45 protein-coding genes (1 of these 45 cut by a window edge) are annotated in these 57,671 nt (G+C 55.8%); 22 read left to right on the top strand and 23 right to left on the bottom strand.

Annotated elements, in window-relative coordinates:
- The first annotated feature begins 143 nt into the window (after positions 1–143).
- Entirely contained in the window at positions 144–971 is an 828-nt protein-coding gene (locus OQV00_RS17685; protein ID WP_266279117.1) for an N-acetylmuramoyl-L-alanine amidase, read from the top strand.
- 7 nt (positions 972–978) lie between these two features.
- Here the strand turns inward: OQV00_RS17685 and OQV00_RS17680 are convergent, their stop codons facing one another.
- From OQV00_RS17680 to poxB, 4 genes are all read right to left on the bottom strand, one after another.
- Positions 979–1,992 (bottom strand): NAD-dependent epimerase/dehydratase family protein, encoded by a 1,014-nt coding sequence (locus tag OQV00_RS17680; RefSeq protein ID WP_004859991.1) that lies wholly within the window; start codon positions 1,990–1,992, stop codon positions 979–981.
- A gap of 96 nt (positions 1,993–2,088) precedes the next feature.
- Complete coding sequence (locus tag OQV00_RS17675; protein WP_165552044.1) at positions 2,089–3,522, bottom strand: SDR family oxidoreductase; 1,434 nt, start codon at positions 3,520–3,522, stop codon at positions 2,089–2,091.
- Positions 3,523–3,532: 10 nt separating this feature from the next.
- On the bottom strand, positions 3,533–4,534 hold the full coding sequence (ltaE, locus tag OQV00_RS17670; protein WP_015584808.1) for a low-specificity L-threonine aldolase: 1,002 nt from the start codon (positions 4,532–4,534) through the stop codon (positions 3,533–3,535).
- Between the two features lie 152 nt (positions 4,535–4,686).
- Positions 4,687–6,405 carry a ubiquinone-dependent pyruvate dehydrogenase gene (gene poxB, locus OQV00_RS17665; protein ID WP_004859997.1) on the bottom strand — a complete coding sequence of 573 codons (1,719 nt, stop codon included), beginning with the start codon at positions 6,403–6,405 and terminating at the stop codon, positions 4,687–4,689.
- 151 nt (positions 6,406–6,556) lie between these two features.
- Between poxB and OQV00_RS17660 the strand changes: the two genes are divergently transcribed.
- On the top strand, positions 6,557–6,991 hold the full coding sequence (locus OQV00_RS17660; RefSeq protein ID WP_044351378.1) for a DoxX family protein: 435 nt from the start codon (positions 6,557–6,559) through the stop codon (positions 6,989–6,991).
- Between the two features lie 151 nt (positions 6,992–7,142).
- On the opposite strand, the gene hcr is transcribed toward OQV00_RS17660, so the two are convergent.
- From hcr to aqpZ, 4 genes are all read right to left on the bottom strand, one after another.
- Positions 7,143–8,111 (bottom strand): NADH oxidoreductase, encoded by a 969-nt coding sequence (gene hcr / locus OQV00_RS17655; protein WP_004860001.1) that lies wholly within the window; start codon positions 8,109–8,111, stop codon positions 7,143–7,145.
- An 11-nt stretch (positions 8,112–8,122) separates the two neighbouring features.
- Positions 8,123–9,775 carry a hydroxylamine reductase gene (gene hcp, locus OQV00_RS17650; RefSeq protein WP_266279114.1) on the bottom strand — a complete coding sequence of 551 codons (1,653 nt, stop codon included), beginning with the start codon at positions 9,773–9,775 and terminating at the stop codon, positions 8,123–8,125.
- Between the two features lie 223 nt (positions 9,776–9,998).
- Positions 9,999–10,898 carry a LysO family transporter gene (locus OQV00_RS17645; protein ID WP_004860005.1) on the bottom strand — a complete coding sequence of 300 codons (900 nt, stop codon included), beginning with the start codon at positions 10,896–10,898 and terminating at the stop codon, positions 9,999–10,001.
- 127 nt (positions 10,899–11,025) lie between these two features.
- On the bottom strand, positions 11,026–11,721 hold the full coding sequence (gene aqpZ, locus OQV00_RS17640) for an aquaporin Z (protein ID WP_004860006.1): 696 nt from the start codon (positions 11,719–11,721) through the stop codon (positions 11,026–11,028).
- A 395-nt stretch (positions 11,722–12,116) separates the two neighbouring features.
- Here aqpZ and OQV00_RS17635 point away from each other — a divergent pair, with 395 nt between their 5' ends.
- The 3 genes from OQV00_RS17635 to macB all read left to right on the top strand — a co-directional run bounded on the left by OQV00_RS17635 (position 12,117) and on the right by macB (position 16,935).
- On the top strand, positions 12,117–13,775 hold the full coding sequence (locus tag OQV00_RS17635; protein ID WP_004860008.1) for an ATP-dependent endonuclease: 1,659 nt from the start codon (positions 12,117–12,119) through the stop codon (positions 13,773–13,775).
- A gap of 101 nt (positions 13,776–13,876) precedes the next feature.
- Positions 13,877–14,992: a macrolide transporter subunit MacA gene (macA, locus tag OQV00_RS17630; protein WP_004860011.1), complete on the top strand. Its 1,116-nt coding sequence runs from the start codon at positions 13,877–13,879 to the stop codon at positions 14,990–14,992.
- Complete coding sequence (gene macB / locus OQV00_RS17625) at positions 14,989–16,935, top strand: macrolide ABC transporter ATP-binding protein/permease MacB (RefSeq protein ID WP_015584805.1); 1,947 nt, start codon at positions 14,989–14,991, stop codon at positions 16,933–16,935. The genes macA and macB overlap by 4 nt, the downstream gene beginning before the upstream one ends.
- Positions 16,936–17,003: 68 nt before the next feature.
- Here the strand turns inward: macB and cspD are convergent, their stop codons facing one another.
- The gene (gene cspD, locus OQV00_RS17620) at positions 17,004–17,225 is read right to left on the bottom strand and encodes a cold shock-like protein CspD (protein ID WP_004860015.1); all 222 of its coding nucleotides are present in this window, start codon (positions 17,223–17,225) and stop codon (positions 17,004–17,006) included.
- 325 nt (positions 17,226–17,550) lie between these two features.
- On the opposite strand from cspD, the gene clpS reads away from it, so the two are divergent.
- Both clpS and clpA read left to right on the top strand, forming a co-directional pair.
- Positions 17,551–17,868 carry an ATP-dependent Clp protease adapter ClpS gene (gene clpS, locus OQV00_RS17615; protein WP_004860017.1) on the top strand — a complete coding sequence of 106 codons (318 nt, stop codon included), beginning with the start codon at positions 17,551–17,553 and terminating at the stop codon, positions 17,866–17,868.
- A gap of 30 nt (positions 17,869–17,898) precedes the next feature.
- Positions 17,899–20,178, top strand: coding sequence for an ATP-dependent Clp protease ATP-binding subunit ClpA (clpA, locus tag OQV00_RS17610; RefSeq protein WP_004860019.1), 2,280 nt, complete (start codon positions 17,899–17,901; stop codon positions 20,176–20,178).
- A 130-nt stretch (positions 20,179–20,308) separates the two neighbouring features.
- Here clpA and infA read toward each other — a convergent pair whose 3' ends face one another.
- The 5 genes from infA to trxB all read right to left on the bottom strand — a co-directional run bounded on the left by infA (position 20,309) and on the right by trxB (position 26,348).
- A complete protein-coding gene (gene infA / locus OQV00_RS17605; RefSeq protein ID WP_002211347.1) occupies positions 20,309–20,527 on the bottom strand; it encodes a translation initiation factor IF-1 in 219 nt (72 codons plus the stop codon).
- A gap of 384 nt (positions 20,528–20,911) precedes the next feature.
- Positions 20,912–21,616 (bottom strand): leucyl/phenylalanyl-tRNA--protein transferase, encoded by a 705-nt coding sequence (gene aat, locus OQV00_RS17600; RefSeq protein ID WP_266279111.1) that lies wholly within the window; start codon positions 21,614–21,616, stop codon positions 20,912–20,914.
- Between the two features lie 160 nt (positions 21,617–21,776).
- Positions 21,777–23,498: a heme ABC transporter ATP-binding protein/permease CydC gene (gene cydC / locus OQV00_RS17595; RefSeq protein ID WP_004860024.1), complete on the bottom strand. Its 1,722-nt coding sequence runs from the start codon at positions 23,496–23,498 to the stop codon at positions 21,777–21,779.
- A complete protein-coding gene (gene cydD, locus OQV00_RS17590; protein WP_054828945.1) occupies positions 23,499–25,265 on the bottom strand; it encodes a heme ABC transporter permease/ATP-binding protein CydD in 1,767 nt (588 codons plus the stop codon).
- Between the two features lie 114 nt (positions 25,266–25,379).
- Complete coding sequence (gene trxB / locus OQV00_RS17585) at positions 25,380–26,348, bottom strand: thioredoxin-disulfide reductase (protein ID WP_004860029.1); 969 nt, start codon at positions 26,346–26,348, stop codon at positions 25,380–25,382.
- A 535-nt stretch (positions 26,349–26,883) separates the two neighbouring features.
- Between trxB and lrp the strand changes: the two genes are divergently transcribed.
- The 9 genes from lrp (at position 26,884) to OQV00_RS17540 (ending at position 40,603) form a co-directional block, all read left to right on the top strand.
- Entirely contained in the window at positions 26,884–27,378 is a 495-nt protein-coding gene (gene lrp, locus OQV00_RS17580) for a leucine-responsive transcriptional regulator Lrp (RefSeq protein WP_000228469.1), read from the top strand.
- 135 nt (positions 27,379–27,513) lie between these two features.
- Positions 27,514–31,581, top strand: coding sequence for a DNA translocase FtsK (ftsK, locus tag OQV00_RS17575; RefSeq protein WP_266279108.1), 4,068 nt, complete (start codon positions 27,514–27,516; stop codon positions 31,579–31,581).
- 123 nt (positions 31,582–31,704) lie between these two features.
- Positions 31,705–32,316: an outer membrane lipoprotein periplasmic chaperone LolA gene (gene lolA, locus OQV00_RS17570; RefSeq protein WP_004860037.1), complete on the top strand. Its 612-nt coding sequence runs from the start codon at positions 31,705–31,707 to the stop codon at positions 32,314–32,316.
- A gap of 8 nt (positions 32,317–32,324) precedes the next feature.
- Entirely contained in the window at positions 32,325–33,668 is a 1,344-nt protein-coding gene (gene rarA, locus OQV00_RS17565) for a replication-associated recombination protein RarA (protein ID WP_015584803.1), read from the top strand.
- 91 nt (positions 33,669–33,759) lie between these two features.
- Positions 33,760–35,052, top strand: coding sequence for a serine--tRNA ligase (gene serS, locus OQV00_RS17560; RefSeq protein ID WP_004860040.1), 1,293 nt, complete (start codon positions 33,760–33,762; stop codon positions 35,050–35,052).
- A gap of 199 nt (positions 35,053–35,251) precedes the next feature.
- The gene (gene dmsA, locus OQV00_RS17555) at positions 35,252–37,690 is read left to right on the top strand and encodes a dimethylsulfoxide reductase subunit A (protein WP_088884084.1); all 2,439 of its coding nucleotides are present in this window, start codon (positions 35,252–35,254) and stop codon (positions 37,688–37,690) included.
- 10 nt (positions 37,691–37,700) lie between these two features.
- The gene (locus OQV00_RS17550) at positions 37,701–38,318 is read left to right on the top strand and encodes a DMSO/selenate family reductase complex B subunit (RefSeq protein ID WP_015584801.1); all 618 of its coding nucleotides are present in this window, start codon (positions 37,701–37,703) and stop codon (positions 38,316–38,318) included.
- 1 nt (position 38,319) lies between these two features.
- Positions 38,320–39,183, top strand: a complete 864-nt coding sequence (locus tag OQV00_RS17545) for a dimethyl sulfoxide reductase anchor subunit family protein (RefSeq protein WP_004860046.1) — start codon at positions 38,320–38,322, stop codon at positions 39,181–39,183.
- 271 nt (positions 39,184–39,454) lie between these two features.
- Complete coding sequence (locus OQV00_RS17540; RefSeq protein WP_015584800.1) at positions 39,455–40,603, top strand: MFS transporter; 1,149 nt, start codon at positions 39,455–39,457, stop codon at positions 40,601–40,603.
- A 56-nt stretch (positions 40,604–40,659) separates the two neighbouring features.
- On the opposite strand, the gene OQV00_RS17535 is transcribed toward OQV00_RS17540, so the two are convergent.
- Genes OQV00_RS17535 through OQV00_RS17515 form a run of 5 tightly spaced genes read right to left on the bottom strand, consistent with a single transcriptional unit; the run spans position 40,660 to position 44,432 of the window.
- On the bottom strand, positions 40,660–41,100 hold the full coding sequence (locus OQV00_RS17535; protein WP_004860048.1) for a PTS sugar transporter subunit IIA: 441 nt from the start codon (positions 41,098–41,100) through the stop codon (positions 40,660–40,662).
- Between the two features lie 52 nt (positions 41,101–41,152).
- The gene (locus OQV00_RS17530) at positions 41,153–42,064 is read right to left on the bottom strand and encodes a transketolase family protein (RefSeq protein ID WP_032716977.1); all 912 of its coding nucleotides are present in this window, start codon (positions 42,062–42,064) and stop codon (positions 41,153–41,155) included.
- Positions 42,064–42,861, bottom strand: a complete 798-nt coding sequence (locus OQV00_RS17525; protein ID WP_004860052.1) for a transketolase — start codon at positions 42,859–42,861, stop codon at positions 42,064–42,066. Before OQV00_RS17525 ends, OQV00_RS17530 begins: the two co-directional genes overlap by 1 nt.
- A 12-nt stretch (positions 42,862–42,873) precedes the next feature.
- Positions 42,874–44,139, bottom strand: coding sequence for a PTS ascorbate transporter subunit IIC (locus OQV00_RS17520; RefSeq protein WP_266279104.1), 1,266 nt, complete (start codon positions 44,137–44,139; stop codon positions 42,874–42,876).
- 17 nt (positions 44,140–44,156) lie between these two features.
- Positions 44,157–44,432: a PTS sugar transporter subunit IIB gene (locus tag OQV00_RS17515; RefSeq protein ID WP_015584798.1), complete on the bottom strand. Its 276-nt coding sequence runs from the start codon at positions 44,430–44,432 to the stop codon at positions 44,157–44,159.
- 122 nt (positions 44,433–44,554) lie between these two features.
- Between OQV00_RS17515 and OQV00_RS17510 the strand changes: the two genes are divergently transcribed.
- Complete coding sequence (locus tag OQV00_RS17510; RefSeq protein ID WP_004860057.1) at positions 44,555–45,403, top strand: MurR/RpiR family transcriptional regulator; 849 nt, start codon at positions 44,555–44,557, stop codon at positions 45,401–45,403.
- Positions 45,404–45,492: 89 nt separating this feature from the next.
- On the opposite strand, the gene pflA is transcribed toward OQV00_RS17510, so the two are convergent.
- The 4 genes from pflA to ycaO all read right to left on the bottom strand — a co-directional run bounded on the left by pflA (position 45,493) and on the right by ycaO (position 51,771).
- Positions 45,493–46,233: a pyruvate formate lyase 1-activating protein gene (gene pflA / locus OQV00_RS17505; RefSeq protein ID WP_004860059.1), complete on the bottom strand. Its 741-nt coding sequence runs from the start codon at positions 46,231–46,233 to the stop codon at positions 45,493–45,495.
- A 200-nt stretch (positions 46,234–46,433) separates the two neighbouring features.
- Complete coding sequence (pflB, locus tag OQV00_RS17500; protein WP_004860061.1) at positions 46,434–48,716, bottom strand: formate C-acetyltransferase; 2,283 nt, start codon at positions 48,714–48,716, stop codon at positions 46,434–46,436.
- A gap of 51 nt (positions 48,717–48,767) precedes the next feature.
- Positions 48,768–49,625: a formate transporter FocA gene (gene focA, locus OQV00_RS17495; RefSeq protein WP_004860063.1), complete on the bottom strand. Its 858-nt coding sequence runs from the start codon at positions 49,623–49,625 to the stop codon at positions 48,768–48,770.
- A 385-nt stretch (positions 49,626–50,010) separates the two neighbouring features.
- The gene (ycaO, locus tag OQV00_RS17490) at positions 50,011–51,771 is read right to left on the bottom strand and encodes a 30S ribosomal protein S12 methylthiotransferase accessory factor YcaO (protein ID WP_201165131.1); all 1,761 of its coding nucleotides are present in this window, start codon (positions 51,769–51,771) and stop codon (positions 50,011–50,013) included.
- A gap of 115 nt (positions 51,772–51,886) precedes the next feature.
- On the opposite strand from ycaO, the gene OQV00_RS17485 reads away from it, so the two are divergent.
- The 5 genes from OQV00_RS17485 to rpsA all read left to right on the top strand — a co-directional run.
- Positions 51,887–52,579, top strand: coding sequence for a DUF421 domain-containing protein (locus OQV00_RS17485; RefSeq protein WP_004860067.1), 693 nt, complete (start codon positions 51,887–51,889; stop codon positions 52,577–52,579).
- Between the two features lie 187 nt (positions 52,580–52,766).
- Complete coding sequence (gene serC / locus OQV00_RS17480) at positions 52,767–53,855, top strand: 3-phosphoserine/phosphohydroxythreonine transaminase (RefSeq protein ID WP_004860069.1); 1,089 nt, start codon at positions 52,767–52,769, stop codon at positions 53,853–53,855.
- 72 nt (positions 53,856–53,927) lie between these two features.
- Positions 53,928–55,211 carry a 3-phosphoshikimate 1-carboxyvinyltransferase gene (aroA, locus tag OQV00_RS17475; RefSeq protein ID WP_162661497.1) on the top strand — a complete coding sequence of 428 codons (1,284 nt, stop codon included), beginning with the start codon at positions 53,928–53,930 and terminating at the stop codon, positions 55,209–55,211.
- 205 nt (positions 55,212–55,416) lie between these two features.
- Entirely contained in the window at positions 55,417–56,100 is a 684-nt protein-coding gene (gene cmk / locus OQV00_RS17470; protein ID WP_004860072.1) for a (d)CMP kinase, read from the top strand.
- Positions 56,101–56,236: 136 nt separating this feature from the next.
- A protein-coding gene (gene rpsA, locus OQV00_RS17465) for a 30S ribosomal protein S1 (protein ID WP_004860074.1) crosses the window boundary here: on the top strand, positions 56,237–57,671 show its 5' portion. Its footprint extends 239 nt past the window's final position; 1,435 of the gene's 1,674 nt are visible here — the first part of the coding sequence; its start codon is at positions 56,237–56,239; the stop codon falls past the right edge of the window.

Below are 57,671 nucleotides of genomic sequence, written 5' to 3'. Positions count from 1 at the left end.
GAAATGTGAAAAATGGTACCGGCAGACAGCGTTGAGTTGATGGTTTATCATGAGTCAAGCCGCTATCGACACTGGCGGAAGGTGGTTTATATAAGGATCTGACTGATGGCCCGACTCACCGTAGGTTGGGGGATTGCCTCCCGATGAAACGTTCTGGACTTATCGCGCTCTTACTGCTGCTGGCCGGTTGTAGCGCAGAAAAAGGGATTATTGACCGCGACGGTTACCAGCTCGATACTCGCCATCCGGCGCAGGCAGCCTACCCGAGAGTGAAAGTATTAGTCATTCACTATACCGCCGATGACTTTGACGTCTCCCTGGCGACCCTGACGGACAATCAGGTCAGCTCCCACTACCTGATCCCCCAGCAGCCGCCGCTGTATCAGGGCAAACCGCGGATTTGGCAGCTGGTGCCGGAACACGATTTGGCCTGGCATGCCGGAATTAGCTTCTGGCGCGGCAGTACGCGTATTAACGATACCTCGATCGGCATTGAACTGGAGAACCGCGGCTGGCAGAAGAGCGCGGGGGTGAAAAGCTTTACACCGTTTAGTCCGGCGCAGATTAATGCGCTGATTCCGTTAGCAAAAGATATTATTGCCCGCTACCACATTGCGCCGCAAAACGTGGTTGCCCACGCCGATATTGCCCCGCAGCGTAAGGACGACCCCGGGCCGTTATTCCCATGGCGGCAGCTGGCCGGGCAAGGTATTGGCGCGTGGCCGGATGCCAGCCGGGTGGCGTTTTATCTCAACGGTCGGCCATCGTATCAACCGGTTGATAGCGCTGAACTGCTGGATACGCTCTCTCGCTATGGCTATCAGGTCACCCCGGAGATGACTTCCGCGCAACAGAAACGGGTCATTATGGTCTTTCAGATGCACTTCCGCCCGGCGCGCTGGGATGGCGTCGCCGATGCTGAAACCCAGGCCATCGCCGATGCGCTGCTGGAAAAGTATGGCCAGGGATAACCTGAGGCTAGCGGTGTAATTTGCCGTGGTCTTTCAGCCAGGCGGCGGTGCGAATAATGCCGTCATCCAGCGTGACCACGGGCTGATAACCCAGCTCTTGCTGAGCGCGGGAGATATCGAGGGTAAAATCAAAGTTCAGCTTGGAGACGCCGTAGTGGGTAAAGGCGGGTTCCCTGGCGGACTTATTGCCAAAATGCTCCATACTGCGGGCGATAATATCCAGCATCGGGTAGGGCACTGAGCGGATCCGGCATTTAATGCCCAGTTCATCAATCAGCTTCTGCACGATGCTGTTCAGCGTACGCGGTTCGCCGTTGGTGATATTCCAGGCGCGGCCGGAGGGCAGATGATCGCACTGTGGCTGGCTGGCGAGCCACATCGCATGTACCGCATTTTCATAATAGGTCATATCAACCAGCGCGCTGCCGCCGCGCGGCAGCAGAACGCTACCGTAGTGCTGCATCATTTGCGCCAGGCGAGGAATAAACACTTTGTCATGGGCGCCGAACAGGCTTTGCGGACGCAGAATGGTAAAGCGGGTATTGGGGTTCGCCTGGGCCAGCAGATGAATGACCTCTTCGCTGGCCGCCTTGCTGCGGGCAAATTCATTGGCGAAACGCTGCGGGCGGAAATCTTCCTGCACATCGCGATGATGGTGATAATCGAAATAGAGCGACGGGGAGGAGATATGAACGAAATTACGCACGCCCCAGGCAACGGCCCACTCTCCGAGACGGCGGGTAGCCCGCACGTTAGCGAGATCAAAAGCCTGCTGTGTACCCCAGGGAGAGGTAAAGCTTGAACAGTGCCACAGGGTATCGATACCGGCGAGCATCACTTTGGCCTGCGAAGAAACCAGTTCGGTTAAATCAGCAGGCACAAACTCGGCGCCCATTTTGCTCAGAAGCTTGCCCATCGCTTCATTACGCCCGGTGGCTCTGACGCTGATGCCTTGATGGCGCAGATATTCCACCGCGTTGCGGCCTAATCCGCTGGTCGCACCGGTAACCAGTACCTTCATATCAACCTACTGTCCCAGAAAAGAATTTCGTGCGCATTTTTCCGTGATTCTCCTCATGATGCAATGAGAATGATGAAAGAATGCCACACATACTGCCTATTTGCCTGTGATTTGTTCGGCCAGCCGGGCAATGCGTCGCGCCATGCCGCGAAAGATAAACAGATGCGCCGGGATCATCAGCAGCCAATAGAACAGCCCGGGCATGCCGTGAGGATGCCACCAGGCGCGGACATCCAGCTCGCGGCGATCGCCTTTATCTCTCAGCGTAAAACTCAGGCGCCCAAGACCCGGCGCTTTCATGCCGAATAATAAGGTTAGCTGCTTTTCCGGTTCGACGATAATGACCTTCCAGCTGTCCACCGTATCCCCGGTCTGTAGGTTGGCGCGATCGGGACGACCTTTCGCCAGCCGGTGGCCGACCAGCAGGTCCATCGCCCCGCGGATCTGCCACAGAATATTGCCAAAGAAGTAACCCTCTTTGCCGCCGATTTGATTGACCACCTGCCACAGCGCCGCCGCGCTGGCATGGGTGCTGACCGTACAACCGGCCTGTTTAGGGTAGTAGCCATACTCCGGCCGCCAGCGGGCAAACGCCTGGGCGTCATAGCCCCAGTCGCTGGAGTTGGCGAGCTGCTCTTCCTCTTTTAGCGTGCGGCGCACCGCTTCATCAAAGGAGATCAGCGTCTGGGGGATCAGCGCTCGCAGGGCGCGATCGTCGGCGATCAGATCGTGTTTTAATCCCTGAATCAATGCCCGGGCGATAGTGGGAGGCACCGACGTAATCACGTTGAGAAACCACACCGAAATCCAGCGGGTGGGAAAGGGGATCGGGATTAACAGGCGATGTTTGCCGCTAACCGCCATAAAGCGAGTGAACTGCTGCTGGTAGCTTAAGACTTCTGGTCCGGCGGCTTCCAGTACGCGATGAACGCGGGTCGGATGGTGAAGGAGTTGCACCAGATAATAGAGCAGGTTTTCCAGAGCGACAGGCGTCGTTCGCGAGCGAACCCAGCGCGGTGGCGTCAGGACCGGCAGGTTGTAGACCATATCGCGCATCACTTCGAAAGCGGCGGAACCGGCGCCGATGATAATTCCCGCCCGCAGTTCGGTGACCGGGACGGCGGATTCCCGCAGAATGTCGGCGGTGATTTGCCTGGCGCGCAGATGATCCGATTGTTCAGCTTCCGGCGCCTGCAGGGAGCTGAGAAAAATCAGCTGCCGGACCGGCGTAGCGCGCAGGGCATCGCGAACGTTGACCGCGACCCGGCGTTCGTGCGCAATAAAATCGCCGCCTTCACCCATCCCGTGCACCAGATAATAAACGGTATCCACCTGCGCCAGCAGGGCGGAAAGCCCCTGCGGCTGGTTAAGATCGAGCGGATGGCAGCTTACGCCCGGGAGATTGAGCTTCTGCAGCCTGTCGACATGGCGTGCCGCCGCCAGCACCGGGTAACCCTGCTCGCTTAATGCCTGCACCAGATGCTGGCCGATATAGCCGCTGGCGCCGAGCACCAGAATTCGTTGCGCCACGCCGCTCTCCTTAGCGTTGCAAAAATGCCTGCCAGTGGCCGACGACGTCCGTAAGCTGCTGGCGACTGACATCCAGATGGGTCACCAGGCGCACGATCGGCGAGGCATTGATCAGCACGCCGCGCTGCTGCATAAATGCGCCCAGCGCTTCGGCGTGTTCTTCCCCCACGCGGACAAACAACATGTTGGTATCATGTCGGGTCACGTCGGCGCCAATTGCGCTGAGCTGCCCGGCCATCCACGCCGCATTGTCGTGGTCCTCTTTTAACCGTTGGACGTTGTTTTGCAGGGCATAAAGGCCTGCCGCCGCCAGAATACCGGCCTGGCGCATGCCGCCGCCGACCATTTTCCGCCAGCGGGTGGCGCGGCGAATGTACTCGTGGCTACCGACCAGCAGCGAGCCGACCGGCGTGCCCAATCCTTTAGAAAGACAGATAGTAAAAGAATCGCAATACCGGGCGATATCCCGCAGCTCACAATCGTATTCCACGACCGCATTGAAGATACGCGCGCCGTCAACGTGCAGCGCCAGATTGCGCTCGCGGGTAAATTGCCAGGCCTCTTTGAGATAGTCGCGCGGCAGAACCTTACCATTATGGGTGTTTTCAAGGCTCAGCAGGCGAGTTGGGGCAAAGTGGATATCGTCAGGTTTAATCTTCGCGGCAACTTTATCCAGCGGCAGGGTGCCGTCGGCGGCGGCGTCTATCGGCTGCGGCTGAATGCTACCCAGCACTGCCGCTCCGCCCGCTTCATACAGATAGTTATGCGCGCCCTGGCCGACGATATACTCTTCGCCGCGTTGGCAGTGGCTCAGCAGGCCGACCAGATTAGCCTGGGTACCGGTGGGCAGGAACAGCGCGGCTTCTTTACCGGCCAGCTGTGCGGCGTAGCGCTGAAGTTCATTTACCGTCGGGTCGTCACCATACACGTCGTCTCCGACCGGGGCGGCCATCATCGCCTCCAGCATGGCGGGGGATGGGCGGGTTACGGTATCACTGCGTAAATCTATCACGGCATTTCCTTCTGGGTAGCTCATCCCGCAGGCGGTTGCTGGGGCGCGACTTTTCTGACCCCGGCGACAGGCGTGGTGCTGTCGTCGGGGATGTTCGGGCGCGCCGCATCACGGCATCAGGCATGATTTCAGGTATTAACTAAAAGAATGTTTTACCTGAGCCAGTTGGTTTTCGCCAGTTCGATTACCTCATCGCCGCGTCCGCTGATAATGGCACGCAGCATGTACAGACTAAATCCTTTGGCCTGCTCCAGTTTGATCTGCGGCGGAATGGCCAGCTCCTCTTTGGCGACGACAACATCCACCAGTACCGGGCCATCGGTACTAAACGCGGTCTGTAACGCGCTATCGACCTCGCTGGCTTTTTCGACGCGGATCCCGGTGATCCCGCAGGCTTCAGCAATGCGGGCGAAATTCGTGTCGTGCAATTCGGTGCCGTCGGTCAGATAGCCTCCGGCTTTCATTTCCATTGCCACGAAGCCGAGGACGCTATTGTTAAAAATGATAATTTTCACCGGCAGCTTCATCTGCGCCAGCGAAAGGAAGTCGCCCATCAACATGCTGAAACCGCCGTCGCCGCACATCGCCACCACCTGGCGATCCGGCGCTGTCGCCTTGGCGCCAATCGCCTGCGGCATGGCGTTAGCCATCGAACCGTGGTTAAACGACCCGATCAGGCGGCGTCTGCCGTTCATTTTCAGATAGCGGGCGGCCCAGACGGTTGGCGTCCCGACGTCGCAGGTGAAAATCGCGTCGTCGGCGGCAAATTGGCCGATCTGTTGCGCCAGATACTGCGGATGAATGGCTTTGTCGCTTGGTTTCGCCAGATCATCGAGCCCTTTACGCGCTTCGCGGTAGTGCTCAAGGGCTTTATCCAGAAACGCGCGGTCGGTTTTCTCTTCCAGATGCGGCAGCAGCGCAGCGAGCGTGGATTTAATATCGCCGACCAGCGCCATATCGACTTTGCTGTGGGCGCCGATGCTGCCGGGGTTGATATCAATCTGGATAATTTTGGCGTCGGTGGGGTAGAAGGCCCGGTAGGGGAACTGGGTGCCAAGAAGCACCAGGGTATCGGCATTCATCATGGTATGGAAACCCGAGGAGAAACCAATCAGTCCGGTCATCCCGACATCATAGGGATTATCATACTCAACGTGCTCTTTGCCACGCAGGGCATGGACGACAGGGGCCTTTAATTTGGCGGCAAACTGGACCAGCTCGGCGTGCGCGCCGGCGCAGCCGCTGCCGCACAGCAGGGCGATATTACTGGAATAGCGCAGGACCTGCGCCAGCTTTTTGATCTCTTCTTCCGGCGGCGTAACCGTCGGCAGCGGCGCAGCGTACCAGTGCGTGCTGGCGTTCTCCGGCGCGGCTTTCAGCGCCACGTCGCCGGGCAGCACCACCACCGATACGCCACGGTTAATCACCGCTTTGCGCATCGCTATTGCCAGCACCTGCGGGATTTGCTCTGGCGTGGAGACCAGCTCGCAATAGTGGCTGCATTCGCGGAACAGCTCCTGCGGATGGGTTTCCTGGAAATAGCCGCTGCCGATTTCACTGGAGGGAATATGGGCGGCGATAGCCACCACCGGAACGTGGTTGCGATGGCAGTCAAAAAGGCCGTTGATCAGATGGAGGTTACCCGGGCCGCACGAACCTGCGCAAACCGCCAGTTCACCGGTTAACTGCGCTTCGGCGCCTGCCGCAAAGGCGGCGACCTCTTCATGTCGGGTGGGCATCCAGGCAATGGTGCCCATCCGGTTCAGGCTATCGCTCAGTCCGTTGAGGGAATCGCCGGTGACGCCCCAAATGCGTTTTACGCCGGCCTGTTCAAGAGTTTTTGCTATGTATGCCGCCACAGTTTGCTTCATGGTTCTCCATCTCCTTTTTGTGATAACGCTTACAAGCTTAGATGAAACTGACCGTTCCGCCCGCCCGTTCCCCTCATTTTCCGCTGGTTTATTGTTCGCAAATCCCGCATATTCTGTCGACACACCAGACGGTAAACAGGAATCATTTCAAATGGTTAAATCGCTGTTAAGTGCTGTTAATAAAATGTTATCGCATGATGATGTCGGCAAACTCTTGTTACGACTTGCGGTGGGTGGGCTGATGCTGTTTCACGGGTTGCATAAGCTTTTTGCCGGCGTGGACGGCATTAGCGGCATGCTGGTGGCCAAAGGATTGCCCGGTTTTATCGCGTATGGCGTGCTGGTGGGGGAGGTGGTTGCGCCTTGTCTGCTGATTCTGGGGATCCTTACCCGCCCGGCGGCGCTGGTGCTGGCGTTTACGATGATCGTGGCGTGGCTGATGGTGGGAATGGGCGAAACCGGGTCGCTGGATAAAACCGGGGCCTGGGCAATTGAGAGCCTGGTCTATTTCTTTACTGGCGCGCTGGCGATTGCCTGTCTTGGGGCGGGGCGTTTCTCGGTGGCGGGAAATTCGGTCTGGCGGTGAAGAACGGCCGGATGGCGCTGCGCTTATCCGGCCTACCGCGACTCTCACAGGCCCGGTCAGCGTTAGCGCCACCGGGCATTTTTGTCGGGGGCTCGGTGTTTACCCGACCTACAAAACGACCGCTGCTCTCGTAGGTCGGGTACCTCTACGATCAGGCGAGAACCAGATCCCCCTGCGGATGGCAGGAGCAGGCCAGTACGTAGCCGTCAGCGATTTCTGCATCGGTCAGCGTCATGGTGCTGCTGACCGTGTAATCGCCGGAAACCACTTTGGTCTTGCAGCAGCCGCATACACCCGCGCGACAGGCGACGGTCACCGGCACCTGGTTGCTTTCCAGCGCCTCCAGCAGCGTAGTACCGACCGGCGCATAAAACGCCTTCGCCGGCTGCAGTTTGGTGAACTTCAGTCCGTCGGTGGCCGCTTGCGCAACCGGCGTAAAGAACTTCTCTTTAAAGAAGCGCGTCACGCCAAGGGCGGTCACTTCCTGCTCCACCCAATCCATATAGGGCGCAGGTCCGCAGGTCATTACCGTACGGGTTGCGAGGTCCGGCACGCTTTTCAGTAACTCCGTGGTCAGACGCCCGGCGACAAAACCGTGAGTGGCGTTATTTTCCGCCACCAGCGTCACCGGGTACTGCCGCCACTCATCGGCGAAAATCACATCCTGAGGCGAGCGAATATTGTAAATCACCTGCACATCGGCCTGCGGACGATATTTTGCCAACCAGCGGCGCATCGACATAATCGGCGTAACGCCGCAGCCGGCGGCCAGCATCAGAAACTTGTCTTCCGCCTTATCTTCACAGGTGAACTCACCCATCGCGTCGGACAGCCAGAGATAATCCCCGCGTTTGAGCTCACGGGTCAGCCACTGTGAGCCGGCTCCCTCGTCAATCCGGCGAACGGTCAGCGTAATATATTCGCTGACCCCCGGCGTCGACGAAAGGGTGTAAGCGCGCAGCGTCTCTGCCGAATTGCGTACGCTTACCAGCGCGTACTGCCCGGCACGGTACGGATAATAGTCGTGGCAGAGCAACGAAATCGTCCAGACATCCGGCGTTTCCTGATGGATGTGATGAACCTGCATCCGCCACGGGCACTGATGGGTTGGCATGGTCATTCTCTTACTCCTTACGCGCTCAGCAGCTGCTGCATATCTTCTTCGACGGTGGTCACTGAACGTAGACCGAACTTCTCATTGAGAATTGCCAGCAGGTCCGGCGTGAAGAAGCCTGGCGCGGTCGGGCCGGTCACGATGTTCTTCACCCCCAGCGAAAGCAGGGTCAGCAGAATAACAATCGCTTTTTGCTCAAACCAGGAGAGCACCAGAGAGAGCGGGAGATCGTTGACGCCGCAGCCCAGTTTCTCCGCCAGGGTGACCGCCAGAATAATCGCCGAGTAGGCGTCGTTGCACTGACCGGCATCGACCAGACGCGGCAGGCCTTCGATATCGCCGAAGTCCAGTTTGTTAAAGCGGTATTTACCGCAGGCCAGGGTCAGGATCAGGCAATCATCCGGGACGCTGGTGGCGAAATCGGTGAAGTAGTTACGTTCGCCGCGCGCACCGTCGCAGCCGCCGACCAGGAAGATATGGCGCAGTTTTTCACGGCTGACCAGGTCGATAAGGGTATCCGCGGCGCCCAACAGCGTCTGGCGACCGAAGCCGACGGTGATCAGGTGCGGAATTTCGCTGTACGGGAAGCCCGCCATCTGCTGTGCCTGAGCGATAACCGGAGCAAAATCATCCCCCTCGAGGTGATTGACGCCCGGCCAGCCGACAATGCTGCGGGTCCAGATACGGTCATCATAGGCGCCAACGGTCGGGTCGATAATGCAGTTCGAGGTCATCACGATAGGACCTGGGAAGCGGGCAAACTCTACCTGCTGATTTTGCCAGCCGCTGCCGTAGTTACCGATCAGATGTTTGAATTTACGCAGTTCCGGATAGCCGTGCGCCGGCAGCATTTCACCGTGGGTATAGACGTTGACGCCGGTGCCTTCGGTTTGTTGCAGCAGATTGTAGAGATCTTTCAGGTCGTGGCCGGAGATCAGGATGCACTTGCCTTCGGTCGCTTTGACGTTGACCTGAGTCGGGGTCGGGTGGCCATATTTAGTGGTTTCACCGGCATCCAGAATGCTCATCACTTTGAAGTTCATCTGGCCGATTTCCATCGAGCACTCCAGCAGCGCGTTCAGATCGGCGGGCCAGGTGCCTAACCAGGCCATGATTTTGTGGTACTGCGCATAGATGTCATTGTCATACTGACCGAGAACGTGCGCGTGCTCCATATAGGCCGCTGCACCTTTCAGGCCGTACAGACAGAGCAGACGCAGGCCGAGAATGTTCTCGCCAATAGCCGCTTTGTCTTTGTTGGGGGTAAAGTCCGCCGCCTGGCGCTGCAGGTCGCCGAGATCGTCGCTCACCAGCTGCAGATTGGCCATCGGGTTATCGACGCTGGCGGTCGCATCAACGCTCAGGCACTGCGCTTTCAGCGCGTCGCGCATAGCAATCGCTTCACGCGCGTAGCCAACAATCCGCGGGGAGTCGAAGTTAACGTTGGTCAACGTGGAGAAAAATGCGCGCGGGGCAAAATTATCAACATCATGATTGATGATGCCATAGTCACGGGCCTTTACCGCCCATGCAGACAGACCTTGTAGGGAAGCAATCAGCAGATCCTGGAGATCGGACGTTTCGGCCGTTTTACCGCACATACCCTGCGCGTAAGAGCAGCCGTTCCCTGCCGGGGTACGGATGGTTTGTTCACATTGCACACAAAACATGGTCACACCTTTTTTAAAGTTATATTTGATATACATGTTTAAGGTTATGCCGGTAAAAGAAGGGAGAAAAGGTATTTCTGATACAATTTAAAGGGAGATTGATTTAGCGCAAATTTGGCCGCGGCGGGCTACCGCCACGGAGGTACAGATCGAGACCAGGACGATGCGCCCCCGGGACGCGGCGAATATCGTCGCCGGAGGCAGAGTGCGGGCGCTAAGTGCCTCAGGCCGAGAAGAGGGCGATCAGCACTGGCACCAGCAGGCTCAGAACAAAACCGTGGACGATAGCGGCAGGGACAATCTCGACGCCGCCGGAACGCTGTAAAACCGGCAGAGTAAAGTCCATTGAGGTGGCGCCGCATAGCCCTAATGCCGTGGAACGACTGCGGCGAACCAGGCCCGGGATCAACATGATGGCCAGCAGCTCGCGGGAAAGGTCGTTGAAGAATGCGGCGCTGCCGATGACCGGCCCAAAGGATTCCGTCATCAGGATCCCGGAGAGCGAATACCAGCCGAACCCGGAGGCCATGGCCAGACCGGTCTTCAGCGGCAGGTCGAGAATAAAGGCGTTAATCACGCCGCCGACTAATGAACTCGCCGTGACGACCACCGCCACAATCATGCCGCGACGATTAAGGACTATTTGCCGTAAGGTCATTCCGTTATTCCGCAGCTGAATACCAATCAGGAACAGCAGGAAGATCAGCGTATATTCGCTCGCCTCGGTGGCATGCTGTAAAAATGACAAACCGCTCAGACCAATCAGGAAACCAATAAGCACCACGCCGCACAGCTGCAGGGATTCCATGGCCATTGCGACGCGCGAAGGTAATTTCTCCTGCCGGTGCTGGTGGCGCCACGGCATTTTCTGCTCGAGCCACATTAATGCGCCAATATTACACAGCAGAATAACAATCACGCTGACCACAGCATAATGAAGAATGGACAGCAGGTTGCTGGAGAGATTGTCGAGGAAGGCGAGACTAATCCCCATGAAAAAGAGGATCACGTAGACAATCCAGCTCAACAGTCGCGCAATAAGTTTTAGTGCTGAAGGGTGACGCAGAGGAATAAGGTAGCCGGCAACCAATGGCAGCAGAATGATTAATAATCCCGAAAACATGAACGATCTGGTCCTTGCAGAATGAGGTGAGCGCCACTGACACTACCCAAATCAGAGAACCGAGTAAAGCTGTGCCTGAAAAGAAAGGCCCGGCATTGCCAGGCCTTGCGTGAAACCAGATAAACGATTAATCGCGTTTTTCCAGCAGAGTACGATACAGCACGCCGCCGAGGATACCGCCGATAACAGGCATCACCCAGAATAACCACAGCTGCTGCAGCGCCCAACCCCCCTGGAAAATCGCCACGGCGGTGCTTCGTGCCGGGTTAACAGAGGTATTGGTGACCGGGATGCTGATCAGGTGAATTAAGGTCAGCGCCAGGCCAATCGCAATCGGCGCAAAACCGGCCGGTGCGTTTTTATCCGTTGCGCCATGAATCACCAGCAGGAAGCCGCAGGTCAGGACAATTTCAATCACAATGGCGGAGAGCATGGAGTACCCGCCCGGCGAGTGTTCCCCGAAGCCGTTGGAAGCAAAGCCGCTGGCTGCGGCATCAAAGCCTGCTTTACCGCTGGCAACTACATACAGAACGGCAGCGGCAATAATACCGCCAACAACCTGGGCGATAATATAGCCAATAACGTCCTTCGCCGGGAAACGACCGCCGGCCCACAGACCTAAAGTCACCGCCGGGTTGAAGTGCCCGCCGGAAATATGACCGACGGCAAATGCCATGGTTAATACAGTTAAACCGAAGGCTAAAGCCACCCCGGCAAACCCAATTCCCAGTTCCGGGAAGGCTGCGGCAAGTACTGCGCTACCGCAGCCACCAAACACGAGCCAGAATGTACCAAAGCATTCCGCTGCTAATTTTCTGAACATAACCACCTCAAAAGAATAATGTTAACGGGCACAGACTTTTGTGCCGATCTTTATTTATCGACGTAAAGGATAACGATAAAAATAAAGCGACGCTATTTTATGGACGATCGTCATCCTGCGGCTAGCTAAATAACTAGATCTAATTTGATTTAGGGCAATGTGATCTTAATCCTTGCACCATTGGTGATTGCACAAAAGTGTAGAACAAAAATAATAAAAATAACCACTTTAGCGGATGAATTATTTCCAAAATAAATAGCACGGTTAATAATCATAACCTGGACATTATCATTCGTCGGCGCGAGGCCGCGTTTAGGCCGGTAGTGTCATGTTTACACATGTATCGCTATACTGCTGATTATTGAAGGAGAAAGTGGTTACTGAGCGGAGGAGATATGCATCTTGAGCGGGTAGAAATCGTCGGTTTTCGCGGCATCAATCGTTTATCGCTGATGCTGGAGCAAAATAACGTTCTGATCGGCGAGAATGCATGGGGTAAATCCAGTCTGCTGGATGCGCTGACGCTACTGCTTTCGCCTGAATTTGAGCTCTATCACTTCGTGCGCGATGATTTCTGGTTTCCGCCGGGCGATGTCCAGGGACGTGAACATCATCTGCATATCATCTTGACCTTCCGCGAGAATGAGCCCGGCCATCATCGGGTGCGCCGTTTCCGTCCGCTGAGCGATTGCTGGGTACCCTGCGAGGATGGCTATCAGCGCATTTTTTATCGCCTGGAAGGCGAACTGACCGATGATAACAGCGTCATGACGCTGCGCAGCTTTATCAACAGTAAAGGCGAGGCGCTAACGCTGGACGATATTGACGAAATGGTGCGCCACCTGGTGCGGCTGATGCCGGTTCTGCGTCTGCGCGATGCGCGCTTTATGCGGCGCATTCATAATGATGCCGTTCCGCACTCGCCGCAGATTGAGATAACCGCTCGCCAGCTGGATTTTCTCTCCCGCGAGCTGGTGAGTCACCCGCAAAATTTAACCGATAGTCAGATACGCCAGGGGCTATCGGCTATGGTGCAGCTGCTGGAACACTATTTTGCCGAGCAGAGTAGCGCGCAATCTCGTCACCGCCTGATGCGTCGCCACTCGCATGACGAACAGCGCAGCTGGCGCTACCTGGATATTATCAACCGGATGATTGATAAGCCCGGCGGCCGCAGCCATCGGGTGATCCTGCTTGGTCTGTTTTCAACCCTGCTACAGGCAAAAGGGACGGTGAGGCTCGACCGCGATGCGCGGCCTCTGCTGCTGATTGAAGACCCGGAAACACGTCTGCATCCAATTATGCTGTCGGTCGCCTGGCATTTACTCAATTTGCTGCCGCTGCAGCGCGTCACAACCACCAATTCCGGCGAGCTCCTGTCGTTGACGCCGGTGGAACAGGTCTGCCGACTGGTGCGCGAATCCTCGCGCGTGTCGGCCTGGCGGCTTGGTCCTGGGGGAATGAATGCAGAAGACAGCCGGCGCATCGCTTTTCACATTCGGTTTAACCGCTCCTCCTCACTGTTTGCCCGCTGCTGGCTGCTGGTTGAAGGGGAGACTGAGACCTGGGTGATAAACGAACTGGCCCGGCAGTGTGGGCATCATTTTGATGCTGAAGGGGTCAAGGTCATTGAATTTGCTCAGTCGGGCCTGAAGCCGCTGATCAAGTTTGCCCGTCGGATGGGGATTCAATGGCACGTGCTGGTCGACGGCGATGAGGCGGGGAAAAAATATGCGGCGACGGTTCGTAGCCTGCTCAATGATGACCGCGATCTTGAACGCGATCACCTGACCACGCTTCCGGCGCTGGACATGGAACACTTTATGTATCGCCAGGGCTTTAACGATGTTTATCATCGGGTGGCGCAGCTACCGGCGAATGTGCCGATGAATATGCGACGGGTGATTACCAAGGCGATTCACCGCTCGTCAAAACCGGATCTGGCCATTGAGGTGGCGATGGAGGCCGGGCGCCGCGGCGTGGAGTCGGTGCCGACGCTGTTGAAGAAAATGTTCTCCCGCGTGCTGTGGCTGGCGCGCGGTCGCGCGGACTAAGTGTGGTGACAATAAGAATGATTCAAATTTAGCGTTATGTTTTTACCCTCTGCGGATAGAATCACCCCCTGGCTCTGCGAGTTAAAACATCAGGAATTTTTATGAAGCTCAATGGAAAACGCAGGAAAGTCTGGTGGCTGCTGGTCGTTGTCGTGCTGGCGCTGGCCTTCTGGGGATGGCGGATACTCAATGCGCCGCTGCCGCAGTATCAGACATTAGTGGTGCGTAAAGGCGATTTACAGCAGAGCGTGCTGGCCACCGGCAAACTGGACGCGCTGCGCAAAGTCGATGTCGGGGCGCAGGTGAGCGGCCAGTTAAAAACGCTGCGCGTGAATATTGGCGACAAGGTTCAGAAAGATCAGCTGCTGGGGGTGATTGACCCCGAGCAGGCGCAAAACCAGATCAAAGAAGTCGACGCGACGCTGATGGAACTGCGCGCCCAGCTGAATCAGGCTCGCGCTGAACGCCAGCTTGCCGCGGTCACCCTGGCTCGCCAGCAGCAGCTGGCCCAACGTCAGCTGGTTTCCCGCCAGGAGCTGGATACGGCGGCTACGGATTTGGCGGTGAAAGAGGCGCAGATCGGCACCATCGAGGCGCAGATAAAGCGTAATCAGGCGACGCTGGATACCGCAAAAACCAACCTCGACTACACGCGGATCCTGGCACCGATGTCCGGTGAAGTGACGCAAATTACCACCCTGCAGGGGCAAACGGTGATTGCCGCCCAGCAGGCACCCAATATTCTGACCCTGGCCGATCTCAGTACGATGCTGGTCAAAGCTCAGGTATCTGAGGCGGACGTGATTCACCTTCGTCCGGGGCAAAAAGCCTGGTTTACCGTACTCGGCGACCCGCTGACCCGCTACGAGGGGAGCTTGAAGGATATTTTACCCACCCCGGAAAAAGTCAACGACGCCATTTTCTATTATGCCCGCTTTGAAGTGCCGAATCCGCAGGGGATCCTGCGCCTGGAGATGACGGCCCAGGTGCATATCCAGATGGCGGAAGTAAAAAATGTCATCACCATCCCGCTCAGCGCGCTGGGCGATGCCATCGGCGATAACCGTTACCACGTTCGTCTGCTGCGCACCGGCGAGGTGAAAGAGCGCGAAGTGACTATCGGCGCGCGCAACGATACCGATGTGGCGGTGGTGAAAGGGCTGGAAGAAGGCGATGAGGTGATCGTCGGCGAAAGTCGTTCCGGGACGGCAAAATGACGGCGTTGCTCGAACTGCGTGATATCCGCCGCAGCTACCTCTCCGGTGACGGCAGTGTTGAGGTGCTCAAGGGCGTGACGCTGAGCATTGCCGCTGGTGAAATGGTGGCGATTGTCGGGGCATCGGGTTCAGGAAAATCGACGCTGATGAATATTCTCGGCTGTCTCGATAAACCGACCAGCGGCAGCTACCGCGTTGCCGGAACCGATGTCTCCTCACTCAGCGGTGATGCGCTGGCCCGCCTGCGACGGGAACATTTTGGTTTTATTTTCCAGCGTTACCATCTGCTTTCGCACCTGACGGCAGCGCAGAACGTTGAAGTCCCGGCGGTGTATGCCGGGGCCGAGCGACGAGAACGCCTGGCCCGGGCGCATGATTTGCTGGTACGGCTTGGTCTGGGAGAGCGGGCGGAATATCAGCCTTCGCAGCTCTCCGGCGGCCAGCAGCAGCGGGTCAGTATCGCCCGCGCGCTGATGAACGGCGGGGAGGTGATTCTGGCCGATGAGCCGACCGGCGCCCTGGACAGCCGCTCGGGTGAAGAGGTCATGGCTATCCTGCATCAGCTGAAATCGCAGGGGCATACGGTGATTATCGTCACTCATGATCCGCAGGTGGCGGCACAGGCCGAGCGGATCATTGAGATCCACGATGGGGAAATTGTGCGTAACCCGCCGGCGAAAAGTCTGACCGGCGGCGGGGTAGCCCGGCCGTTGGGCGGTGAAGAGCCTTCCGCATGGCGCCAGTTTACCAGCGGCTTTCGTGAAGCGCTGGTCATGGCCTGGCGGGCGATGGCGGCCAATAAAATGCGCACCCTGTTGACCATGCTCGGCATCATTATTGGTATCGCATCGGTGGTGTCGATCGTGGTAGTGGGCGATGCGGCCAAACAGATGGTGCTGGCGGATATTCGCGCAATTGGCACCAACACCATCGATGTTTATCCCGGTAAAGATTTTGGCGATGACGACCCCCGCTATCAGCAGGCGCTGAAATATGACGATCTGCTGGCCATTCAAAAGCAGCCCTGGGTGAGTTCGGCGACGCCCGCGGTGTCAAAAAGCCTGCGCCTGCGTGCCGACAACATCGATGTTGCCGCCAGCGCGGAAGGGGTCGGGCCACAGTATTTTAATGTCTACGGCATGACCTTTAGCGAAGGCAATACGTTTAACGAGCTGCAGCTCAACAGTCGGGCGCAGGTGGTGGTGCTGGATAGCAATACGCGTCGCCAGCTGTTTCCGCACAAAACGCGGGTTGTCGGGGAGATAATCCTCGTCGGCAATATGCCGGCGACCATCGTCGGCGTCGCGGATGAGAAGCAGTCGATGTTCGGCAGCAGTAAAATCCTGCGCGTCTGGCTGCCGTACACCACTATGGCCGGGAGAGTGATGGGGCAATCGTGGCTCAATTCGATTACCGTTCGCGTAAGGGAAGGGTATGACAGCGCCGCCGCCGAACAGCAGCTGTTGCGTTTACTTGAGCTGCGCCATGGCAAAAAAGATGTTTTTACCTGGAATATGGACAGCATCTTGAAAACGGCGGAACGGACCACACATACATTACAGCTGTTTCTGACTCTGGTCGCGGTGATTGCGCTGGTGGTGGGCGGTATCGGGGTCATGAATATCATGCTGGTGTCGGTGACCGAACGAACGCGTGAAATCGGGATTCGGATGGCGGTCGGGGCGCGGGCCAGCGACGTACTGCAGCAGTTTCTGATTGAGGCTGTTTTAGTCTGTCTGGTCGGTGGCGCGCTGGGCGTGACGTTATCGCTGATGATCGCGGTGGTTCTGCAGCTGTTTTTACCCGGCTGGGAGATCGGTTTTTCTCCGCTGGCGCTGCTGACGGCGTTTTTGTGCTCGACGCTAACCGGCGTGCTGTTCGGGTGGCTGCCGGCGCGAAATGCCGCGCGCCTCGATCCGGTGGATGCGCTGGCCCGCGAGTAGAAACAAAAAAATGCCAGTCAGAAGGACTGGCATTTTACTGGCAGGATGTACACAATGAAGCAAAAGAGTTATGCAGCCGCTTCTGCTTCCACAGGAACAATCACACTGGCGTGATTGCCTTTCGGCCCCTGGTGAACATCAAACCGAACGGCTTGTCCGGCTTTTAGCGTTCTGTAACCATCCATCTGGATGGTGGAGTAATGGGCGAAAATGTCTTCGCCGCCGCCCTCAGGGCAAATAAAGCCGAACCCTTTGGCATTGTTGAACCACTTAACAGTACCCATTTCCATACTTCGACATCCTTCGTAAATCTTTATTAGTAAGATGGAATGAACCGGTGGTGGAGTGACGAGTTGTTCAAATGCTCGCCAACTCTCGCTAGTACAATTTAGAGAAATAAGGAAATGCGTCAAGCAATTGACGGTAGTGGGAGGCGAAAAATGCGTCAAAATTTGAAGCAGTTAACGCTATTGCCGGGGAATGTGACAGACATCGCGGATGGAAGTAATAGATGATAGTTATCTATGATCTATTGTAGATTTGCGATGTGCATAGCCTCTGGTCATCGACAGGCCGCCGCCTGTTGGCAACAGCAACCGATGATGAATACTGACGATGAGTAAGAGAGATTGGCTGGACTTCGATCAGCTGGTAGAAGACGAAGTTCGTAATGAGCTTAAACCACCATCTATGTATAAAGTGATATTGCTCAATGATGACTACACTCCAATGGAGTTTGTTATTGACGTGTTACAAAAATTCTTTTCTTATGATGTAGAACGTGCAACGCAACTGATGCTGACGGTTCACTATCAAGGTAAAGCGATTTGTGGTGTATTTACCGCAGAAGTGGCGGAGACCAAAGTCGCGATGGTGAATGAATACGCGAAGGAGAACGAGCATCCATTGCTGTGTACGCTAGAGAAAGCCTGAAGACAGGCGTGAAAATTGGGGGAGGTGCCTATGCTCAATCAAGAACTGGAACTCAGTTTAAACATGGCTTTCGCCAGAGCGCGCGAGCACCGTCATGAGTTCATGACCGTCGAGCACTTGCTGCTGGCGCTGCTCAGCAACCCCTCGGCCCGCGAGGCGCTTGAAGCGTGTTCCGTGGACCTGGTGGCGCTGCGTCAGGAACTTGAAGCCTTCATCGAACAGACCACACCCGTTCTGCCCGCCACGGAAGAAGAGCGTGACACCCAGCCTACGCTGAGTTTTCAGCGCGTGCTGCAGCGTGCCGTCTTCCATGTACAATCCTCTGGCCGCAGCGAAGTCACCGGCGCTAACGTTCTGGTCGCGATTTTCAGCGAGCAGGAGTCACAGGCGGCCTATCTGCTGCGTAAACATGAAGTGAGCCGTCTTGACGTCGTCAACTTCATCTCTCACGGTACACGCAAAGACGAGCCGAGCCAGTCTTCCGATAACAGCGGAAGCCAGCCCAGCAATGAAGAGCAAGCAGGCGGGGAGGATCGTATGGAAAACTTCACCACCAATCTTAATCAGCTTGCTCGCGTCGGCGGGATCGATCCGCTGATCGGCCGCGACAAAGAGCTGGAGCGCGCGATTCAGGTGCTGTGCCGCCGCCGTAAAAATAACCCGCTGCTGGTGGGGGAGTCCGGCGTGGGTAAGACCGCGATCGCCGAGGGCCTGGCCTGGCGGATCGTTCAGGGCGACGTGCCGGAAATCATGGCCGATTGCACCATCTACTCGCTGGATATTGGCTCCCTGCTGGCGGGCACAAAATATCGCGGTGATTTTGAAAAACGCTTCAAAGCGCTGCTTAAACAGCTTGAGCAGGATACCAACAGTATTCTGTTTATTGATGAAATCCACACCATTATCGGTGCGGGCGCGGCGTCAGGCGGCCAGGTCGATGCCGCTAATCTGATTAAACCGCTGCTCTCCAGCGGTAAGATTCGGGTGATGGGTTCCACAACCTACCAGGAATTCAGCAATATCTTCGAAAAAGACCGGGCGCTGGCTCGTCGCTTCCAGAAGATAGATATTACCGAACCTTCCGTGGAAGAGACGGTGCAGATTATCAACGGCCTGAAGCCGAAGTACGAAGCGCACCACGATGTGCGCTATACCGCGAAAGCGGTGCGTGCGGCGGTGGAGCTGGCGGTGAAATACATTAACGATCGCCATCTGCCGGATAAGGCCATTGACGTCATTGATGAAGCCGGGGCGCGGGCGCGGTTAATGCCGGCCAGCAAACGGAAGAAAACCGTCAATGTCGCCGATATCGAGTCCGTGGTGGCGCGTATCGCCCGTATTCCTGAGAAGAGCGTCTCGCAGAGCGATCGCGATACGCTGAAAAATCTCGGCGACCGCCTGAAAATGCTGGTCTTTGGCCAGGGCAAAGCGATCGAAGCGTTAACCGAAGCGATCAAGATGGCGCGCGCGGGCCTCGGTCACGAGCACAAGCCTGTCGGGTCTTTCCTCTTCGCCGGGCCGACCGGAGTCGGGAAAACCGAGGTCACCGTGCAGCTGGCGAAAGCGCTGGGCATTGAGCTGCTGCGTTTTGATATGTCCGAATATATGGAACGTCATACCGTCAGCCGCTTAATTGGTGCGCCTCCGGGATACGTCGGTTTCGATCAGGGCGGGCTGCTGACCGATGCGGTGATTAAACATCCGCATGCGGTACTGCTGCTTGATGAGATCGAAAAAGCGCATCCGGACGTCTTTAACCTGCTGCTGCAGGTGATGGATAACGGTACGCTGACCGACAATAACGGCCGCAAGGCGGACTTCCGCAATGTGGTGCTGGTGATGACGACCAACGCCGGCGTGCGTGAGACCGAGCGTAAATCGATTGGTCTTATCCAGCAGGATAACAGCCCGGATGCGATGGATGAGATCAAGAAGATCTTTACCCCGGAATTCCGCAACCGTCTCGACAACATTATCTGGTTCGATCATCTGTCCACGACGGTGATCCATCAGGTGGTGGATAAGTTTATCGTCGAGCTGCAGGTTCAACTGGATCAGAAAGGCGTCTCGCTGGAAGTGAGCCAGGAAGCGCGTGACTGGCTGGCAGAAAAAGGCTACGACCGGGCAATGGGCGCACGTCCGATGGCGCGCGTGATTCAGGATAACCTGAAGAAACCGCTGGCTAACGAACTGCTGTTTGGTTCACTGGTGGACGGCGGACAGGTCACCGTTGCGCTGGATAAAGAGAAGGGCGCGTTGACCTATGACTTCCAGAGCGCGCAGAAGCACAAACCAGAAACGGCACATTAATGCCGCTCTGTGATAGCAAAAACCGGCCTGCGGGCCGGTTTTTTTATGCCGCTTTTAGCCGGCTGCAGATATGAAAAGACCGGGAATTATCCCGGCCTTCAGCATCTGACGCCACGAGGGCGGAAAACTATCAGCGACTACGGAAGACAATGCGGCCTTTGCTCAGGTCGTACGGGGTCAGCTCAACAGTCACTTTGTCGCCCGTCAGAATGCGGATGTAGTTTTTACGCATTTTACCGGAAATATGCGCAGTTACCACGTGACCGTTTTCCAGTTCTACGCGGAACATTGTGTTAGGCAACGTGTCAAGTACGGTGCCCTGCATTTCAATATTGTCTTCTTTGGCCATCTAGTCCTCTGGGGTATCACTACCGTAGTTTTGAACCGGCAAGATAATGCCGAAGTTCAGCGAGTAAGTAAAGGTTTACGTTTGTGCACTTTATCTTTCAGGCTGCCTTCGCTCACTCGGTTACATAGTTATTGACGCAGCCAGGCGCTTTGCGGTGCTACCTGAAGCATCCAAAATTATTAAGGGTAAAATCATTGAAGTAGTTTTGGCGCATTGCCCGGAATTCACACGGATAAGCCGCATGACAGGCGCAAACGTAAAGGGGAGCGACAGAACGATGGGCGTTATCTGACTCTTATTATTCCCAAACGGCGGCGGGGCAACAGGCAGAAGCTACTCTACTGCGCAATTATACCATCACGGTAAAAAATGTGCTGAAAACATTTACACATTGCCGGTAAATAGCACCCTGGGCACCCAGAATCTTTCCGGCAGGCGACGGGTGCGCAATACCGACAGCGCATCAAGATAATCGCGGCGGGGGATTTCGACGGCGCCCAGCGATGCCGTGTGCTTATTCAGAACCTGGCAATCTATTAATTTCCCGCCGTCGCGGATAAACGCCTGGCAGAATATCAGCAAGGCCGTTTTCGACGCATTTTCCGCGCGGCTGAACATGGACTCGCCGCAAAACAGTGCGCCTTGCGCTACGCCATACATTCCTCCCACCAGGGTCTCGCCTTGCCACACTTCAATCGAGTGCGCATGGCCAAGCTCATGCAGCTGGTGATAGGCCTTGACGATGCTGGAGGTGATCCATGTCCCTTCATCGCGATTGTCGGCACAACCTTCAATCACCTGACCAAACGCGTGGTTCAGCGTGACGTGATAGGGCGATCGCTGATGAAAACGCTTCATGCTGCGGCTGAGATGGAACTGCCCGGGCCACAACACCGCCCGCGGATCGGGGGACCACCATAAAATCGGATCGCCAGGAGAAAACCAGGGAAAAATTCCGTGCTGATAGGCCATAAGCAGACGCGACGGACTGAGATCGCCGCCGAGCGCCAGCAGGCCATTGGGTTCGCGTAACGCTCCCTCCGGGGAAGGGAAGGCAATGGACTGACGGGAGAGCTGAACCAGACGCATTTTAACCTCAATACGCACCAGGCAATTGTTCAATATATTCGCTGTTATTCAAGCGGACGGTCCGTCGCCATGCTGGCAAAGCCAGGACGCAGCGGACCGCTCTTTTCAGCACGCCTGAAACTCATTGAGTATATACGCAAAACGGCGTGAAACAGCCGGACTACAGACGCTGCTTAAACTGGTAGTAACGCCCCTGTTCAGCCAGCAGTTCCGCGTGACTACCTTGCTCAATAATCTTGCCGTTGTCCATGACAATTATCCGATTAAACCGCGCCAGTCCGCGCAGGCGGTGAGTCACCATCAGCACGGTTTTTTCGCGCATCACTTCAGCCAGTAAATCGAGGATCTGGCTCTCTGTCGTCGCATCAAGGCCTTCGGTCGGCTCATCGAGTAACATCAGCGGCGCATCGTGCAGCAGCGCACGGGCAATGGCCAGTCTGCGCAGTTCACCGCCGGAAAGCTGGCGGCCGCCTTCGCCCAGCCAGGCGTTGAGACCGCTATCTTCCAGTAATTTTTCCAGCCCGACACGTTCCAGGGCTTTCATCAGCTGGATATCGCTGGCGCCGGGGGCGGCCAGCGACAGGTTATCGCGCAGCGTGGCGCTGAACAGATGCACACGTTGGGGGACGACGCTCATCGCCTGACGCAAAGTGGCTTCGTTGAGGTGAGTTAACGGCTGGTCGTTGAGTAAAATCTCGCCATTCGCCGGATCCCAGGCGCGGGTCAGAAGCTGCAGCAGCGTAGATTTACCGCAGCCGGTGCGGCCAAGAATGGCAATATGCTCTCCTGCGCCGACCTGCAATGAGATATTTTCCAGCGCCGGAGAAGGCTGCTGCGGATAGCTGAAGGTGACCTGGTTCAACGTCAATGAGACCTGCCCGAACGCTTGCCCCTCGCCGGCGGCGAAAGTGACCTCCGGCTGTTGCCCGGTAATCTGCGTAATTCGGCGGGCGGAAGCAATGACCTGTCCGAGATGCTGAAAGGCGCCGGTAACCGGCGCCAGCGCTTCAAATGCCGCCAGCGCGCAGAAGACAAAAAGGGCGATCAGCGCGCCGGGCTGGCTGTTGCCGCCTACGCCAGCAGAGGTGAGCCACAGCATAGCAACCACGGCAACACCACCAATCAGCAGCATCAGCGCCTGCGACAGCGCAGTCAGCTCTGCCTGACGACGCTGGGCATCCTGCCAGCGCTGCTCGGTTTTCTCCAGCTGCTTGCGGTAGCGGTCGCTGGCGCTGAACAGCATCAGTTCAGCCTGTCCTTGCAGCCAGGCGGTTAGCTGTTGCCGGTACTGCCCGCGCATTTGCGTGATGCTCTCACCGGCGGGTTTCCCGGCGCGATAAAACAGCGGCGGCAGGACCAGCAGGGTCACCAGCATTATACCGCCTAGCGTCAGCGCCAGCGTGACATCGAGAATGCTTAAGCCTGCGGTGACCACCACAATGACAACCAGTGCGCCGATCAGCGGCGAGATGACCCGCAGGTAGAGATGATCCAGGGTGTCGACGTCGGCGACCACCCGGTTGAGGAGTTCACCTTGACGAAAACGCGCCAGCCCGGCAGGGGAGAGGGGGAGCAGCTTACTGAAGGTAAACACCCGCAGATGCTGTAACACGCGGAAAGTGGCGTCATGGCTGACCAGACGTTCGAAATAGCGACCGGCGGTACGGATAATCGCCGCCCCGCGAACGCCGGCTGCCGGCAGCATATAGTTGAAACTGTAAATACCGGCGACGCCAACGACGGCAGAAGCGGATAAAAACCAGCCTGATAGCGTCAGCAGGCCGATACTGGCCAGCAGGGTGACGATAGCCAGTACCACGCCGAGAGTCAGCAGCCAGATATGCCGTTTGTACAACGCCAGATAAGGTAATAGTGCGCGCATTTAAATCTCCTCCTGCCGGTGGGCCAACAGGGCGGCAAAAGGCCCGTTTGCCATAGCCAACTGGCTATAGGTCCCTTGTTCGACGATCTGACCATCCTGCATCACCCAGATGGCATCCCAGTCGGCGATACCTTCCAGCTGGTGGGTCACCATCAGCGTTGTTTGCTGCGAAGAGGCATTAAAGAGCGCCTGCATGACCCGCTGTTCGCTATGCGCATCAAGGCTGGCGGCCGGCTCATCCAACAACAACAGCCGGCACGGTACCAGTAGCGCCCGCGCCACGGCGATACGCTGCGCCTGCCCGACGGACAGGCGACCCGCCTGATCGCCGACCGGCGTATTAATCCCTTGCGGCAGTTGGGAGATGAATTCGCTCACCCAGGCCTTATCCAGCGCGAGCTGAAGCTGTGCTTCGCTGGCTTCCGGCCAGGCCAGCAGAACGTTTTCGCGTAGCGTGGCGGCCGGTAGCTGCGGGTTCTGCCCCACCCAGCTGAGCAGACGATGCCAGCGGCTGACGTCAAGATCGCGCAGTTCAACGCCGTTGACCAACAGCGAGCCGTCGTAGGGGAGAAAACCGGTCAATGCATTCAAAAGCGAACTTTTGCCGGAGCCGCTCTGCCCGACCAGCACGACGCGTTTACCGGCCGGGAGCGTAAAGTTCAGCGGCCCCGCCAGGACTTTGCCTTCCGGCGATTTGATAATCGCATCGCGCGCTTCGAGACTAATCAATTCGTTGTCGCTGAGGATCTTCTCGCCGCGAGTTTCCTGCGCCAGCGGCTTTTCCATAAACGTTTTCAGACTATCCGCAGCACCGATGGCCTGAGCTTTGGCATGGTAAAAGGTGCCTAAATCACGCAGCGGCTGGAAAAATTCCGGCGCCAGGATCAGGGCCAGGAAACCTGACATCAGGGTGACGCCCACGCCATAGTGGCCAAAGTTGAGCTCGCCGAGATAGGAGAAACCGAAGTAAACCGCGACCAGAGCAATGGAGAGCGAGGTGAAAAACTCCAGTACGCCGGAGGAGAGAAAGGCGAGGCGCAACACTTCCATCGTCCGCTGGCGGAAATCCTGGGAAGCATGGCGAATATTGTCCGTTTCCGCTTCGCCACGGTGAAAGAGGCGCAGCGTTTCCATCCCGCGCAGGCGGTCGAGAAAGTGGCCGCTCAGGCGAGCGAGCGCCAGGAAGTTGCGGCGATTGGCCTCCGCCGCGCCCATGCCGACCAGCGCCATAAACAGCGGGATCAGCGGGGCAGTGCCGAGAAGAATCAGCGCCGCCGCCCAGTTTATCGGGAAAATGGTGATCACAATCAGCAGCGGGACGCTGGCGGCGAGGGTCATCTGCGGGAGATAACGCGCGTAGTAGTCGTGCATATCGTCAATTTGTTCAAGTACCAGCGTCGCCCAGCTTCCGGCGGGTTTCCCCTGAATCCACGCAGGGCCGGCCTGCTGCAGGCGATCGAGCACCTGGCGGCGGATTTCATAGCGAATATGCTGCCCGGCATAGAAACCTACCCGCTCGCGTAGCCATACCACCCAGGCACGCAGAACAAAAATCAGCACCAGGACGATAAACGGCAATACCAGCGCCGTCGCCGGAATACTCTCCATAATCATGCGATGAAGGATCCGCGCCAGCAGCCAGGCCTGACCGACGATCAGCAGGCCGCTAATGACGCCCAGCGCGCGGGAAATCATCAACCAGCGACGGGAGAGAATGCTTTGCTCTTTTAACCAGCGTGTTAACTCTTGTTGACGGGTTTTATTCATTGCGCACTTAGCAGGTGTAGTTATGAGGTTTTTAGGCCACGCAATGTTACAACGAGGAAAAAATAAAGGCGACTTTTCGTCGCCTTCTTTACCTTTGTTACTGACTTGTAAAGATTATTTGCACGCGTCAGCTAAACCATCAAGATAACGTTCAGCATCCAGCGCCGCCATACAGCCGGTACCGGCAGAGGTGATGGCCTGGCGATAGATATGGTCCATCACATCACCCGCGGCGAATACGCCCGGAATGCTGGTCTGGGTGGCATTGCCGTGGATCCCGGACTGCACTTTGATATAGCCGTTTTCCAGCGCCAGCTGGCCTTCGAAAATGGCCGTGTTGGGGCTGTGGCCAATCGCGACAAACAGACCCGCGACCTCCAGAGACTCGACATTGTCGGCATTCTGCGTATCACGCAGACGCAGACCGCTGACGCCCATCTGGTCGCCCGTCACTTCTTCCAGCGTGCGATGGGTATGCAGCACGATATTACCGTTGGCCACTTTATCCATCAGACGATTAATCAGGATTTTTTCCGCGCGGAAGGTATCACGGCGGTGAATCAGGTGGACTTCGGACGCGATGTTAGAGAGGTACAGGGCTTCTTCCACCGCGGTATTGCCGCCGCCAATGACGGCCACTTTCTGGTTGCGATAGAAGAATCCGTCGCAGGTTGCGCAGGCGGATACGCCGCGTCCTTTGAACGCTTCTTCTGACGGTAGCCCCAGATAGCGTGCTGAAGCGCCGGTGGCGATAATCAGCGCGTCACAGGTGTACTCGCCGCTGTCGCCGACCAGGCGGAAAGGACGGTTTTGCAGATCGACGCTATTGATATGGTCGAAAATAATTTCGGTATCAAATTTCGTCGCATGTTCGTGCATACGTTCCATCAGCAGCGGCCCGGTCAGATCGTTGGGATCGCCCGGCCAGTTTTCCACTTCCGTGGTGGTGGTCAGCTGACCGCCTTTTTCCATGCCGGTAATCAGTACCGGCTGCAGGTTTGCGCGCGCGGCGTAGACTGCAGCGGTATATCCCGCAGGTCCAGAACCAAGAATAAGCAGTTTACTGTGTTTGGTCGTGCCCATGAGATCCCCATAATTTATTGGCATACATTGGGCTGGATTGTAGGGAATTTGTTGTCGTAAAAAAAGAGCGCAGCAGTTTTGTTAACGATATGTGCAATAGAGGCCGCCAATGAACTGGCGATTTTACGTGCGAAGAATATAACTAATTCTACTGTCGGCAGGACAATTATAAGAGGAAAACATGAGAATCACCGGGGGTGGATAATGAATATCTGGCATCTTGTACTAAAAATCGATGTTTTGCTTTGACAATCCCCTGTGCTTTTGCGAAAACATTCATGGAAGACAAAAAGCAGTGTTTCGCGTGCGGCGAATTTTCATGCACGCAAATGCCATTTTTATCCGGGTTAGCGAAATCTACGCATGGTGTGGACAGACGCCATGCGTGATGTCGGTGGCTGCCGTCAGGCAACGGGCTTCTCACGTACCCCTGGGGTTACTCGATGTCGTATACGGGTAAGAACAGGATGGACTCGGGCAGTGAAGGCTCTGAGTCGGAACAGGAGTAGGGAAGGAATACAGAGAGACAATAATAATGGTAGATAGCAAGAAGCGCCCTGGCAAAGATCTCGACCGCATCGATCGTAATATTTTGAATGAGCTTCAAAAAGACGGGCGTATTTCAAACGTCGAACTTTCTAAACGGGTGGGACTTTCCCCGACGCCTTGCCTTGAGCGCGTGCGTCGACTGGAAAGACAGGGTTTTATTCAGGGCTATACGGCGCTGCTCAACCCGCACTATCTGGATGCATCACTTCTGGTATTTGTTGAGATTACTCTGAATCGTGGCGCGCCGGATGTGTTTGAGCAATTTAACGCCGCTGTGCAAAAACTTGAAGAAATTCAAGAGTGTCATCTGGTATCCGGTGATTTCGACTATCTGTTGAAAACCCGCGTGCCGGATATGTCAGCGTATCGCAAATTACTGGGCGAGACCCTGCTACGTCTGCCGGGCGTGAACGACACCCGTACCTACGTGGTAATGGAAGAAGTCAAGCAAAGTAATCGTCTGGTAATTAAGACGCGCTAACACGGAACAGGTGCAAAATCGACGTAGTTTGATTACACTCCTGTTAATCCATACAGCAACAGTGCCGGGGTGACCCGGCACTGTTGTCCGTTTTAGCAGCAGGCAGGAAACAGCCTGATACCTGGAGAGCCTTTTTTGAGCCAGGAATACACCGAAGACAAAGAAGTCAAACTGACCAAGTTAAGCAGCGGGCGCCGACTCCTTGAGGCGTTACTCATCCTTTGCTCCCTGTTTGCCATCTGGCTGATGGCGGCATTACTGAGCTTTAATCCCTCGGATCCTAGCTGGTCGCAAACGGCCTGGCACGAACCTATTCATAACATAGGTGGCATTCCGGGAGCCTGGCTTGCCGATACGCTATTTTTCATTTTTGGCGTAATGGCTTACACCATTCCCGTAATTATTATCGGCGGCTGCTGGTTCGCCTGGCGTAATCAGGCCAGCGACGAGTACATCGACTACTTCGCCGTATCGCTACGCTTAATTGGCGCACTGGCGCTGATTCTGACCTCCTGCGGCCTGGCCGCGATTAACGCCGATGATATCTGGTATTTTGCCTCCGGCGGCGTGATCGGCAGTTTGCTGAGCACCACTCTGCAACCGTTGCTGCACAGCAGCGGCGGCACTATTGCGCTGCTGTGCATCTGGGCGGCAGGTTTAACGCTGTTTACCGGTTGGTCATGGGTCAGCATTGCCGAAAAACTCGGCGGTGCGATTTTGTCTGTTCTGACATTCGCCAGTAACCGTACCCGTCGGGACGATACCTGGGTGGAAGAGGACGAATACGAAGACGAAGACGATGAAGACGACTACGACGACGCCGTGAAGCCGCAGGAATCTCGTCGTGCGCGCATTTTACGCAGCGCGCTCGCGCGCCGTCAGCGTCTGGCGGAGAAATTCTCCAATCCGATGGGGCGTAAAACCGATGCCGCGCTGTTCTCTGGCAAACGTATGGATGATGCCGAAGAGGATGTACAGTTCAGCGCCAACGGGGCGCCCGTAGCGGCGGACGATGTACTCTTTTCGGGTTCCAGCGCCGCACGTTCAGGCGATGCTGACGATGTGCTGTTCTCTGGCGCCAGCGCGGCGCGGCCGGGAGATTTTGACCCTTACGATCCGCTATTAAATGGTCACAGCATTGCCGACCCGCTGGCTGCAGCAGCTGCTGCCACCGCAGCGCCACAGGCATGGGCTGAACCGGTAGCTGAGCACGTGCCGCAGCCGTCTTATCCGCAGCATCAGGCATATCAGCCTGAGCAGGCGCCGGTACAGCAGGCGGTTTACCAGCCGGAGCCGTCTTATCCGCAGCATCAGGCGTACCAGCCTGAGCAGGCGCCGGTACAGCAGCCGGTTTACCAGCCGGAGCCGTCTTATCCGCAGCATCAGGCGTACCAGCCTGAGCAGGCGCCGGTACAGCAGCCGGTTTACCAGCCGGAGCCGTCCTACCCGCAGCATCAGGCGTACCAGCCCGAGCAGGCGCCGGTGCAGCAGCCGGTTTACCAGCCGGAGCCGTCCTACCCGCAGCATCAGGCGTACCAGCCTGAGCAGGCGCCGGTACAGCAGCCGGTTTACCAGCCGGAGCCGTCCTACCCGCAGCATCAGGCGTACCAGCCTGAGCAGGCGCCGGTGCAGCAGCCGGTTTACCAGCCGGAGTCACCAGCTCCTGCCGTAACGCCTGAGGCTCCGCAGGAAGAGGTGAAGCCACAGCGTCCGCCAATGTATTATTTTGAAGAGGTCGAAGAGAAGCGCGCGCGCGAGCGCGAGCAGCTGGCCGCCTGGTATCAGCCGATCCCTGAACCAGCAAGCCCGGTCGCCACGCGTCCTGTTACACCGCCACCGGTCTCTCCGGTCGAAGCCGCAGCGGTGACCACCCTCGCCGCCGGCGTACACCAGGCGACGAGCGCGGGTGCAACCGCGGCGACGGTCGCTTCCACCGCGTCATCCGCTGCACCGCTGTTCAGTCCGGCATCCGGTGGCCCGCGTGCGCAGGTGAAAGAGGGGATTGGTCCAAAACTGCCGCGTCCTAATCATGTCCGCGTCCCTACGCGCCGTGAGCTGGCATCGTATGGTATTAAACTGCCGTCACAACGTATGGCTGAAGAACGGGCGCGTAAAGCTGAACTCAATCAGGCCTATGACGACGAGCCGTTAACGGATGAAGAAGCGGATGCGCTGGAACAGGACGAACTGGCTCGCCAGTTTGCCGCCACCCAGCAGCAGCGTTACGGCGAAGTCTACGCGCAGGATGAAGAGGATGACTCCGCAGCTGAAGCTGAACTGGCCCGTCAGTTTGCGGCGTCGCAGCAGCAGCGCTACAGCAGCGAACAGCCGCAGGGCGCAACGCCGTTCTCTCCTGCGGATTATGATTTCTCGCCGATGAAAGCGCTGGTCGATGACGGTCCGAGCGAACCGCTGTTCACACCGCTGCCGGAGACACCGCCGCCGGTGCAGCAGTACCAGCAGCCGGCACAGCAGCAACCGGTTCAACAGTATCAACAGCCGGTGCCGTCGTCGCTGGTACAACAACCGTATCAGCAGCCTGTGCAGCCGGCTCAACCTCCGCAGATGGCGCAGCAGCATCAGCCTGCCGCACAGAGCTATCAGCCGCAGCAAGCCCATCAGGGCCACATGCCGCAGCAGACAGCCCCGGTGCCGTCGCAGGATAGCCTGATTCATCCGCTGCTGATGCGTAACGGCAACAGCCAGCCGATGCAACGGCCGACAACGCCGCTGCCGTCGTTGGATCTGCTGACCCCGCCGCCGAGCGAAGTCGAGCCGGTGGATACCTTCGCGCTGGAGCAAATGGCGCGCCTGGTTGAGGCTCGTCTGGCTGACTTCCGCATTAAAGCCGATGTGGTGAACTACTCGCCAGGCCCGGTTATCACCCGCTTCGAACTGAATCTGGCGCCAGGCGTGAAGGCCGCGCGGATTTCAAACCTTTCGCGTGACCTGGCCCGCTCCTTGTCCACCATTGCGGTGCGCGTCGTGGAAGTCATTCCGGGTAAACCGTACGTGGGTCTGGAACTGCCGAATAAAAAACGCCAGACCGTTTATCTGCGAGAAGTGCTGGATAACACGAAATTCCGCGATAACCCGTCGCCGCTTACCGTGGTGCTGGGGAAAGACATCGCCGGCGATCCGGTCGTTGCCGATCTGGCAAAAATGCCGCACCTGCTGGTTGCCGGTACCACTGGTTCCGGTAAATCGGTTGGGGTGAATGCCATGATCCTCAGCATGCTTTATAAAGCGCAGCCGGAAGATGTGCGCTTCATTATGATCGACCCGAAAATGCTTGAACTGTCGGTCTATGAAGGGATCCCGCATCTGCTGACCGAAGTCGTTACCGATATGAAAGACGCCGCTAACGCACTGCGCTGGAGCGTGAATGAAATGGAGCGTCGTTATAAGCTGATGTCGGCGCTGGGCGTGCGTAACCTCGCGGGTTACAACGAGAAAATCGCCGAAGCGGCGCGGATGGGCCGTCCGATTCCGGATCCGTACTGGAAACCGGGCGACAGCATGGACGCCGTGCATCCGGTGCTGGAAAAACTGCCGTATATCGTTGTTCTGGTGGATGAATTCGCCGACCTGATGATGACTGTCGGCAAAAAGGTCGAAGAGCTGATTGCGCGTCTGGCGCAGAAAGCGCGTGCGGCGGGTATTCACCTTGTGCTGGCAACGCAGCGTCCGTCGGTTGACGTGATTACCGGTCTTATTAAAGCGAACATTCCGACGCGTATCGCGTTCACCGTCTCGAGCAAAATTGACTCGCGTACCATCCTCGATCAGGGCGGCGCGGAATCACTGCTGGGGATGGGGGATATGCTTTACTCCGGGCCGAACTCGACCATGCCGGTTCGTGTACACGGCGCGTTTGTTCGCGACCAGGAAGTCCACGCTGTGGTTCAGGACTGGAAAGCGCGCGGGCGTCCGCAGTATGTTGACGGCATTACATCAGATAGCGAAAGCGAAGGCGGCAGCGGCGGCTTTGACGGTGGTGAAGAGCTGGATCCGTTGTTCGATCAGGCGGTGAACTTCGTCACTGAAAAACGTAAAGCCTCTATTTCCGGCGTTCAGCGTCAGTTCCGCATCGGATATAACCGTGCGGCACGTATTATCGAACAGATGGAAGCGCAGGGTATTGTCAGCGAGCAGGGCCATAATGGTAACCGCGAAGTGCTGGCGCCGCCTCCCTTCGAGTAAGTGCAAAGTTGGGTAAATAAGCGCAAAATCAGCCTGTTCTGCTGTTCCGTCGTGCCAGGCGGTCCTACATTAGGAGGCAGAAGAGGCTCCCGCGTCGGGAGTGACGCACATTAAGGAATAACAATGAAAAAACTCGCAATCACCTGTGCATTACTGTCTGGATTTGTCGTGAGCCAGGTTTGGGCGGATGCCGCCAGTGATTTGAAAAGCCGCCTCGATAAAGTGAGCAGCTTCCATGCCAGCTTCACCCAAAAAGTGACCGATGGCAGCGGTAACGCCGTACAGGACGGGCAGGGCGACCTGTGGGTTAAACGTCCGAATCTGTTTAACTGGCATATGACCCAGCCGGATGAAAGCATTCTGGTCTCTGACGGGAAAACCCTGTGGTTCTACAACCCGTTTGTCGAGCAGGCAACCGTCACCTGGCTGAAAGACGCTACCAGCAACACGCCGTTTATGCTGATTGCCCGCAACCAGTCCAACGACTGGCAGCAGTACAACATCAAGCAGAACGGCGATGATTTTGTTCTGACGCCGAAAAGCGGCGGCGGCAACCTGAAGCAGTTTACGATTAACGTTGGCCGCGACGGGACCATCCATCAGTTCAGCGCGGTAGAGCAGGATGACCAGCGCAGCAGCTACCAGCTGAAGTCTCAGCAAAACGGTGCGGTCGATGCATCTAAGTTCACCTTTACACCGCCGAAAGGGGTGACGGTGGACGATCAACGTAAGTAGAGGCGAATGTGAGCAATCTGTCGCTCGATTTTTCCGACAATGCGTTTCAACCTCTGGCCGCCCGCATGCGGCCAGAAAATTTAGCGCAGTACATAGGCCAGCAGCATCTGCTGGCGCCGGGGAAACCTTTGCCGCGGGCGATTGAGGCCGGGCATCTGCATTCGATGATCTTATGGGGGCCGCCTGGCACCGGCAAAACTACGCTGGCTGAAGTGATTGCTCGCTATGCCAGCGCCGATGTTGAACGGATCTCGGCGGTGACCTCCGGCGTAAAAGAGATCCGCGAAGCGATCGAGCGCGCGAGGCAGAACCGCAATGCCGGACGCCGCACGATTCTATTCGTTGACGAAGTCCATCGTTTCAATAAAAGCCAGCAGGATGCGTTTTTACCGCATATTGAAGACGGCACCATCACCTTCATCGGCGCGACGACGGAAAACCCCTCTTTTGAACTCAATTCCGCATTGCTATCCCGGGCGCGAGTGTATCTGCTGAAATCGTTGTCCAGCGAGGATATTGAGCATGTGCTCACGCAGGCGATGAACGATAAAGATCGTGGCTATGGCGGGCAAAATATCGTGCTGCCGGATGATACCCGCCAGGCTATCGCCGGGCTGGTTAACGGCGATGCGCGCCGGGCGCTTAATACGCTGGAAATGATGGCCGATATGGCAGAGACGGATGCCTCCGGCAACCGGGTGCTGAAAGCGGAACTGCTGACTGAAATTGCCGGTGAACGCAGCGCGCGGTTTGATAATAAAGGCGATCGTTTCTACGATTTGATTTCCGCGCTGCACAAGTCCGTTCGCGGCAGCGCGCCGGATGCGGCGCTGTACTGGTACGCACGAATCATCACCGCCGGCGGCGATCCGCTGTATGTGGCCCGACGCTGCCTGGCGATCGCTTCCGAAGATGTCGGAAATGCTGACCCGCGAGCCATGCAGGTCGCGCTCTCTGCCTGGGATTGTTTTACCCGCGTAGGGCCAGCGGAGGGCGAGCGTGCTATTGCGCAGGCCATCGTTTATCTCGCCTGCGCGCCGAAAAGCAACGCGGTCTACACCGCATTTAAAGCCGCCATGGCCGATGCCCGCGAGCGTCCTGATTACGATGTGCCGGTGCACCTGCGCAACGCGCCAACCCGCCTGATGAAAGAGATGGGCTATGGGCAGGAGTATCGCTATGCCCATGATGAGCCAAACGCCTATGCTGCCGGGGAAGCCTATTTCCCGCAGGAAATGGCCCAAACTCGTTATTATCGGCCTACAAATCGGGGGCTGGAGGGGAAAATTGGCGAAAAGCTCGCCTGGCTTACCGAACAGGATCAAAATAGCCCCATAAAACGCTACCGCTAACAGAGACGTTGCGGTAAGGTTATCAAGATATCCCGGTGGTCGTAGTCTGCGGCCACTTTTCTTTTATTTATTCGATAAGCACAGGATAAGCATGCTCGATCCCAATCTGCTGCGTACCGAGCCAGACGCAGTCGCTGAAAAACTGGCACGCCGGGGCTTTAAGCTGGATGTAGATAAACTGCGCGCTCTGGAAGAGCGTCGTAAAGTTCTGCAGGTTGAAACAGAAAACCTGCAGGCGGAGCGTAACTCCCGATCGAAATCCATTGGCCAGGCGAAAGCGCGCGGGGAAGATATCGAGCCATTACGCCTGGAAGTCAACAAACTGGGCGAACAGCTGGATGCGGCGAAAGCCGAGCTGGACGTGTTACTGGCAGAGATCCGCGATATCGCGCTGACTATCCCTAATATTCCGCACGACGACGTTCCGGCCGGTCGCGACGAAAACGACAACGTTGAAGTCAGCCGCTGGGGTACGCCGCGCGAGTTCGATTTTGACGTCCGCGATCACGTGACGCTGGGCGAAATGCACGGTGGGCTGGACTTTGCCGCAGCCGTTAAGCTGACCGGTTCCCGTTTTGTGGTGATGAAAGGGCAACTGGCCCGTCTGCACCGTGCGCTGGCGCAGTTCATGCTGGATCTGCATACCGAACAGCACGGCTACAGTGAAAACTATGTACCGTACCTGGTCAACCAGGATACGCTGTACGGTACCGGTCAGCTGCCGAAATTTGCCGGCGATCTGTTCCATACGCGTCCGCTGGAAGAAGAAGCCGACAGCAGCAACTATGCGTTGATTCCAACTGCGGAAGTACCGCTGACCAACCTCGTTCGCGATGAGATCATTGACGAAGACGATCTGCCGATCAAAATGACCGCTCACACGCCGTGTTTCCGTTCTGAAGCGGGCTCCTATGGTCGTGATACCCGTGGTCTGATTCGTATGCATCAGTTCGACAAAGTGGAAATGGTGCAGATCGTGCGTCCGGAAGATTCGATGGCGGCGCTGGAAGAGATGACCGGCCATGCGGAAAAAGTTCTGCAGTTGCTGGGTCTGCCATACCGCAAAGTGGCGCTCTGCACCGGCGATATGGGCTTCAGCGCATGCAAAACGTATGATCTGGAAGTCTGGGTTCCGGCACAGAACACCTATCGTGAAATCTCCTCCTGCTCTAACGTCTGGGACTTCCAGGCGCGTCGTATGCAGGCACGCTGCCGCAGCAAGTCCGACAAGAAAACCCGTCTGGTGCATACGCTGAACGGCTCCGGGCTGGCGGTAGGTCGTACCCTGGTTGCGCTGATGGAAAACTATCAGCAGGCGGATGGCCGTATCGAAATCCCGGAAATTCTGCGCCCCTATATGCGTGGCCTCGAATTTATCGGCTGATTTTTTTACCTGTTTCTCAAAAGCGCCTCCGGGCGCTTTTTTTATCCCCTTATTGATGCCGGGCAATAATCCCTCCGGTGATTCCCCCCATACTCCCTTGGTGTTAACGCAGCATAAAAAACTATAAAAGATTAAATTCGTTATATATGTATCTATATAACGATTGTCAGTGAATTGTGAGCAACCAAAGCGAGTATCCATGAAAATTAAAGCCCCCGATGCTTTACTGGCTGCCGAAGTAAGCCGGCGTGGTTTAATGAAAACCACGGCAATTGGCGGTCTGGCGATGGCCAGCAGCGCATTTACCCTACCGTTTACACGCATTGCCCATGCTGCCGACGCTCTGGCGCCGGTGAATGAAACCGTCACCTGGAGTGCCTGTACCGTGAACTGCGGCAGCCGCTGTCCGCTGCGGATGCATGTGGTTGATGGTGAAATTAAATACGTTGAAACGGATAATACCGGCGATGACAACTATGATGGCCTGCATCAGGTACGCGCCTGTCTGCGCGGGCGTTCCATGCGTCGCCGTGTCTACAACCCCGATCGTCTGAAGTATCCCATGAAGCGCGTTGGCAAGCGCGGGGAAGGAAAATTTGAGCGCATCAGCTGGGAAGAAGCATTCGATACTATCGCCAGCAATATGCAGCGCCTGATTAAAGATTACGGTAACGAATCGATCTATCTGAACTACGGGACCGGAACTCTTGGCGGCACCATGACCCGCTCCTGGCCACCGGGGAAAACGCTCATTGCGCGTCTGATGAATTGCTGCGGCGGTTACCTTAACCACTATGGTGATTATTCATCGGCGCAAATAGCCGCGGGTCTGAATTACACCTACGGCGGCTGGGCCGACGGTAACAGCCCGTCGGATATCGAAAACAGTCAACTGGTGGTGCTGTTCGGTAACAACCCCGGTGAAACGCGGATGAGCGGCGGCGGGGTAACGTACTACCTGGAACAAGCGCGGCAAAAATCCAACGCCCGGATGATCATTGTCGATCCGCGTTACACCGATACCGGCGCCGGCCGTGAAGATGAGTGGATACCGATTCGCCCCGGTACCGACGCCGCGCTGGTTTCCGCGCTCGCCTGGGTGATGATCACCGAAAACCTGGTCGATCAGCCGTTCCTCGATAAATACTGCGTCGGCTATGACGAGAAAACGTTGCCTGCCGATGCGCCGGCCAACGGTCACTACAAGGCTTACATCCTCGGTCAGGGTAGGGACGGCACTGCCAAAACGCCGCAGTGGGCATCGACTATCACCGGGATTCCGGTCGAGCGTATTGTGCAGCTGGCACGCGAAATTGCGACAGCCAAACCTGCCTTTATCAGCCAGGGCTGGGGGCCGCAGCGCCACGCGAATGGTGAAATCGCCACCCGGGCTATCTCGATGCTGTCGATTCTGACCGGAAACGTTGGCATCAACGGAGGGAATACCGGCGCGCGTGAAGGTTCTTACGACCTGCCTTTTGAACGTATGCCGACGCTGGAGAACCCCGTTGAGACCAGTATCTCCATGTTTATGTGGACCGATGCGATTGAACGTGGCCCGGAGATGACGGCGCTGCGTGACGGCGTGCGCGGTAAAGATAAACTGGAGGTCCCGATCAAAATGATCTGGAACTATGCCGGTAACTGTCTGATTAACCAGCACTCTGATATCAACCGCACCCATGAAATCCTGCAGGATGATAAGAAGTGCGAGATGATCGTGGTGATCGACTGCCACATGACCTCGTCGGCAAAATATGCCGATATTCTGCTGCCGGACTGCACTGCTTCCGAGCAGATGGACTTCGCGCTGGATGCTTCATGCGGCAACATGTCCTACGTCATCTTCACCGACCAGGTGATTAAACCGCGTTTTGAGTGCAAAACGATTTATGACATGACGACGGAACTGGCAAAACGCATGGGCGTGGAGCAGAAGTTTACCGAAGGCCGTACCCAGGAAGGCTGGATGCGTTATCTGCACGAACTTTCCCGCAAGGCTATCCCGGATTTGCCGGACTTCGATACCTTCCGTCAGCAGGGGATTTACAAGCAGCGCGACCCGGAAGGGCATCATGTTGCCTATAAGGCATTCCGTGACAATCCGCAGGCAAATCCGCTGGAGACCCCGTCGGGCAAAATTGAGATCTATTCCCAGGCGCTGGCGCAAATTGCCGCCACCTGGGAACTCCCCGAAGGCGATGTGATCGATCCGCTGCCGATTTATACGCCAGGTTTTGAAAACTATAACGATCCGCTGACGGCGAAATTCCCGCTGCAGCTGACCGGTTTTCACTACAAGTCGCGCGTTCACTCCACCTACGGCAACGTCGATGTGCTGAAGGCCGCCTGTCGTCAGGAGATGTGGATTAACCCACTCGATGCGAAACAACGCGGCATTGCCAACGGCGATCGCATCCGTATTTACAACGATCGCGGTGAAGTGCATATCGAAGCCAAAGTGACGCCGCGAATGATGCCTGGCGTTGTCGCGCTGGGTGAGGGCGCCTGGTATAACCCGGACGCAGGACGCGTGGATCAGGCGGGGAGCATCAACGTGCTCACCACCCAACGCCCGTCGCCTTTGGCGAAAGGTAACCCATCGCACACGAACCTGGTCCAGGTTGAAAAGCTGTAAGGAATAACCGATGACAACTCAATACGGATTTTTTATCGATTCTGCTCGTTGTACCGGTTGTAAAACCTGCGAGCTGGCCTGTAAAGACTTCAAGAACTTAACGCCGGACGTTAGCTTCCGCCGCATTTATGAATATGCGGGCGGTGACTGGCAGGAGGATAACGGCGTCTGGCATCAGAACGTCTTTGCCTATTACTTATCCATCGCCTGTAACCATTGCGAAGACCCGGCCTGTACCAAAGTGTGCCCGAGCGGCGCTATGCATAAACGCGATGACGGTTTTGTCGTGGTTGATGAAGATGTGTGCATCGGCTGTCGCTATTGCCATATGGCCTGCCCGTACGGTGCGCCGCAGTATAATGCGGCGAAAGGGCATATGACCAAGTGTGATGGCTGTTACCAGCGCGTTGCCGAGGGTAAAAAACCGATTTGCGTCGAATCCTGCCCGCTGCGCGCGCTGGACTTTGGCCCGATCGAAGAACTGCGTAAGAAACACGGCGAACTGGCTGCGGTTGCGCCGCTGCCATCCGCGCACTTTACCAAACCCAGTATTGTCATCAAACCGAACGCCAATAGTCGTCCGTGCGGTGATACAACCGGCTATCTGGCCAACCCGAAGGAGGTGTGAGATGGGAAGTGGATGGCATGAATGGCCGCTGATGATCTTCACGGTCTTTGGACAATGTGTGGCGGGCGGTTTTATCGTCCTGGCACTGGCGCTGATGAAAGGTGGTTTGTCGAATGAGCAGCAGCAGCGCGTAGTGCTGAGCATGTTTGGCTTGTGGGTGCTGATGGGGATTGGGTTTATCGCCTCAACGATGCACCTGGGATCGCCGATGCGGGCTTTTAACTCGCTTAACCGGATTGGTGCGTCGTCGTTAAGTAACGAAATTGCCAGCGGAGCCCTCTTTTTCGCCGTCGGCGGAATTGGCTGGCTGCTGGCGGTGGTGAAGAAGCTGCCGGCCGGGCTGCGCAGCCTCTGGCTGGTCGCGACGATGGTGCTGGGTATTCTCTTCGTCTGGATGATGGTGCGGGTGTATAACACCATTGATACCGTACCGACCTGGTATACCGTCTGGACGCCGCTGAGCTTCTTCCTGACGCTGTTTCTCGGCGGCCCGCTGCTGGGCTATCTGCTGCTGCGCGTGGCGGGCGTTGACGGTTGGGCGATGCGTCTGTTGCCGGTGGTCACGCTGCTGGCGCTGGTGGCCAGCGTTATTGTGGCCCTGATGCAAGGCAGCGAGCTGCCGATGATCCACAGCTCTATTCAGCAGGCCTCCGCGCTGGTGCCGGATTATGGCTCACTGATGGCCTGGCGTGTGGTTGCGCTGGTGCTGGCTCTGGCATGCTGGGTTGTTCCGCTGCTCAAAGGCTATCAGCCCGCCGTGCCGCTGTTAAGCCTGGCATTGGTGCTGGTACTGGTCGGCGAGATGGTAGGGCGTGGCATCTTCTACGGTCTGCATATGACGGTCGGCATGGCTATCGCCAGCTGATAAGCTGTTGCGCCAGAACCCCCGGTTCTGGCGCAACAAAAAAGTGCTGTTGATTCATGAAATTTTTCTACTGATATTCCCGCCGTTTATTTTCAATAAATTAATAAAAACAATGGAATAATATAAAGAATAATTCTGTTGTCGCTCCGCTGGATGAAAAACTTCTATCGTTGCCCGTGAAACCGCGTCCCGCCTGATTTCTGGTGGATTGACAATGTTTTTAGCGGTGGCATGATGCGCACGAAATCTAAACTTCCTCACGGTTATATCCATGTCCATCTACACCCGGCCGGTGCAAATGTTGCTCTGCGGCCTGCTTCTGTTGACGCTGGCGATTGCGGTTTTAAATACCCTCGTCCCGCTTTGGCTCGCCCATGAAAATATGCCAACCTGGCAGGTCGGAATGGTGGGCTCGTCCTATTTCACCGGTAACCTGGTCGGGACGCTGCTGGCCGGATGGGTGATTAAGCGTCTGGGATTTAACCGTAGCTATTATCTTGCGTCGCTGATCTTTGCGGTGGGCTGCGTCGGACTTGGTATTACCCTCGGTTTCTGGACCTGGTTCAGCTGGCGCTTTCTCGCCGGCGTCGGCTGCGCGATGATTTGGGTAGTGGTCGAAAGCGCGCTGGTTTGCAGCGGAACGTCGCGTAGCCGCGGTCGTCTGCTGGCCGCCTATATGATGGTTTACTATGTGGGAACCGTGCTGGGTCAGCTGATGGTCAGCAAACTGCCGACGGATCTAATGAGCGTGCTGCCGTGGGTGACCGCGCTGACGCTGGCGGCGATTCTGCCGCTGCTGTTTACCCGCGTCGTGAATCAAAGTGATGAACAGCATGAGCCGGCGCGGATCTGGCCAATGCTCAGGCTGCGTCAGGCCCGCCATGGCGTGAACGGCTGCATTATCTCCGGGATTGTTCTTGGGTCGCTGTATGGATTGATGCCGCTGTGGTTGAACCATCAGGGCGTCAGTGACTCCGGCATTGGTTTCTGGATGGCGGTTATGGTCAGCGCAGGTATTTTGGGCCAGTGGCCGATCGGCCGTATGGCCGACCGCTATGGTCGCTTGCTGGTGTTGCGCGTTCAGGTTTTTGTGGTGATTTTAGGCTGCCTGGCAATGCTTAGCGGCGCGGCAATGGCTCCGGCGCTGTTTATCCTTGGCGCATCGGGCTTCACGCTGTACCCGGTGGCAATGGCCTGGGCCTGTGAGAAAGTCGAGCGCCATCAGCTGGTCGCCATGAACCAGGCGCTGTTGATGAGCTATACCGTCGGCAGCCTGCTCGGGCCAACCTTCACCGCCATGCTGATGCAGAACTTTTCCGACAACCTGCTATTTATCATGATTGCCAGCGTGTCGTTTATTTATCTGCTGACGCTGCTGCGTAAAGCCGGTCATCATCCGACGCCGGTGGCGCACGCGTAATTTTTCTTCCGGCCTTCGCTACGGTGATAATCAAAGGGGACGTTGTCCCCTTTGATTTATTTACCGCCAGCGACGAGCGCATCAAGCTGGCTCTGATGCTCCACCCTGGTGAGCCGATGCAGCCGATCCCCCTCATCCAGCCAGCAGACTAATCGCTGGATCGTCTGAATATGCTGTTCGCTATCGGCCGCGGCCAGGACGATAATCAGCCGTACATCGGGGTGATCGGGAAACGCCACGGCTTCGGCGCAGCAAACCAGTGAGAGCACGCTGTGCGGGCTCAGAACCCCTTCATCCGGGCGGGCGTGCGGGAGGGCAAATTCCGGAGTGAGTATGTACCAGGGGCCATTTTTCTCGGTGGCGCTGATGATGGCATCCGCATAGCCGGCGCTGATTTTCCCCTGCTGCGCCAGCGGACGGCAGGCCAGCTTAATCGCGCCGCGCCAGTCCAGACCACGCTCGGTGTACTGACAAGCGGCAAATAATTTTTCATCCATGTCGGCTCCTCAAATAGCGAGCCGGTCAGTGGGCGACCGGCTCGTGCGACGGTCAGCGAAGCGCGTTATACAGCGCCTCGCCGGAGATGCCGTATTTTGCTTTGAGCTGCCGGCTGTTGCCCGACTCGGTGAAGGTATCCTGCGTTCCCAGGCGCGTCAGGCGCGCCGGATGGGCCGCCTGGGCCATCGCTTCGGCTACCTGGCCGCCAAGGCCGCCGTTTACCGTGTGATTCTCCAGCGTGGCGATCTGCGGACAGTCTGCTACCAGCGCATAAAACTCCTGCTGGTTAAACGGTTTGAGCGTCGCCACGTGGATGAGCTTGCCTTTCTTGCCGCTGGCAACCAGCTTTTCATAGCCTTCGCTGGCCTGTTCCAGCACCGTGCCCTCAAAGAGAATGGCGAACTCGTTGCCGCTGCTGGCGATAGCCGCGATATCGGTGACCCGGGGGATTACGCTCTTATCGCGCACCGGCATCGGTTCACGCGCCACGCGGATATAAACCGGGCCTTTGATTTTTGCCGCCTGCTCAAAGGCGTCGGCTATTTCTTCGGCATCGGCCGGCGTCAGGATCGTCAGGCCCGGCAGCACGCGGGTCAGGGCAAGATCCTCCAGCGCGTGGTGCGAGGCGCCGTCCGGGCCGTCATCCATCCCCGGATGGCTACCCACCAGCTTGACGTTGGCTTTGGCGTAGCAGGCCTGTCGCAGCTGGGTCCATGCCGTCCCCGTCACAAACATCGCAAAATTGACATAGAAGGGGATATAGCCCTCAAGCGCCTGACCCACGGCAAAACTCATCGCTGAACCTTCCGCGATCCCCATTTCGAAGAAGGCCTCCGGGTAGCGCGCCTGAAACTGGTCGGTGCGGGTTGAACTGGCTAAGTCACTATCGATAGCGACGATGGGGTAGCCTTTTTCTTTCAGGGCAATCAGTGCATTACCGATCTCATCACGCGGTGCTTTCATCACTGTAACTCCTCCATTGCCTGCTGGTATTGTTCTGTGGTCGGGGTTTTTGAGTGCCAGTCGCCGTTATTTTCCATATAGCTGACGCCGGATCCCTTGGTGGTATGGGCAACGATGGCCACCGGCTTGCCTTTCAGATGGCGGGAGAGCATCAGGGTGTCGGCCACCTGGTGCATATCATTACCGTTATGCAGCTCCAGCACGTGCCAGCCAAAGCTGCGGATCTTATCCGCCAGCGGCTCGAGATTAACCACCTCATTGACCGGATCGTGGGAAGAGAAGCCGTTGTAATCGATAATCGCGACCAGATTATCCATTTTCATATGCCCGGCCTGCTGTAAGGTTTCCCAGATTTGCCCTTCGTGCATTTCGCCATCGCCGATGATGGCAAATACCCGATGAGGCTCGTCGCGGCGTTTTTTAGCGGCCGCCATACCGAAGGCGACGGATAGCCCCTGGCCGAGCAAACCGGTCGTCGCATCGACATCCGGCAGCGATTTTATGCTGGGGTGTCCCTGCAGGCGCGAATTGATCTGGCGGAAGGTATTGAACTCGCTGCGATCGATTTTCCCTTTTTGGTAAAGCATGGCGTACTGCGCGGCAACGGCGTGCCCTTTGCTCATAACGACGCGCGCGCGGGGCGAGGCCGCCAGGTCAACCTCCTGATAATAGATCCAGGTGAGGATATCGATTATCGATAAGGCGCCGCCCGGGTGGCCAATGCCGGACTCATAAATCATCGTGACAATATCGCGGCGAGCGGCGAGCGCATGGGACTTCAGTTCATCAATGTTCATGTGGTTTCCTTCTTATGGCAGCATTTTGCCGATGTAGTACACAACCAGGCCCAGGGCGACAAAGTCGGTTTCCGGGAAACTGGTTCCCGACAGGCCGACGGACTCCATGATGGGGTAGATCAACGCAGGACCGATGCCGATCAGGATCCCGGTGACGAAGCTGCCGGCGATAGCTCCTTTCCAGCCGCCCGAAGCGTTACCAAATACCGCTGCGGTGGCGCCGATAAAGAAGTAGGGGATCGCCACCGGAATAATGACGGTTTGCCCGAGGATCGCCAGAAAGCCCATCACCACCAGCCCGCCAACAAATGAAGAGATAAATCCCAGTACCGTGGCGGTTGGCGCATACGGGAAAACGACCGGGCAATCGAGGGCGGGTTTGGCGTTGGGAATGAATTTCTCCGAAATGCCGAGGAAGGCCGGGACAATTTCAGACAGCAGCAGGCGTACCCCGGTAATGATGATGTACAGAGACGCGGTGAAAGTGAGCGACTGGAACAGAGGGTAAACCAGCCAGTGCATTCCGCCAGCCGCCGCCGTGACCGCCGTTTTCCCGGCGGCGAGCGCCGCAATGTAATAGAAAATACTGACCGAGATTGATACGGAGACGATGTAATCTTTAAAGATCCCCAGCCAGCCGGGCAGGTTCAGCTTTTCGGTCGACTGTTTAGGATCGCCCACCTTTGAACCGATCCATCCGGATGCCGCGTAGGCCAGCGTCACGTAGTGCCCCATCGCAATTTCATCATTACCGGTGATTTTTCTCATCCACGGCTGGGCAATTGCCGGGTACAGACAGGCGGCCAGCCCCAGCAGGATTGAACCGACAATAATGGTGGTCATGTCGCTATAGCCGAGCGCTTTCAAGGTGACGGTCAGCAGGGCCGAGAGATAGAGATTATGCTGTCCGGTGAGAAAGATGTATTTGAAAGGGGTCACGCGGGCAAAGAACAGGTTCCAGCCAAAACCAATCACCATAATCAGCGAGACGCACATCGCGAATTTAGTTTGCGCCAGCCCGGTCAGCGCTTCCGCCAGCGGCATCACGCCTTTCAGACCAAAGCCATCGCTAAATAATGTCTGAAAATTGCCGAGAGAGGTCACGGCCAGCCCGGCACCGCCGGCAAAAACCAGAAAGCCGACAATGGTTTTGAAAGTCCCGGAGAGCACTTTTTCAATGGGCTTTCGTTGGATCAATAAGCCAATTAATGCGATAAAACCAACTAAAAGTGGGGTGACGCCCAGAATGTCGAATACAATAAATCTGAGGAAATCCATATTGCCTCCGGGAGAGGTTAGTTGTGCTGGATTACGCGGATAAGCGCTGATTCCATTTCTTCACTGTTCATCAGGTCGGTGATACCGATAGCGTTAAATCCGGCAGCTTCGACTTCCTCGGTGAGATCGCGCATCGTGATCACGAAATCAATATCTCGCCAGGTTCGTAACCCGGAGAGGACGTCGTGTTCCAGCTCGATATCCCAGCCGTGTTTATCGATGATTTTTTGTGCTTTTATTTTGAGCATTAAGGAACTGCCCATACCGGTGCGACAGACGATGAGACCTTTCATGAGATGTTCTCCTGTTTGTAAAAATAATTATTTTTATTTGTTTGTGTGAGATAATAATTATTATCTTTAGCGCGAAACGAAAGATGTGACTGTGTTTGCATTTTGAGCAAGAAAGGCAAAAAATGAGCCAGATAGATAACAACCTGTTGATAAACATACGAAATGGGTCTTCAGAACTCAGCCCGATACTGGAGAAAGTGGGCCGTTTTATTGCGGAAAATCCTGATTTTGTGATGCGGCATACGATTTCAGAACTGGCCGACTCTGTGGCTACCAGCGAAGGCAGCATCACCCGTTTTTGTCGGGCGTTTGGATTTAAAGGTTTTTCCGATTTCAGAACGGCGCTGGCGGTTGAGCAGGGGGCTGCCCGCCCGGAAGCCGGCGATGACGACGATATTGCGCCGGTGCTGGCGAGCATTCGCGATAGCAATACCATTATCGATGCTCAGGAGCTGCAAAGCGCAGCGGTGTGGCTGAATGCGCTGAATAACATCGCTATTTATGCGGTGGGTACGGCGGTGCCCGTTGCCCTGTTTCTGCAAATGAATTTAATCAACATGGGCAAAGTTGCCAGCTTCGTCGATCGCTCTTATCCGGCGGCGATCCCGATAGCAACCGATCGGCAAAAGACGGGAATTATCGTCGTGCATACCGAACAGGCCTCGGCGGATATGATCCAGGCTTTGACGCTGGCGAAGCAGCAGGGGGTGAAAATATTGTCGCTGACCCGCGGCACGTTTACGCCGCTGGCCCGTTTATCGGACTGGAACCTGCAGGCCGCGGTGGCTTTACAGGGAGAAGGTGAATCAGGATTTGCCGAAATTGCGGGGGCAATGATGGTTGCCGATCGAATGCTTCGCGCGCTGGAGGAGCAGGATGAGCGCTATGCGGAATATCGTAAGGCGCATCAGAAACGCATTTTCTCGATTGAAAGCGTGGCGAATAAGCTGTCGCAATACTTTATGTCGTAATGCTTGCCGAAGCGTTTTCCACCCGGATAAGACGTTCTGCGTCGCTATCCGGGGAAAATTCTGCTTAGCCGGCCACGCCGCCCGTCGGCTTAGTACATGACCTTATGGCCATACTGCTCGAGAATGCCTTTGACCCGATCCATGGTCTCTTTCTTAGGCGGATGTACGCCATCCAGCTTGTACTCTTCACCCATTGCTACCCATTTGTGCTTGCCTAACTCGTGATAGGGCAGCAGTTCGATTTTTTCGACATTGCCCATATCGCGGGTAAACTCGCCGAGGCGGTGCGCGGAATCATCATCGTCAGACCAGCCGGGAACCACCACGTAACGAATCCAGACTTTGATGTTTTTATTCGATAAGTAGCGGGCAAACTCCAGCGTACGGTGGTTAGACACGCCAACCAGATTCTGATGGATCTCATCATTCATCTGTTTGAGGTCGAGCATGACCAGATCGGTTACTTCAAGCAGCTCGTCAATAACCGGGTCGTAGCGACGAACAAAGCCGTTGGTATCGAGGCAGGTATGAATGCCTTCTTTGCGGCAGGCGCGGAACCAGTCGCGCACGAACTCGGCCTGCAAAATGGCCTCACCGCCGGACGCGGTCACGCCGCCGCCGGAAGCGTTCATAAAGTGGCGATAGGTTACAACCTCTTTCATCAGGCTTTCGACGGTGACTTCGGTGCCGCCGTGGGTATCCCAGGTGTCACGGTTGTGGCAATACAGGCAGCGCATCAGGCAGCCCTGGAAGAAGGTGATAAAGCGGATCCCGGGGCCATCGACGGTGCCGCAGGATTCAAAGGAGTGAATACGACCAATAGTTGACATTGCGGTGATATCTCCAGATTCGGCCCGTCCGGGGCCTGTGATGCACAGCTCAAACCGGCTGTGTTAAGTCTGTTTTGGCTGTTATCCATGCAGTATAGATAGCGGGCAAAAGAGACTGTAGTACGGGAGGTGCTAAAAAGGCCCCACTTACGTGGAGCCTTTATTGTACGCTTTTTAAATCGCGATTTCAGTCACAACCATTACATGGTCTGAGTGAAGGTACGAGTGATAACGTCCTGCTGCTGTTCTTTAGTCAGGGAGTTAAAACGTACTGCATAGCCAGATACACGGATGGTCAGCTGCGGATATTTTTCCGGGTTTTCCATCGCGTCGAGCAGCATTTCGCGGTTCATGACGTTGACGTTCAGGTGCTGACCGCCCTCGATTGACGCTTCGTGGTGGAAGTAACCATCCATCAGGCCTGCAAGGTTGGTTTTACGCACTTCGTCGTCTTTACCCAGCGCGTTTGGCACGATAGAGAAGGTGTAAGAAATACCATCTTTCGCGTAAGCAAACGGCAGTTTAGCAACGGAGGTCAGAGAGGCAACAGCACCTTTCTGGTCACGGCCGTGCATTGGGTTAGCACCTGGTCCGAACGGCGCGCCAGCACGACGACCGTCAGGGGTATTACCTGTTTTCTTACCATAAACCACGTTAGAGGTGATGGTCAGAACGGACTGAGTCGGGATAGCATTACGATAGGTAGTGAGTTTCTGAATTTTCTTCATGAAACGTTCTACCAGGTCAACCGCCATGTCATCAACGCGAGAATCGTTGTTACCGAACTGCGGGTATTCACCTTCGATTTCGAAGTCAACGGCCAGGCCGTCTTCGTCACGAATCGGTTTAACTTTCGCATATTTGATAGCAGACAGGGAGTCAGCCGCAACGGACAGGCCAGCAATACCGCATGCCATGGTACGAATGACGTCACGGTCGTGCAGCGCCATCAGAGAGGCTTCGTAGCTGTACTTGTCGTGCATGTAATGGATAATGTTCAGGGCGGTGACATACTGCTTAGCCAGCCAGTCCATGAAGTGATCCATACGCTCCATCACTTCGTCGAAGTTCAGAACGTCGCCTTTGATTGGTTCAGATTTCGGACCAACCTGCATTTTCAGTTTTTCATCAACGCCGCCGTTGATAGCGTACAGCATAGTTTTCGCGAGGTTAGCACGAGCACCGAAGAACTGCATTTGCTTACCAACAACCATCGGGCTTACGCAGCATGCGATAGCGTAGTCGTCGTTGTTGAAGTCCGGACGCATCAGGTCATCGTTCTCGTACTGCAGAGAAGAGGTATCGATAGACACTTTAGCGGCGAATTTCTTGAAGTTCAGCGGCAGTTTTTCAGACCACAGAACGGTGATGTTCGGTTCCGGAGACGGACCCATGGTGTACAGGGTGTTCAGGAAGCGGAAGCTGTTTTTGGTGACCAGGGTACGGCCGTCAACGCCCATACCACCGATGGATTCAGTTGCCCAAATCGGGTCGCCGGAGAACAGTTCATCATATTCCGGAGTACGCAGGAAGCGAACCATACGCAGTTTCATGACCAGGTGGTCAATCATTTCCTGAGCGTCTTGTTCAGTGATTTTGCCTGCTTTCAGGTCACGTTCGATGTAAGCATCCAGGAAGGTGGATACGCGACCGAAGGACATTGCTGCACCGTTCTGAGACTTAACCGCGGCCAGGTAGCCGAAGTAGGTCCACTGGATAGCTTCCTGCGCGTTGGTTGCCGGACCTGAGATATCGCAGCCGTATTTCGCTGCCATTTCTTTGATCTGACCCAGAGCGCGGTGCTGTTCAGAGATCTCTTCACGCAGACGGATAGTCGCTTCCAGGTTTACGCCGTTTTCCAGGTCAGACTGCAGAGACAGGAACTGTGCGTATTTGTCTTTCATCAGGAAGTCGATACCGTACAGCGCAACGCGACGGTAGTCACCGATGATACGGCCACGGCCATACGCATCCGGCAGACCAGTCAGAACGCCAGACTTACGGCAGTTCAGAATGTCTTTGGTGTACACATCGAATACACCCTGGTTATGGGTTTTACGGTATTCGGTGAAGATTTTTTTCAGCATCGGGTCCAGTTCGCGATCGTACGCTTTGCAGGAACCTTCAACCATTTTGATGCCGCCGAACGGGATAATCGCACGTTTCAGAGGCTTTTCAGTCTGCAGACCAACGATTTTCTCAAGAGCTTTGTTGATGTAGCCCGCGTCATGAGACGTGATGGTGGATGCAAGGGAAGTGTCGAAGTCAACAGGCGCGTGAGTGCGGTTTTCCTGTTTAACACCTTCCATAACGTTGTCCCACAGCTTGGTTGTCGCTTCAGTTGCGCCAGCCAGGAAGGACTCGTCGCCTTCATACGGGGTATAGTTTTTCTGGATAAAGTCACGTACGTTGACTTCTTTCTGCCAGTCACCTTTCGCGAAACCTTCCCAGGCTGTGGCTAACTTTTCATTAAGCTCGGACATGTAACACCTACCTTCTTAAGTGGATTTTTTATTTACTGCCTGAAACGGCCCTTAGTGATGGTCGTCGCCACGCAGGTAAATGACCCAGTATGTCAACCCAACCAGCAGACCACCGCCGATAATGTTCCCGATAGTTACCGGAATCAGGTTATCAGTAATGAAGTTCATCACGGTCAGGTGAGAGAAATTTTCCGGAGCAGAACCAATCGCGGTCCAGAATTCCGGGGTTGCAAAGTCGCGAATTACGATACCCAGCGGGATCATAAACATGTTAGCGATACTGTGCTCAAAGCCGCTGGCAACAAACATCGCCACCGGTAAAACCATAATCATGGCTTTATCCATCAGGCTGCGGCCGGAGTAGCTCATCCACACCGCCAGACAGACCATCAGGTTAGCCAGGATACCCAGACACACGGCTTCAATAAATGTATGGTGCATTTTGTGGTCGGCGGTTTGCAGGACGTTCAGGCCCCATGCACCGTTGGCGGTCATATACTCGCCAGATAACCACATCAGCAATACAAACAGCAGTGCACCTATCAGGTTACCAACATAGACGTTGAGCCAGTTTCTTGCCAGTTGACCCCAGGTAATTCGTCCGCTGGCTTTCGCCACGACGATAAGTACGGTGGAGGTAAACAGGTCGGCACCGCAGATGACGCAAAGAATCAGGCCGAGTGAAAAGCAGATCCCCCCGATCAGTTTAGCAATTCCGAAAGGCATCGCGGCAGTGCCGGTTGTCGCCGTAATATAGAAGACAAAAGCAATGGAAATGAAAACACCAGCGGTAATCGCCAGATAAAACGTCTTCATCGGGTGCTTTGTCGCTTTGTAGACACCTGCTTCTTCGGCGACTTTCGCCATGGCTGCAGGGAGTAAAAGATCAAAAGGGTTGTCAGCTTTCACACTAACTCTCTCTTTATAAAAGTTGGCGGTGAGATACTAACAAAGCATTATAGAAGGGAAATTGATGTAGATCATATCCCACCGGAACTATAAGCCCTGGATATGTGTGGTTTTGACTTATTATGGGAATAAATAATTGTTTTAAATGAAAAAAATAAATTTTAAAATTTACAACTTATGTTGATTTTTTTCATTTTGGGCCGCTGTGGACGGTTAATTAAAATGGGGTATTTTTTATTAAAATTAACAATCCTAAAGTGATGCGTAAAAAAAGTTTACTGTAAATTAACGTTGCAACTACAAATTAGCCGCGGGTCTACTTAGCGGTGAAAAACGGGGTCTTTATCGACCCCGTAAATAATGCGGCTGGCAGTAAAATGAAGCCTTATTTAGCCCAGAATGCCGCTTTTGCCCGCTGCAGTTTTTCATAGGCTTTCAGTAAAGACTGATGGGCCGGGAAAGCCTGGAGATCGCTATCTACGGCCTGCAGGCCATAGAACGGCGCTTCACCGCTCATCGCCGCGCTGGCAGCTTCTACCGCATCGGCGCCGTACATACGGATAAAGGCATTCAGGTACTGCAGAGGCTGGCGTTCTTCTTCCTGACTGAGCAGCAGCAGCGTCTGCAGGCAGCGGTAGTAATTTGCGCGTTCCGCACTGAAGATAGACGCATTGAATTCAATGGTCCATTCCGTCCAGATCAAGGCCTGCTCCAGATCGCCACCGGCCAGCGCCAGCATCGCTTTCAGTTCGCCAATACGCAGCGTATACCAGCCGTTGTCTTTGCCCGTCGCCAGGCCCAGCAGCTCGCGTACGCGGGTGAAGTCGTCATTCCCTTCATCATCCAGTTGTTCGATCAGCGCCAGATAATCTTCTTTTTCCCATTCACTGCCCGGCAGGGAGAGAAGGGTTTCGCGCAGATGGCTGCCCATGCTGTTATTGGCCAGCCACAGATCTTCCGCCGGGTAAATGTCTGACATTCCCGGAACGATGATGCGGCAGGCGTAGACGCTCAGGTGCTCATAATCGGCGATGTAAACTTCTTTATCTTCTTCTTTAAAGATGGCCATCAGGGTGGCGAACTCTTCTTCCGTGGTGCCGGAGAAGCTCCAGTCGACGAACGGATAGTCAGCATCCTGTTTGAACATATCCCAGGAGATCAGACCGCTGGAATCAATAAAGTGGGTTTCAAGATTGGCGTGTTCAGCGACTTCTTCGTCATCGAAGGTTGGTGGCGTAAAGACATCGAGATCTTTCAGGCTACGGCCTTGCAGCAGCTCGGTGACGGTACGTTCGAGAGCGACGCCGAAGTCCGGATGCGCGCCGAAAGAGGCGAAGCAGGTTCCGTTGGTCGGGTTAAACAACACCACGCAGATAACCGGGTATTTGCCGCCCAGCGAGCCATCGTAAGCAAAGATCGGGAAACCTTCGGCTTCCAGCTTATTGATGGACTCCACCACACCTGGATAACGCGCCATGACCTCTGTCGGAATTTCTGGCAGGCTGATGCTCTCAGCGATGATGCGGTTTTTAATGTGACGCTCGAAGACTTCCGACAGTGCCTGAACGCGCGCTTCGTTCGCCGTGTTGCCTGCGGACATCCCGTTAGAGACATACAGGTTGCCGACGATATTCATCGGGATATAGACGGTTTCGCCATCGGACTGGCGGGTGAACGGCAGGCCGCAAACGCCGCGTTCGTCGTTGCCCGACTGCAGATCGACCAGCATGCTGGCGGTCAACTGATCGTCAGGATCGTAAAATGCGCGCAGACGAGGATCCAGCAGACCTTCCGGCACTTCATCGTCTTCGGTCAGCGGGAACCATTTCTCATTTGGATAGTGGACGAATGGTCCGTTAGCGATGGTTTCGCCCAGCCAAAAGTCAGCAAAAAAGTAGTTGGTGGACAGACGCTCGAAATATTCACCAAGAGCCGAGGCCAGCGCCGCTTTTTTGGTTGCCCCTTTGCCGTTGGTGAAACACAGCGAGCACTCTTTATCACGGATATGTACTGACCACACGTGCGGTACGGGATTCAGCCATGAGGCCTCTTCAATATCAAATCCGAGGTCGAGCAATTTCTGCTGGAAGCGGGCGATGGAATCTTCCAGGGCGGCATCTTTGCCGGGAATAAACGTTTGAGTCATGGCGATCACTTTTATCGTACGTAAAGCGCGCAATGATACGGCTTTTAGATGACCGGCGCTATCTCCATCGTCTGGCTATCCTTACTGACACCCGATAACTGTGCAGGCGTTAACCATGAAGGCATTTGATTGGCATCGTATGGCGCTGGATAAAGTGCCAGTGGACTTTTTGGCTGAGGTGGCGCTGAGGAGCGTGTACACCTTTGTCCTGGTATTTATCTTTCTCAAAATCACCGGCCGACGCGGCGTGCGGCAGATGTCGCTGTTCGAAGTCCTCATTATCCTGACCCTTGGATCCGCGGCAGGGGATGTCGCTTTCTATGACGATGTCCCGATGCTGCCGGTGCTGGTGGTCTTTGTTACCCTGGCGTTGCTCTACCGGCTGATCATGTGGCTGATGGGCAAAAGCGAGAAGCTGGAGAACCTGCTTGAGGGCAAACCGATCCCGGTCATCGAACAGGGGGAACTGGCCTGGAAAAATTTACAGGCGGAAAACATGACCGAATTCGAGTTTTTTATGGAGCTGCGGATCAACGGCGTCGAACAGCTGGGACAGGTCCGGTTGGCTATTCTGGAAACCAACGGGCAAATCAGTCTCTACTACTATGCGGATCGAGACGTCAAAGCCGGTCTGTCTATTTTACCTCCTCCCCATAACGCAAGCTTCGCTACCATTCCGCGCGACGATGAATATGCCTGCGTACGGTGTAGCGCAGTTCTTAAGCTCCGCGCCGGGGATAAACAATTATGTCCCCGCTGCGCAAATGCAGAATGGTCGCAGGCCAGCAGGGCGAAAAGAGTCACCTGACAGCAATTATGTCGGTTTTATGACGTCAAGCCGGCAGATTCTTTTGTGTGACGACAGCCACATTTCGTGGCTGCTTAGTTTTACTCGTTGCGGTGCGTGTCACTGAATGATAAAACCGATAGCCACAGGAATAACTTATGCCCGCGATGGTTCGCGGGCAGACAACATAGCAACGTGGTGAGGGGAAATGGCTCAGGTCTATAACTTTAGTTCGGGCCCGGCAATGCTGCCGGCGGAAGTTCTCAAACTGGCACAGCAGGAGCTGTGTGACTGGCATGGCCTGGGTACGTCGGTCATGGAAATCAGTCACCGTGGTAAAGAGTTTATCCAGGTGGCTGAGGCGGCTGAACAGGATTTTCGCGATCTGCTCAATATCCCCTCCAACTACAAAGTTTTATTCTGCCACGGCGGTGGTCGCGGTCAGTTCGCGGGCGTTCCGCTGAACCTGCTGGGTGATAAAACCACCGCTGACTATGTTGATGCCGGCTACTGGGCGGCAAGCGCGATTAAAGAAGCGAAAAAATATTGTTCGCCGAACGCCATTGACGCGAAAATCACGGTTGACGGCCTGCGCGGAGTTAAGCCGATGAGCGAATGGCAGTTGACGCCAGGCGCGGCCTATCTGCACTACTGTCCGAATGAAACCATCGACGGCATTGCGATTGATGAAACGCCGAATTTTGCGGACGACGTCGTGGTTGCGGCGGATTTCTCCTCCACCATTCTCTCTGCCCCGATTGATGTCAGCCGTTACGGCGTTATCTATGCGGGCGCACAGAAAAATATCGGCCCGGCGGGCCTGACGCTGGTGATTGTACGTGAAGACCTGCTGGGTAAAGCCAGTATCGCCTGCCCGTCAATTCTCGACTACACCGTACTGGATGCTAACGACTCCATGTTTAACACCCCGCCGACGTTCGCCTGGTACCTGGCCGGTCTGGTGTTCAAGTGGCTGAAAGAGCAGGGCGGCGTCGCGGCAATGGACAAAATCAATCAGCAAAAAGCCGATTTGCTGTATGGTGCGATCGACCGCAGCAGCTTCTATCGTAACGATGTGGCAGCGGCTAACCGTTCCCGTATGAACGTCCCGTTCCAGCTGGCCGACAGTGCGCTGGATAAACTGTTCCTTGAAGAGTCCTTTGCCGCAGGTCTGCATGCACTGAAAGGCCACCGCGTAGTGGGCGGCATGCGTGCTTCTATCTATAACGCGATGCCGCTGGCGGGCGTGAAGGCACTGACCGACTTTATGCAGGATTTTGAACGCCGCCACGGCTAATCACCCTCCTGTTTTTCATCCCCGCGGCTGGTCTGCGGGGTTTTTATTCTGTTTGTTTGAGAGTTAAGTTTAATGGAATCCCTGACGTTACAACCCATTGCGCGAGTAGATGGCACCGTGAACCTGCCTGGGTCAAAAAGTGTCTCTAACCGTGCTTTGCTGCTGGCGGCTTTGGCCCGTGGCACCACGGTGCTGACCAACCTGCTGGACAGCGACGATGTACGCCATATGCTGAATGCCCTGAGCGCCCTGGGAGTTCATTACGTTCTGTCTGCTGACCGCACCCGCTGTGAAGTGACCGGCAACGCTGGGCCGCTGCAGGCTGGTAGTGCGCTGGAGCTGTTCCTCGGTAACGCAGGGACCGCCATGCGTCCGCTGGCGGCCGCGCTGTGTCTGGGCAGCAACGATATCGTGTTGACCGGCGAACCGCGCATGAAAGAGCGCCCGATTGGCCATCTGGTCGACGCGCTGCGCCAGGGCGGCGCGCAGATTGATTATCTGGAGCAGGAAAACTATCCGCCTCTGCGCCTGCGCGGCGGCTTTACCGGCGGCGAAGTTGAAGTGGACGGCAGCGTATCCAGCCAGTTCCTCACCGCGCTGCTGATGGCTGCGCCACTGGCGCCGCAGGATACCGTCATCGCGATTAAAGGCGAGCTGGTTTCCCGCCCATATATCGACATCACGCTGCATCTGATGAAAACATTCGGCGTTGAGGTCGAGAATCAGGCCTATCAGCGCTTTATTGTCAGCGGCAATCAGCAGTACCAGTCGCCTGGTGATTACCTGGTGGAGGGGGATGCCTCTTCGGCCTCTTATTTCCTCGCTGCCGGCGCCATCAAAGGTGGGACGGTAAAAGTCACCGGTATCGGCCGCAACAGCGTACAGGGCGATATTCGTTTTGCCGACGTGCTGGAAAAAATGGGGGCGGCCGTCACCTGGGGCGAGGATTATATTGCCTGTACCCGCGGCGAGCTGAATGCTATCGATATGGATATGAACCATATTCCGGATGCGGCGATGACTATCGCCACCGCGGCGCTGTTTGCCAGGGGAACGACCACGCTACGCAACATCTATAACTGGCGCGTCAAAGAGACCGACCGTCTGTTTGCGATGGCCACCGAACTGCGTAAAGTGGGCGCCGAAGTGGAAGAGGGGGAGGATTACATTCGCATTACGCCTCCGCTGACGCTGCAGTTTGCCGAGATTGGCACCTATAACGATCACCGTATGGCAATGTGTTTCTCGCTGGTGGCGTTGTCTGATACGCCGGTGACTATTCTTGACCCGAAATGTACGGCGAAAACCTTCCCGGATTACTTCGAGCAGCTGGCGCGGATCAGCACGCTGGCGTAACGTTCGCCTGCGCAAAAAGCAAACCGAAAAGGTAAAATATTGTCATCTTCCGGGCTGACGTTCCGTCAGCCCGCTATAATTGCGCAATTCTTCTGCGTTTCATTTCTGGTAGTCCGTAATTTGCAAGCAATGCTCACTTTCCGGCGTAGAGATGCGTATAATGCGCGGCGTTTATATTCTATGCGCCTTGCTGAAGGAGAAAAAGATGACGGCAAATATTCCGGTAATCACCATTGATGGGCCTGGCGGTGCGGGTAAAGGCACATTGTGCAAGGCAATGGCGGAAGCGCTGGGCTGGCATCTGCTGGATTCCGGGGCCATCTATCGTGTTCTGGCCCTCGCGGCGCTGCATCACCATGTTGATGTCGAATCTGAAGAGGCGCTGGTACCGTTGGCGGCGCACCTGGACGTGCGTTTTATCTCCACCGACGGCACTCTGGAAGTGATTCTTGAAGGCGAAGACGTCAGCGCCGCCATTCGTACTCAGGAAGTGGCTAATACCGCATCGAAAGTTGCCGCGTTTCCCCGCGTGCGTGAAGCATTGCTTCGTCGTCAGCGCGCATTTCGTGAACTGCCTGGCCTGATTGCCGACGGACGCGATATGGGAACCGTCGTGTTTCCCGATGCGCCAGTGAAGATTTTCCTTGATGCTTCGGCACAAGAGCGCGCCCATCGCCGTATGCTGCAGTTGCAGGAAAAGGGCTTTAGTGTTAACTTTGAACGTCTTTTGTCCGAGATAAAAGAACGTGACGATCGCGACCGTAATCGCAGCGTCGCGCCGCTTGTCCCGGCCGCCGATGCTTTAGTTCTCGATTCTACTGAACTAAACATTGAGCAAGTTATTGAAAAAGCGCTACACTATGCGCGCGAAAAACTGGCAGTCGCCTGACCGCGAAGCGGTGAAGCGAAACGGCCTCAGAATTATAGCAGTACCCCCGCAGCAATGGAGTGTTAGCGGGTATGTTAAACAACCCCATCCGGCACGGAGCCAGGTGGACGTTAAATATGAAACCTGAAGATTAAACATGACTGAATCTTTTGCTCAACTATTTGAAGAATCCTTAAAAACAATCGAAACCCGTCCGGGTTCCATCGTTCGTGGTGTTGTTGTTGCTATCGACAAAGATATCGTACTGGTTGACGCTGGTCTGAAATCTGAGTCTGCCATTCCGGCAGAGCAGTTCAAAAACGCCCAGGGCGAGCTGGAAATCCAGGTCGGTGACGAAGTTGACGTTGCTCTGGATGCAGTAGAAGACGGCTTCGGTGAAACCCTGCTGTCCCGTGAAAAAGCTAAACGTCACGAAGCTTGGATCACGCTGGAAAAAGCTTACGAAGAAGCTGAAACTGTAGTCGGTGTTATCAACGGCAAAGTTAAAGGTGGCTTCACTGTTGAGCTGAATGGTATTCGCGCGTTCCTGCCGGGTTCCCTGGTTGACGTTCGTCCGGTTCGCGACACTCTGCACCTGGAAGGCAAAGAGCTTGAGTTCAAAGTAATCAAGCTGGACCAGAAGCGTAACAACGTTGTTGTATCCCGTCGTGCCGTTATCGAATCCGAAAACAGCGCAGAACGCGATCAGCTGCTGGAAAACCTGCAGGAAGGCATGGAAGTCAAAGGTATCGTTAAGAACCTCACTGACTACGGCGCATTCGTTGATCTGGGCGGCGTTGACGGCCTGCTGCACATCACCGACATGGCGTGGAAACGCGTTAAGCACCCGAGCGAAATCGTAAACGTTGGCGACGAAATCACTGTTAAAGTGCTGAAGTTCGACCGCGAGCGTACTCGTGTATCTCTGGGCCTGAAACAGCTGGGCGAAGATCCGTGGGTAGCTATCGCTAAGCGTTATCCGGAAGGTACCAAACTGACCGGTCGCGTGACCAACCTGACCGACTACGGCTGCTTCGTTGAAATCGAAGAAGGCGTTGAAGGCCTGGTTCACGTTTCCGAAATGGATTGGACCAACAAAAACATCCACCCGTCCAAAGTTGTTAACGTTGGCGACGTAGTGGAAGTTATGGTTCTGGATATCGACGAAGAACGTCGTCGTATCTCCCTGGGTCTGAAGCAGTGCAAAAACAACCCGTGGCAGCAGTTTGCGGAAACCCACAACAAGGGCGACCGTGTTGAAGGTAAAATCAAGTCTATCACTGACTTCGGTATCTTCATCGGCCTGGACGGCGGCATCGACGGCCTGGTTCACCTGTCTGACATCTCCTGGAACGTTGCAGGCGAAGAAGCAGTTCGTGAATACAAAAAAGGCGACGAAATCGCAGCAGTTGTTCTGCAGGTTGACGCAGAGCGTGAGCGTATCTCTCTGGGCGTTAAACAGCTCGCAGAAGATCCGTTCAACAACTGGGTTGCACTGAACAAGAAAGGCGCAATCGTAAACGGTAAAGTCACTGCAGTTGACGCTAAAGGCGCAACCGTAGAACTGGCTGACGGCGTTGAAGGTTACCTGC

It is taken from the genome of Klebsiella sp. DY2415 (genome assembly GCF_026314315.1).
Classification (GTDB): domain Bacteria; phylum Pseudomonadota; class Gammaproteobacteria; order Enterobacterales; family Enterobacteriaceae; genus Klebsiella; species Klebsiella ornithinolytica.
Note: the sequence above shows the minus strand (reverse complement) of the source record. Positions and strands in the feature narration are given on the sequence as shown.

Coding starts and splice junctions, on each gene's coding strand:
- OQV00_RS17685 (WP_266279117.1), top strand. CDS start 144: ATGAAACGTTCTGGACTTATCGCGCTCTTACTGCTGCTGGCCGGTTGT.
- OQV00_RS17680 (WP_004859991.1), bottom strand. CDS start 1,992: ATGAAGGTACTGGTTACCGGTGCGACCAGCGGATTAGGCCGCAACGCG.
- poxB (WP_004859997.1), bottom strand. CDS start 6,405: ATGAAGCAAACTGTGGCGGCATACATAGCAAAAACTCTTGAACAGGCC.
- OQV00_RS17660 (WP_044351378.1), top strand. CDS start 6,557: ATGGTTAAATCGCTGTTAAGTGCTGTTAATAAAATGTTATCGCATGAT.
- hcr (WP_004860001.1), bottom strand. CDS start 8,111: ATGACCATGCCAACCCATCAGTGCCCGTGGCGGATGCAGGTTCATCAC.
- hcp (WP_266279114.1), bottom strand. CDS start 9,775: ATGTTTTGTGTGCAATGTGAACAAACCATCCGTACCCCGGCAGGGAAC.
- OQV00_RS17645 (WP_004860005.1), bottom strand. CDS start 10,898: ATGTTTTCGGGATTATTAATCATTCTGCTGCCATTGGTTGCCGGCTAC.
- aqpZ (WP_004860006.1), bottom strand. CDS start 11,721: ATGTTCAGAAAATTAGCAGCGGAATGCTTTGGTACATTCTGGCTCGTG.
- OQV00_RS17635 (WP_004860008.1), top strand. CDS start 12,117: ATGCATCTTGAGCGGGTAGAAATCGTCGGTTTTCGCGGCATCAATCGT.
- macA (WP_004860011.1), top strand. CDS start 13,877: ATGAAGCTCAATGGAAAACGCAGGAAAGTCTGGTGGCTGCTGGTCGTT.
- macB (WP_015584805.1), top strand. CDS start 14,989: ATGACGGCGTTGCTCGAACTGCGTGATATCCGCCGCAGCTACCTCTCC.
- cspD (WP_004860015.1), bottom strand. CDS start 17,225: ATGGAAATGGGTACTGTTAAGTGGTTCAACAATGCCAAAGGGTTCGGC.
- clpS (WP_004860017.1), top strand. CDS start 17,551: ATGAGTAAGAGAGATTGGCTGGACTTCGATCAGCTGGTAGAAGACGAA.
- clpA (WP_004860019.1), top strand. CDS start 17,899: ATGCTCAATCAAGAACTGGAACTCAGTTTAAACATGGCTTTCGCCAGA.
- infA (WP_002211347.1), bottom strand. CDS start 20,527: ATGGCCAAAGAAGACAATATTGAAATGCAGGGCACCGTACTTGACACG.
- aat (WP_266279111.1), bottom strand. CDS start 21,616: ATGCGTCTGGTTCAGCTCTCCCGTCAGTCCATTGCCTTCCCTTCCCCG.
- cydC (WP_004860024.1), bottom strand. CDS start 23,498: ATGCGCGCACTATTACCTTATCTGGCGTTGTACAAACGGCATATCTGG.
- cydD (WP_054828945.1), bottom strand. CDS start 25,265: ATGAATAAAACCCGTCAACAAGAGTTAACACGCTGGTTAAAAGAGCAA.
- trxB (WP_004860029.1), bottom strand. CDS start 26,348: ATGGGCACGACCAAACACAGTAAACTGCTTATTCTTGGTTCTGGACCT.
- lrp (WP_000228469.1), top strand. CDS start 26,884: ATGGTAGATAGCAAGAAGCGCCCTGGCAAAGATCTCGACCGCATCGAT.
- lolA (WP_004860037.1), top strand. CDS start 31,705: ATGAAAAAACTCGCAATCACCTGTGCATTACTGTCTGGATTTGTCGTG.
- serS (WP_004860040.1), top strand. CDS start 33,760: ATGCTCGATCCCAATCTGCTGCGTACCGAGCCAGACGCAGTCGCTGAA.
- dmsA (WP_088884084.1), top strand. CDS start 35,252: ATGAAAATTAAAGCCCCCGATGCTTTACTGGCTGCCGAAGTAAGCCGG.
- OQV00_RS17550 (WP_015584801.1), top strand. CDS start 37,701: ATGACAACTCAATACGGATTTTTTATCGATTCTGCTCGTTGTACCGGT.
- OQV00_RS17545 (WP_004860046.1), top strand. CDS start 38,320: ATGGGAAGTGGATGGCATGAATGGCCGCTGATGATCTTCACGGTCTTT.
- OQV00_RS17540 (WP_015584800.1), top strand. CDS start 39,455: ATGTCCATCTACACCCGGCCGGTGCAAATGTTGCTCTGCGGCCTGCTT.
- OQV00_RS17535 (WP_004860048.1), bottom strand. CDS start 41,100: ATGGATGAAAAATTATTTGCCGCTTGTCAGTACACCGAGCGTGGTCTG.
- OQV00_RS17530 (WP_032716977.1), bottom strand. CDS start 42,064: ATGAAAGCACCGCGTGATGAGATCGGTAATGCACTGATTGCCCTGAAA.
- OQV00_RS17525 (WP_004860052.1), bottom strand. CDS start 42,861: ATGAACATTGATGAACTGAAGTCCCATGCGCTCGCCGCTCGCCGCGAT.
- OQV00_RS17520 (WP_266279104.1), bottom strand. CDS start 44,139: ATGGATTTCCTCAGATTTATTGTATTCGACATTCTGGGCGTCACCCCA.
- OQV00_RS17515 (WP_015584798.1), bottom strand. CDS start 44,432: ATGAAAGGTCTCATCGTCTGTCGCACCGGTATGGGCAGTTCCTTAATG.
- OQV00_RS17510 (WP_004860057.1), top strand. CDS start 44,555: ATGAGCCAGATAGATAACAACCTGTTGATAAACATACGAAATGGGTCT.
- pflA (WP_004860059.1), bottom strand. CDS start 46,233: ATGTCAACTATTGGTCGTATTCACTCCTTTGAATCCTGCGGCACCGTC.
- pflB (WP_004860061.1), bottom strand. CDS start 48,716: ATGTCCGAGCTTAATGAAAAGTTAGCCACAGCCTGGGAAGGTTTCGCG.
- ycaO (WP_201165131.1), bottom strand. CDS start 51,771: ATGACTCAAACGTTTATTCCCGGCAAAGATGCCGCCCTGGAAGATTCC.
- OQV00_RS17485 (WP_004860067.1), top strand. CDS start 51,887: ATGAAGGCATTTGATTGGCATCGTATGGCGCTGGATAAAGTGCCAGTG.
- serC (WP_004860069.1), top strand. CDS start 52,767: ATGGCTCAGGTCTATAACTTTAGTTCGGGCCCGGCAATGCTGCCGGCG.
- aroA (WP_162661497.1), top strand. CDS start 53,928: ATGGAATCCCTGACGTTACAACCCATTGCGCGAGTAGATGGCACCGTG.
- cmk (WP_004860072.1), top strand. CDS start 55,417: ATGACGGCAAATATTCCGGTAATCACCATTGATGGGCCTGGCGGTGCG.